This is a genomic window from Alkalihalobacterium chitinilyticum (assembly GCF_029028005.1).
In the GTDB taxonomy this organism is placed as follows: domain Bacteria; phylum Bacillota; class Bacilli; order Bacillales; family Bacillaceae_F; genus Alkalihalobacterium; species Alkalihalobacterium chitinilyticum.
In genome coordinates this window covers 1-57,671 of the sequence record NZ_JAOTPO010000022.1, presented here as the reverse complement: position 1 = coordinate 57,671, position 57,671 = coordinate 1, and the positions used below count along the sequence as shown (strand labels likewise).

Annotated in this window: 52 protein-coding genes and 1 other annotated feature (1 of these 53 running past the window's edge); of the genes, 17 read left to right on the top strand and 35 right to left on the bottom strand. The window is 38.1% G+C overall.

Going from position 1 to position 57,671, the window contains the following annotated elements; genetic code table 11:
• Nucleotides 1-506, bottom strand: partial view of a cysteine desulfurase family protein gene (locus N7Z68_RS21310; protein WP_275120488.1) — the start only. The gene continues 640 nt to the left of window position 1, outside the view; 506 of the gene's 1,146 nt are visible here — the first part of the coding sequence; its start codon is at nucleotides 504-506; its stop codon lies off the left edge, out of view.
• A 782-nt stretch (nucleotides 507-1,288) separates the two neighbouring features.
• On the opposite strand from N7Z68_RS21310, the gene brnQ reads away from it, so the two are divergent.
• Nucleotides 1,289-2,638, top strand: coding sequence for a branched-chain amino acid transport system II carrier protein (gene brnQ, locus N7Z68_RS21305; protein WP_275120487.1), 1,350 nt, complete (start codon nucleotides 1,289-1,291; stop codon nucleotides 2,636-2,638).
• Between the two features lie 168 nt (nucleotides 2,639-2,806).
• On the opposite strand, the gene N7Z68_RS21300 is transcribed toward brnQ, so the two are convergent.
• Together N7Z68_RS21300 and ezrA are read right to left on the bottom strand one after the other, a co-directional pair.
• Entirely contained in the window at nucleotides 2,807-3,106 is a 300-nt protein-coding gene (locus N7Z68_RS21300; protein WP_275120486.1) for a hypothetical protein, read from the bottom strand.
• Between the two features lie 26 nt (nucleotides 3,107-3,132).
• Nucleotides 3,133-4,833 carry a septation ring formation regulator EzrA gene (gene ezrA, locus N7Z68_RS21295; RefSeq protein WP_275120485.1) on the bottom strand — a complete coding sequence of 567 codons (1,701 nt, stop codon included), beginning with the start codon at nucleotides 4,831-4,833 and terminating at the stop codon, nucleotides 3,133-3,135.
• 192 nt (nucleotides 4,834-5,025) lie between these two features.
• Here ezrA and hisJ point away from each other — a divergent pair, with 192 nt between their 5' ends.
• Nucleotides 5,026-5,847 (top strand): histidinol-phosphatase HisJ, encoded by an 822-nt coding sequence (hisJ, locus tag N7Z68_RS21290; protein ID WP_373323206.1) that lies wholly within the window; start codon nucleotides 5,026-5,028, stop codon nucleotides 5,845-5,847.
• On the opposite strand, the gene refZ is transcribed toward hisJ, so the two are convergent.
• Entirely contained in the window at nucleotides 5,839-6,483 is a 645-nt protein-coding gene (gene refZ / locus N7Z68_RS21285; RefSeq protein WP_275120484.1) for a forespore capture DNA-binding protein RefZ, read from the bottom strand. The two genes, hisJ and refZ, sit on opposite strands and share 9 nt — an antisense overlap.
• Before the next feature lie 292 nt (nucleotides 6,484-6,775).
• Complete coding sequence (locus tag N7Z68_RS21280) at nucleotides 6,776-9,073, bottom strand: sensor domain-containing diguanylate cyclase (protein WP_275120483.1); 2,298 nt, start codon at nucleotides 9,071-9,073, stop codon at nucleotides 6,776-6,778.
• A 441-nt stretch (nucleotides 9,074-9,514) separates the two neighbouring features.
• Between N7Z68_RS21280 and rpsD the strand changes: the two genes are divergently transcribed.
• The gene (rpsD, locus tag N7Z68_RS21275; RefSeq protein WP_275120482.1) at nucleotides 9,515-10,117 is read left to right on the top strand and encodes a 30S ribosomal protein S4; all 603 of its coding nucleotides are present in this window, start codon (nucleotides 9,515-9,517) and stop codon (nucleotides 10,115-10,117) included.
• Nucleotides 10,118-10,420: 303 nt separating this feature from the next.
• Here the strand turns inward: rpsD and tyrS are convergent, their stop codons facing one another.
• Nucleotides 10,421-11,677, bottom strand: a complete 1,257-nt coding sequence (gene tyrS, locus N7Z68_RS21270) for a tyrosine--tRNA ligase (protein ID WP_275120481.1) — start codon at nucleotides 11,675-11,677, stop codon at nucleotides 10,421-10,423.
• A gap of 169 nt (nucleotides 11,678-11,846) precedes the next feature.
• Nucleotides 11,847-12,058: a binding site (T-box leader), on the bottom strand.
• A gap of 136 nt (nucleotides 12,059-12,194) precedes the next feature.
• Between tyrS and N7Z68_RS21265 the strand changes: the two genes are divergently transcribed.
• Nucleotides 12,195-15,062, top strand: a complete 2,868-nt coding sequence (locus N7Z68_RS21265) for a transglycosylase domain-containing protein (protein ID WP_275120480.1) — start codon at nucleotides 12,195-12,197, stop codon at nucleotides 15,060-15,062.
• Between the two features lie 117 nt (nucleotides 15,063-15,179).
• Here N7Z68_RS21265 and acsA read toward each other — a convergent pair whose 3' ends face one another.
• Nucleotides 15,180-16,895 carry an acetate--CoA ligase gene (acsA, locus tag N7Z68_RS21260; protein WP_275120479.1) on the bottom strand — a complete coding sequence of 572 codons (1,716 nt, stop codon included), beginning with the start codon at nucleotides 16,893-16,895 and terminating at the stop codon, nucleotides 15,180-15,182.
• 242 nt (nucleotides 16,896-17,137) lie between these two features.
• On the opposite strand from acsA, the gene N7Z68_RS21255 reads away from it, so the two are divergent.
• The 4 genes from N7Z68_RS21255 to N7Z68_RS21240 all read left to right on the top strand — a co-directional run bounded on the left by N7Z68_RS21255 (nucleotide 17,138) and on the right by N7Z68_RS21240 (nucleotide 20,060).
• Entirely contained in the window at nucleotides 17,138-17,770 is a 633-nt protein-coding gene (locus tag N7Z68_RS21255) for a GNAT family N-acetyltransferase (RefSeq protein WP_275120478.1), read from the top strand.
• A gap of 342 nt (nucleotides 17,771-18,112) precedes the next feature.
• Nucleotides 18,113-18,760, top strand: a complete 648-nt coding sequence (locus N7Z68_RS21250; protein WP_275120477.1) for an acetoin utilization AcuB family protein — start codon at nucleotides 18,113-18,115, stop codon at nucleotides 18,758-18,760.
• A complete protein-coding gene (locus N7Z68_RS21245) occupies nucleotides 18,757-19,929 on the top strand; it encodes an acetoin utilization protein AcuC (RefSeq protein ID WP_275120476.1) in 1,173 nt (390 codons plus the stop codon). The genes N7Z68_RS21250 and N7Z68_RS21245 overlap by 4 nt, the downstream gene beginning before the upstream one ends.
• On the top strand, nucleotides 19,926-20,060 hold the full coding sequence (locus N7Z68_RS21240; RefSeq protein ID WP_275120475.1) for a hypothetical protein: 135 nt from the start codon (nucleotides 19,926-19,928) through the stop codon (nucleotides 20,058-20,060). The genes N7Z68_RS21245 and N7Z68_RS21240 overlap by 4 nt, the downstream gene beginning before the upstream one ends.
• Nucleotides 20,061-20,186: 126 nt before the next feature.
• Here N7Z68_RS21240 and N7Z68_RS21235 read toward each other — a convergent pair whose 3' ends face one another.
• From N7Z68_RS21235 to N7Z68_RS21215, 5 genes are all read right to left on the bottom strand, one after another.
• Nucleotides 20,187-20,882 carry a 5'-methylthioadenosine/adenosylhomocysteine nucleosidase gene (locus N7Z68_RS21235; RefSeq protein ID WP_275120474.1) on the bottom strand — a complete coding sequence of 232 codons (696 nt, stop codon included), beginning with the start codon at nucleotides 20,880-20,882 and terminating at the stop codon, nucleotides 20,187-20,189.
• 190 nt (nucleotides 20,883-21,072) lie between these two features.
• A complete protein-coding gene (gene motS, locus N7Z68_RS21230) occupies nucleotides 21,073-21,819 on the bottom strand; it encodes a flagellar motor protein MotS (RefSeq protein ID WP_373323205.1) in 747 nt (248 codons plus the stop codon).
• Entirely contained in the window at nucleotides 21,809-22,618 is an 810-nt protein-coding gene (motP, locus tag N7Z68_RS21225) for a flagellar motor protein MotP (RefSeq protein ID WP_275120472.1), read from the bottom strand. Before motP ends, motS begins: the two co-directional genes overlap by 11 nt.
• A gap of 52 nt (nucleotides 22,619-22,670) precedes the next feature.
• Nucleotides 22,671-23,681: a catabolite control protein A gene (gene ccpA, locus N7Z68_RS21220; RefSeq protein WP_275120471.1), complete on the bottom strand. Its 1,011-nt coding sequence runs from the start codon at nucleotides 23,679-23,681 to the stop codon at nucleotides 22,671-22,673.
• 373 nt (nucleotides 23,682-24,054) lie between these two features.
• A complete protein-coding gene (locus N7Z68_RS21215) occupies nucleotides 24,055-25,131 on the bottom strand; it encodes a bifunctional 3-deoxy-7-phosphoheptulonate synthase/chorismate mutase (RefSeq protein ID WP_275120470.1) in 1,077 nt (358 codons plus the stop codon).
• 213 nt (nucleotides 25,132-25,344) lie between these two features.
• Here N7Z68_RS21215 and N7Z68_RS21210 point away from each other — a divergent pair, with 213 nt between their 5' ends.
• The gene (locus N7Z68_RS21210; protein WP_275120469.1) at nucleotides 25,345-27,528 is read left to right on the top strand and encodes a cell division protein FtsA; all 2,184 of its coding nucleotides are present in this window, start codon (nucleotides 25,345-25,347) and stop codon (nucleotides 27,526-27,528) included.
• A 62-nt stretch (nucleotides 27,529-27,590) separates the two neighbouring features.
• Here N7Z68_RS21210 and ytxJ read toward each other — a convergent pair whose 3' ends face one another.
• The 3 genes from ytxJ to N7Z68_RS21195 are packed head-to-tail and all read right to left on the bottom strand — an operon-like array spanning nucleotide 27,591 to nucleotide 28,854.
• Nucleotides 27,591-27,914, bottom strand: coding sequence for a bacillithiol system redox-active protein YtxJ (gene ytxJ, locus N7Z68_RS21205; RefSeq protein WP_275120468.1), 324 nt, complete (start codon nucleotides 27,912-27,914; stop codon nucleotides 27,591-27,593).
• Between the two features lie 16 nt (nucleotides 27,915-27,930).
• Complete coding sequence (locus N7Z68_RS21200) at nucleotides 27,931-28,404, bottom strand: YtxH domain-containing protein (RefSeq protein WP_275120467.1); 474 nt, start codon at nucleotides 28,402-28,404, stop codon at nucleotides 27,931-27,933.
• Nucleotides 28,405-28,419: 15 nt separating this feature from the next.
• Complete coding sequence (locus N7Z68_RS21195; RefSeq protein ID WP_275120466.1) at nucleotides 28,420-28,854, bottom strand: DUF948 domain-containing protein; 435 nt, start codon at nucleotides 28,852-28,854, stop codon at nucleotides 28,420-28,422.
• Between the two features lie 310 nt (nucleotides 28,855-29,164).
• Between N7Z68_RS21195 and N7Z68_RS21190 the strand changes: the two genes are divergently transcribed.
• Entirely contained in the window at nucleotides 29,165-30,280 is a 1,116-nt protein-coding gene (locus N7Z68_RS21190) for an aminopeptidase (protein WP_275120465.1), read from the top strand.
• Between the two features lie 86 nt (nucleotides 30,281-30,366).
• On the opposite strand, the gene murC is transcribed toward N7Z68_RS21190, so the two are convergent.
• The 7 genes from murC to N7Z68_RS21155 form a co-directional block, all read right to left on the bottom strand.
• Nucleotides 30,367-31,665: a UDP-N-acetylmuramate--L-alanine ligase gene (murC, locus tag N7Z68_RS21185; protein WP_275120464.1), complete on the bottom strand. Its 1,299-nt coding sequence runs from the start codon at nucleotides 31,663-31,665 to the stop codon at nucleotides 30,367-30,369.
• A 319-nt stretch (nucleotides 31,666-31,984) separates the two neighbouring features.
• The gene (locus N7Z68_RS21180; RefSeq protein WP_275120463.1) at nucleotides 31,985-33,082 is read right to left on the bottom strand and encodes a nicotinate phosphoribosyltransferase; all 1,098 of its coding nucleotides are present in this window, start codon (nucleotides 33,080-33,082) and stop codon (nucleotides 31,985-31,987) included.
• 514 nt (nucleotides 33,083-33,596) lie between these two features.
• Nucleotides 33,597-36,458 (bottom strand): DNA translocase FtsK, encoded by a 2,862-nt coding sequence (locus tag N7Z68_RS21175; protein ID WP_308447237.1) that lies wholly within the window; start codon nucleotides 36,456-36,458, stop codon nucleotides 33,597-33,599.
• A gap of 186 nt (nucleotides 36,459-36,644) precedes the next feature.
• Nucleotides 36,645-37,442, bottom strand: a complete 798-nt coding sequence (locus N7Z68_RS21170; RefSeq protein ID WP_275120461.1) for a DUF1444 domain-containing protein — start codon at nucleotides 37,440-37,442, stop codon at nucleotides 36,645-36,647.
• Nucleotides 37,443-37,493: 51 nt separating this feature from the next.
• Nucleotides 37,494-37,817, bottom strand: a complete 324-nt coding sequence (locus N7Z68_RS21165) for a thioredoxin family protein (RefSeq protein ID WP_275120460.1) — start codon at nucleotides 37,815-37,817, stop codon at nucleotides 37,494-37,496.
• Nucleotides 37,818-37,840: 23 nt separating this feature from the next.
• Complete coding sequence (locus tag N7Z68_RS21160; RefSeq protein ID WP_275120459.1) at nucleotides 37,841-38,869, bottom strand: PTS sugar transporter subunit IIC; 1,029 nt, start codon at nucleotides 38,867-38,869, stop codon at nucleotides 37,841-37,843.
• Between the two features lie 33 nt (nucleotides 38,870-38,902).
• On the bottom strand, nucleotides 38,903-39,415 hold the full coding sequence (locus N7Z68_RS21155; protein ID WP_275120458.1) for a hypothetical protein: 513 nt from the start codon (nucleotides 39,413-39,415) through the stop codon (nucleotides 38,903-38,905).
• A gap of 227 nt (nucleotides 39,416-39,642) precedes the next feature.
• On the opposite strand from N7Z68_RS21155, the gene N7Z68_RS21150 reads away from it, so the two are divergent.
• Nucleotides 39,643-40,086: a YtoQ family protein gene (locus N7Z68_RS21150; protein ID WP_275120457.1), complete on the top strand. Its 444-nt coding sequence runs from the start codon at nucleotides 39,643-39,645 to the stop codon at nucleotides 40,084-40,086.
• Nucleotides 40,087-40,151: 65 nt separating this feature from the next.
• On the opposite strand, the gene N7Z68_RS21145 is transcribed toward N7Z68_RS21150, so the two are convergent.
• A complete protein-coding gene (locus N7Z68_RS21145; protein ID WP_275120456.1) occupies nucleotides 40,152-40,667 on the bottom strand; it encodes a DUF84 family protein in 516 nt (171 codons plus the stop codon).
• A gap of 104 nt (nucleotides 40,668-40,771) precedes the next feature.
• Complete coding sequence (locus tag N7Z68_RS21140; RefSeq protein WP_275120455.1) at nucleotides 40,772-41,845, bottom strand: M42 family metallopeptidase; 1,074 nt, start codon at nucleotides 41,843-41,845, stop codon at nucleotides 40,772-40,774.
• Between the two features lie 181 nt (nucleotides 41,846-42,026).
• On the opposite strand from N7Z68_RS21140, the gene N7Z68_RS21135 reads away from it, so the two are divergent.
• On the top strand, nucleotides 42,027-42,329 hold the full coding sequence (locus N7Z68_RS21135) for a PepSY domain-containing protein (protein WP_275120493.1): 303 nt from the start codon (nucleotides 42,027-42,029) through the stop codon (nucleotides 42,327-42,329).
• A gap of 186 nt (nucleotides 42,330-42,515) precedes the next feature.
• Here the strand turns inward: N7Z68_RS21135 and N7Z68_RS21130 are convergent, their stop codons facing one another.
• The 3 genes from N7Z68_RS21130 to trmB form a co-directional block, all read right to left on the bottom strand.
• A complete protein-coding gene (locus N7Z68_RS21130; RefSeq protein ID WP_275120454.1) occupies nucleotides 42,516-43,895 on the bottom strand; it encodes a hypothetical protein in 1,380 nt (459 codons plus the stop codon).
• Between the two features lie 59 nt (nucleotides 43,896-43,954).
• The gene (locus N7Z68_RS21125) at nucleotides 43,955-45,526 is read right to left on the bottom strand and encodes a long-chain-fatty-acid--CoA ligase (protein ID WP_275120453.1); all 1,572 of its coding nucleotides are present in this window, start codon (nucleotides 45,524-45,526) and stop codon (nucleotides 43,955-43,957) included.
• A gap of 451 nt (nucleotides 45,527-45,977) precedes the next feature.
• On the bottom strand, nucleotides 45,978-46,616 hold the full coding sequence (trmB, locus tag N7Z68_RS21120) for a tRNA (guanosine(46)-N7)-methyltransferase TrmB (RefSeq protein WP_275120452.1): 639 nt from the start codon (nucleotides 46,614-46,616) through the stop codon (nucleotides 45,978-45,980).
• A 213-nt stretch (nucleotides 46,617-46,829) separates the two neighbouring features.
• On the opposite strand from trmB, the gene N7Z68_RS21115 reads away from it, so the two are divergent.
• Together N7Z68_RS21115 and N7Z68_RS21110 are read left to right on the top strand one after the other, a co-directional pair.
• On the top strand, nucleotides 46,830-47,159 hold the full coding sequence (locus N7Z68_RS21115) for a YtzH-like family protein (RefSeq protein WP_275120451.1): 330 nt from the start codon (nucleotides 46,830-46,832) through the stop codon (nucleotides 47,157-47,159).
• A gap of 73 nt (nucleotides 47,160-47,232) precedes the next feature.
• Nucleotides 47,233-47,493, top strand: a complete 261-nt coding sequence (locus N7Z68_RS21110; protein ID WP_275120450.1) for a YtzH-like family protein — start codon at nucleotides 47,233-47,235, stop codon at nucleotides 47,491-47,493.
• A 142-nt stretch (nucleotides 47,494-47,635) separates the two neighbouring features.
• Here N7Z68_RS21110 and N7Z68_RS21105 read toward each other — a convergent pair whose 3' ends face one another.
• Nucleotides 47,636-48,424 carry a phosphotransferase family protein gene (locus N7Z68_RS21105; protein WP_275120449.1) on the bottom strand — a complete coding sequence of 263 codons (789 nt, stop codon included), beginning with the start codon at nucleotides 48,422-48,424 and terminating at the stop codon, nucleotides 47,636-47,638.
• Between the two features lie 134 nt (nucleotides 48,425-48,558).
• The gene (gene pulA, locus N7Z68_RS21100; RefSeq protein WP_275120448.1) at nucleotides 48,559-50,706 is read right to left on the bottom strand and encodes a type I pullulanase; all 2,148 of its coding nucleotides are present in this window, start codon (nucleotides 50,704-50,706) and stop codon (nucleotides 48,559-48,561) included.
• 196 nt (nucleotides 50,707-50,902) lie between these two features.
• On the opposite strand from pulA, the gene purU reads away from it, so the two are divergent.
• Nucleotides 50,903-51,772: a formyltetrahydrofolate deformylase gene (purU, locus tag N7Z68_RS21095; protein ID WP_275120447.1), complete on the top strand. Its 870-nt coding sequence runs from the start codon at nucleotides 50,903-50,905 to the stop codon at nucleotides 51,770-51,772.
• Between the two features lie 213 nt (nucleotides 51,773-51,985).
• On the opposite strand, the gene N7Z68_RS21090 is transcribed toward purU, so the two are convergent.
• The 5 genes from N7Z68_RS21090 to thpR all read right to left on the bottom strand — a co-directional run bounded on the left by N7Z68_RS21090 (nucleotide 51,986) and on the right by thpR (nucleotide 55,247).
• Nucleotides 51,986-52,309 (bottom strand): type II toxin-antitoxin system HicB family antitoxin, encoded by a 324-nt coding sequence (locus tag N7Z68_RS21090; RefSeq protein ID WP_275120446.1) that lies wholly within the window; start codon nucleotides 52,307-52,309, stop codon nucleotides 51,986-51,988.
• Nucleotides 52,310-52,508: 199 nt separating this feature from the next.
• Nucleotides 52,509-53,489, bottom strand: a complete 981-nt coding sequence (locus N7Z68_RS21085; RefSeq protein ID WP_275120445.1) for an NERD domain-containing protein — start codon at nucleotides 53,487-53,489, stop codon at nucleotides 52,509-52,511.
• Between the two features lie 110 nt (nucleotides 53,490-53,599).
• Nucleotides 53,600-54,289 carry an LrgB family protein gene (locus N7Z68_RS21080; RefSeq protein ID WP_275120444.1) on the bottom strand — a complete coding sequence of 230 codons (690 nt, stop codon included), beginning with the start codon at nucleotides 54,287-54,289 and terminating at the stop codon, nucleotides 53,600-53,602.
• The gene (locus N7Z68_RS21075; RefSeq protein ID WP_275120443.1) at nucleotides 54,286-54,651 is read right to left on the bottom strand and encodes a CidA/LrgA family protein; all 366 of its coding nucleotides are present in this window, start codon (nucleotides 54,649-54,651) and stop codon (nucleotides 54,286-54,288) included. Before N7Z68_RS21075 ends, N7Z68_RS21080 begins: the two co-directional genes overlap by 4 nt.
• An 8-nt stretch (nucleotides 54,652-54,659) precedes the next feature.
• The gene (thpR, locus tag N7Z68_RS21070; protein WP_275120442.1) at nucleotides 54,660-55,247 is read right to left on the bottom strand and encodes an RNA 2',3'-cyclic phosphodiesterase; all 588 of its coding nucleotides are present in this window, start codon (nucleotides 55,245-55,247) and stop codon (nucleotides 54,660-54,662) included.
• A gap of 186 nt (nucleotides 55,248-55,433) precedes the next feature.
• On the opposite strand from thpR, the gene cysK reads away from it, so the two are divergent.
• Nucleotides 55,434-56,372: a cysteine synthase A gene (cysK, locus tag N7Z68_RS21065; protein WP_275120441.1), complete on the top strand. Its 939-nt coding sequence runs from the start codon at nucleotides 55,434-55,436 to the stop codon at nucleotides 56,370-56,372.
• Nucleotides 56,373-56,519: 147 nt separating this feature from the next.
• On the opposite strand, the gene N7Z68_RS21060 is transcribed toward cysK, so the two are convergent.
• Nucleotides 56,520-57,062, bottom strand: a complete 543-nt coding sequence (locus tag N7Z68_RS21060; protein WP_275120440.1) for a hypothetical protein — start codon at nucleotides 57,060-57,062, stop codon at nucleotides 56,520-56,522.
• A 443-nt stretch (nucleotides 57,063-57,505) separates the two neighbouring features.
• Between N7Z68_RS21060 and N7Z68_RS21055 the strand changes: the two genes are divergently transcribed.
• Nucleotides 57,506-57,671 (top strand): transposase (locus N7Z68_RS21055; RefSeq protein ID WP_275120492.1); only part of this gene is annotated, 166 nt, incomplete at its 3' end.

Sequence of the window (57,671 nt, the reverse complement as noted above, 5' to 3'; positions counted from 1 at the left end):
TTAGGGTAATCTTTAAGGAATTCCCCAATTTCTTGAATCGGCTGGACAGCCCCTGTTTCATTATTGACATGAATAAGGGATACTAAAATCGTATCTGAACGAATAGCTTGTTTGAGATCGTCAAGCGAAACGTGTCCTGTTTGATTGACGGGTAAATACGTCACATCAAAGCCTTTATTTTCTAGTTCGGCAAAGGTTTCATACGTTGATGCGTGCTCTATTACCGATGTAATGATATGTTTCCCCCTAGATTGATGCTCTAAAGAGACCCCTTTTATAGCTAAATTATTTCCTTCTGTTCCTCCAGAAGTAAAAATAACTTCTTTGGCTTTAACACCTAACAATTTGGCTATTAATTCTCGAGAACGCGTTAACACTTTCTCTGCTTCTAATCCTAGTGTATGAAGAGAAGACGGATTGCCAAAATATTGCTCAGAAACAGTCAAATACGTCTCAAGAACTTCTTTATAGGGTTTTGTTGTAGCACTGTTGTCTAAATAAATCATACACAATTACCCCTTCTAAACGACTTCATTTTACAACTAATTATCATAACACATAAAAAAGCCAAATGGTAACAAGAAAAGCGGAAGCGTCCGTTTTGCGGCGTATGGACTGGAGCCCCCCGTATGAGATAAAGGATACACGGCGAGTGCTAACGAGCCGATGTTGACTTATCGTAAGGAGGGGAGCGAAGTCCACTAGACGCTGGACGCTGGAGCTAGACATAGAAAAGCGGAAGGCGCCTGTTATCGGCGACAAGCGCTGGAGGGCCGGCAATTAGTGTCCTGCTCTTCGGACACGTTTGATGGACCGAAGCGACCTCGAGCCGATGGCGCCTGGAGCTAGACATAGAAAAGCGGAAGGCGCCTGCTTATCGGCGACAAGCGCTGGAGGGCCAGCAATTAGTGTCCTGCTCTTCGGACACGTTTGATGGACCGAAGCGACCTCGAGCCGATGGCGCCTGGAGCTAGACATAGAAAAGCGGAAGGCGCCTGCTTATCGGCGACAAGCGCTGGAGGGCCAGCAATTAGTGTCCTGCTCTTCGGACACGTTTGATGGACCGAAGCGACCTCGAGCCGATGGCGCCTGGAGCTAGACATAGAAAAGCGGAAGTGTCAGTTAAGCGACGTAGGGACTGGAGCACCTCGTATGAGCATTACATGTTTTTTAAATTTAGAGAATAATTTTAATTTTAGATCTTGTTTTAGGCTGATATAATTTTTAAAAAATTATGATAGTATGGTTTACAGATAGAAAGAAAACGTTTTCACCGGAGGTAAACGATATGAATACACTTTCAACAAAAGAAACGATTGCCCTAGGCTTAATGACGTTTGCGTTATTTTTAGGTGCCGGAAACTTAATCTTCCCACCAGCTATGGGTCAAGCAGCAGGAGAAAATGTGTGGGTAAGTACACTTGGATTTTTAATTACTGGAGTCGGGTTGCCACTTCTTGCCATTATTGCGATAGCTCGAGCAGGAGGGAATTTACAATCTTTATCAAATCGAGTTCATCCACTCTTTGGCGTCATTTTTACATTAACGATGTATTTAGCAATTGGACCTTTTTTCGGTATTCCTAGAACAGGTACGGTAGCTTATGAAATTGGAGCAGTTCCATTCTTAAGCCCATCCGTTTTAACTTCTAGTATGCCCCTATTTTTATATACAGTTATCTTTTTCGGACTTACGTTTTGGTTAGCGCTCAACCCAACAAAACTGGTTGACCGAGTAGGTAAACTTTTAACGCCAATTTTATTATTGATTATTACAGTACTTGCGGTAAAAGGTATTGTTACACCACTTGGTTCAATTGAAGGTGTGGCACCAGCGTATGAAACCGCTCCATTTTTTAAAGGTTTTCTTGATGGTTATTTAACAATGGATACAATTGCTGCGCTCGTGTTTGGAATTGTAATTGTATCGCGGATTACCGAGCGTGGAGTTACTGATAAGAATGTCATTACGTCTATAACGGTAAAAGCTGGTTTAATTGCTGGAACAGGATTAGCGTTAGTCTATTTAGCTTTAGCATATCTAGGCGCAAGCAGCGTCTCTACTCTTGGCATGTTAGACAATGGTGGAGCAATACTTTCAGGAACGGCAAACGAATTATTTGGACTTCTTGGTACTGTATTATTAGCAGTAGTCATTACAGTTGCTTGTTTAACAACTTCTGTGGGTCTAGTATCCGCTTGTGGTGAATACTTCGTTAAATTAATGCCTAAATTATCTTATCCTATGATCGTTGCCATTCTTTGTGTTTTTAGTTTAACTATGGCGAACATGGGGTTAGCACAACTGATTTCATTCTCTTTACCGGTATTAATTGCGATTTATCCAATTGCAATAGTTTTAATTGTTCTTTCGTTTTTACACAAAGCATTTAAAGGAATGCCTCAGGTGTACGGCGGTGCACTTATTGGTGCAGGTGTAGTTAGTATCGTGGATGGATTGAACGCAACATCACTTCAGTTAGGTTTTATCAATTCTGTATACAGTTACATCCCGCTGTTCGCAGAAGGGGTAGGCTGGCTGCTTCCTGCAATCATCGGTGCAATTATTGGTTACCTTTACGGGATCACGAAAAGAAATCATACCAATGAAAGTTCAAGCTATCATAACGCTAGCTAATAAAGAAAAGCGCAAGGTGCCCGCTTATCGGCGACAAGCGCTGGAGGCCCAGCAATAAGTGTCCTGCTCTTCGGACACTTTTGATGGACCGAAGCGACCTCGAGCCGATGGCACCTGGAGCTAGACAAATAAGAAAAATAAGAGGCTGACATCTTAAATGTCAGCCTCTTATTCATTCTCAGTAATGATTTCAAGTAACTCATCGACAGATATAACTTGATGTGGTGCTAGTTCGATTGCCCGCTGAAAAGTAATTCCGTTTTCTATTTGTAAACTAGTGTTACTGACACTAATTTGAGGTTGTTCTTCCTCCTCATCAGCTAACAGTGGTTTATACTCTACAAACTGATGATCTCCTTCGTTTAGCTCTTCTGATGCTAGAGGTGAATGAAGGAGAGTAAATACGACAGTCGTCCAAACCACAATACATAATAACGAAGCAACTGTGAGTAGTATGAACTTTTTCATATTAACCCTCCCTATTTTATTAATGATTATACAGACACCGTAGTCTTTTCTTCTTTTTCAGAAAGCTTATCAAGTATGTTAGGTTCATACTTTTGGATCGCAGTTGATGCAAGTTCGATGGCATCGTCATAATAAAAACTTCGAAAAGCCATTTCAGCTTCACTAAGTTGTATACTCGTCGCCTCTGACTTTCTGCGATAGCGGTTTCCATATTGTATTAATTTTTCGGCTAACTGCGATTTTTCAACAGTTTCCTCAATCAGGGTATAGACATTATTAACTGCGATTGCAGCTTGTTCGACAATATGGATAACACCAGTCATATCCAATGGTATTTCTTCTAACTTTTGGATAGCGGCTAAAAGTTTTTCTTCCCCTTCTCCCAATTCGCTATTGATATAAGACGGTAAACCAGGGATATTGCTCTTTTGAACAATTCTCTTACCTTCTAACAATTTAAACTTCAACTCTATTAAGGTTTCTTTTGCTTTCAGTTCATCTTTACGAAGAGTATCTAATGCGAGGCGAGAAGCCTCAAGAGCTGCTTCTAAGTTTTCATAATTACTATTGAAGTCCTCTACCATTGTTTGTAATGTTGTGAAAGATTGTGTATTGTTAATCGTTGCATCCTCTATCACGCTTAACTGAGTAGTCAACTCTTTTAATTGTTTATTAATCTTTTGGTGGTTTTTCAAGTCTTCTTCAGCGACACGATAGCTTTGCTGCACGAGTTGTGCATCCTCATTTAATTCTTCTATTTTTTCATCGGTTTGAATAAATTTGTCCGCGATTTGATCCAAATACATTTGAACTTTCTGCTTGCATACCGCTTCTGTCTCTAATGATTCATAGATCGTATCGACTTTTCCATTCAATTCAGCTATTTTTTCTTCCATACCTTCTAACTCTAGTTTATGAACAGAAGAAATTAACGCCGTACTCGTTTCTTTAATCACTTCAATATCTTTTTCAAAACTAAAGTGTTCTAAATTAAATCCGGCTTCTTCCATATCCTTTAGTCCAAAGTAAAGGTTTTTCAATTCACTTGGTATATTCGTTTGTAACTGGACCAAATATTTAGGAATAGAATCCATTACTGTAGATTCCTTTTCAATCTCTTCGTTTATTAAAACCAGTACTTCACGGGCTTGAATATAGTTCCCTGATTTGGTTGCCTCATCAAATAAAGAAAATTTTTCGTAAATACCTTCAATTCTTTTTTCAATTAAGTCCGTTGCTTTACCGAATGATGAACGATGTGTAGAAAAGTGCTTCTTTAAGTCCTGGTACTGCTTTTTAATGTCCCCAATTTCCGTACGGTTTTGTTCTGCACTTTGTACTAGTACATTGATATCGCCAAGCATTTCTTTTAATTGGTCTTCTACTTCCATCAAACGTTCTTCAATTAGTTTATTCTTTTCTCTCGCCTTTTTAAAACGATACTTATTCGCTAGTTCTTCAACATCGAAAAGATCTTCTTCTATATCAGGAAGGACAACATCGACTACACCATCCCACTCTTTACGCCACGTTTCGAACTTTTGCTCTGTTTCTCCAGACATCGTCAGCCCTTTAACCTTCGCAATTTCATCGGTAATTGGCCTATTCATAATATCCATTTTCCACTCTTCTAATTGGTCCACCTGTTTGTATATACTTTTCCTCGTCCAAGCTCCGTATCCAAAAAACAGTATGACAACAGCAATTGTTATATATAAATAAACCATTCGAGGGTCTCCCTTCCGTCCTAACAAGGCGTATATCTTATGTATTTATTATCCGTATTTAAAAGTATTGTATATTTCTACAGATTTTTATGTTTTCTGATAGATTCTGATACATATTATGATACCATGTAACAAAGGATTTGGGTTGACTTTTTTAGGAAAAATTAAAGAAAAGGAGTGTTTTTCGTGATAATACATGATGGACATGTGCATACACCTTTTTGCCCCCACGGTTCTAAGGATCGTTTAGGATCTTATATTGAAAAAGCAATACAGCTAAATATTAAGGGCATTACTTTTACAGAGCACGCTCCCCTGCCACTAGACTTTGTAGATCCAGTACCTGAAAAAGATAGTGCTATGACTTGGGATAACCTCACCTCGTACATTCAAGAAATTCAGCAATTAAAAGAAAAGTACAACAGAGAATTAACGATATTGTTAGGTCTGGAGGTGGATTTTATTGAGGGATATGAAGAACAAACTCGAAAGATATTAGATGAGGCAGGGCCCTATTTAGATGACGCTATTTTATCTGTCCATTTCTTAAAGCATAATAACAGTTACTTTTGCTTGGACTACAGCCCTGAAATGTTTGAAATGATGATTGGTGTGTTCGGATCTGTTGATGCCATATATGACTCATACTTTAAAACTGTACAACAGTCTATTGATGCGAACCTAGGAGCATATAAACCAAAAAGAATCGGCCACATTTCTCTAGTTAGAAAGTTTCAACAAAAATTTCCGCCGACAAGAAATTATGATGCTGCCTTTCATCAATTGTTAGACTCTATAAAAGAAAAGGGTTTGGCATTGGATTATAATGGTGCAGGTGTTGTAAAACCACTATGTGGTGAACCGTACCCTCCTGAAAGTGTTATAAAAAGCGCATTAGAAAGAAAAATACCCCTTATCTATGGCTCTGACGCTCACAGTGTAAAGGGGTTATCACAAGGGATTGAAAAACTTTATACAGGCGCAACATTTAGTGTTCCTGAGTGCTTATCCTGATGCTTTCGTTACAAAAAGATTTGGTTTCTGACTTAAGTAGCTATCCATCCACATCGCTAAATAACTTATATAATGTTTTAAAAAGTAGCGCTCGTGCGGAATTAAATGATGAACTTCACGAATGTATTGCGGATGTAAAAACGGCATGATCAGCATTCCTCTTAATTGGATTATGATAAAATCGATTGGTTGCCGCTTGAACTCTTGACAATCCATACCATTCTTAATCATTTGATAGTACATATGTTTTTCTTTCATCATATACGTACTCATTACTTCACGCACGAGCATTGTATCTAACGTAATTTCACGGTGCACAAAACGAGCTAAATGATGGTTTTCTTGTTGATAAACAAGTGCATTTTCCAATGCAATTAACAAACAATCTCTTGAAGGCCTTTTATTCAAATATTGAACACCTTCATCTAAAGCAGAAATAAATCCTTCGAAAAAAGTAGCCATTAATTCTTCTAGTAAACCCTTTTTGTTTCCAAAATAATATGAAATCAACGCAACATTAACGTTAGCACGGTCAGCAATCATTCGAACCGATGTTCCACTAAATCCTTGTACATTAAATAAAGAAATAGCCGCATCCATAATCTTTAGTTTCGTACTTTCTTTTTCGCTTATCATTGCCCGTTCCCCCTTAAAAACTATGTACTAATATATTTCTTGGTCCTTCTAGGATGCCCTTCGTAAACCTCTCGACAAACCAGAAGAATGTTTCTACATGATCTCCTATAATGACATGATTTCCGAGTTGAAGGATGGAGACAAGTTATACAAACCGTCGAATTATACTAGAGAACGTTCTTTTTGAGACGATAAAGTCGTATCCACACTAAAGCTCCCGTTCATTACACCTGAGGTTAGAGAATAATACAAAAAGAGACTAACTTTTCGTTAGTCCCACTCATAAAAACGTTTATAGATTGGTTTGGTCAATGACTTGGTTTTTCCCTGACTTTTTAGCGATATATAAACATTCATCTGCCATATTAAATAGCAATTTAAGCGATTTTTTCTCATCCGTTTGATCCCAATAGGAAATCCCACATGAGATCGTAACTCTAGGGCTCGTTTCAATAGCAACATTTTTTACTATTCGTTCGGCTATCTTTATGCCTGTTTCCAGCTGTACTTTTGGGAGGTAAATAGCCAGCTCTTCCCCGCCCCATCTCGCCGCAATATCATGATCGCGAATATTTTTCTTCATTACATTTGCTACTTGAATGATGATATCATCGCCTACCTGATGGCCATAAGTATCATTAATCAATTTGAAATTATCAATATCAATTAATATGAAGCATCCGTATGCATCAGTAAACATCGACTCCTGAATTTTTTGATCCAGATAATTTCGTGAATACAATCGAGTTAAATGATCAGTAATAACAAGGCGTTCCAATTCTTCGTGTAAAATTGAATTCGTAAATGCTAACGTCGAATGATGAATGAGTGATTGTAGCAACTTGAAGTTTTCAAATGTGAAGTGATACGGATTTTGATGAAGAACGACGACCATTCCTTTTAACTCCCCGCTTTGCACCATCGGAACAGCTAACAAGGACTGATAGGGATCAATTTCAAATATACCATCAGCTTTTGCGTCCCCTACAAATAACGATTCTTTTTCGATCTTAATTTGTTTGCTTAAAGTCGCTAAAGGAACTTGAGCTTTTTCTGTGAAATAAAATTCAGTGCTTCCTTCTAAAACATTTAATTCACCGCTAGTAAACATAATATAGCCCACTTGTTCAGCACTAAATGACCGAAGGATTTGGTCTGTCATAAAGCGGATTGTATCTGATAATCGCAAATTTGAATTTAGTTGATGTGACGTTTGGTTGATTAATTGCAAGTCATTGATTAGTTGTTGTGACTGCTGATAGAGCTCTGCATTTTCTAATGCATTCCCGCCGATATCAGCTAACGTTTCAATAAATTCGATTTCATGTTTAGGAAATACCATTGAATTGGTCGTTTGTATTTGCATTACACCGTATACTCCTTGTTTTCCTCGTAACGGCGCATAAAGTCTGGAACATTGATCTTTAATAACGTCTTCAATTTGAATATCTCCTGTTAAAAATGCAGTTTCCCCGACCCCATACGATTCAATACCATAATTAAACTGCTTTACAGGAAGGTTTTCGCTTACTTTCCAGTCCCTGGATAATAATAAGTTCACTGAAAACGATGGATACATTTCTTCCACCGCATATATCATTTCACCTAATACTTCGCCTACATCCATGGACGAGTGAAATTTTTTTGTCACTTGAAGCAAGAGTGCCTTCCTCTTTAGTTCAATACTTCCTCTATCGTTTTTATGTGCTTGTAATAAGATTGGTTTTACTTCTTTAAGAAAGCGCTTAAACTCTTTATAGTTATTTTCTTCTACTTGTTGATCTCTCAACAAGATGACAAGAACAGTTAACGGATTTGTTTTTTCAGTACAAGTAGGAACAATTAGTGCTTTATCGTAGTGAAAGTCACACGACATCCACATATTTTTAGTCATTTCTGTATGTGTATAAATAGCCCATTCTTTTTGAATGGAGTTTCTGTGTAAATAACATTGCTTAGAGCTTGTCTCTATTCGGTCTGTAGTTGAACACACTAAACTCAATAGCGCATCATCTAACCTTTCAAAAAGAAGCACATCTTTTACGAATGGATCAAATGATGTTTGGATGAGTTCTATAACAGATTTAGCAATGCTCGTCATGTTTATATCATAGTTGGAGTCTTTTAGAATTTTCTGCAGTGCCGTTGAAGCTTCCTCCATATCCTTCTCGGTCTTTTCAAAACGATAGTTCTGTAAATAATAAGATAAATAAAGTGCATTACGGAAACCTTCAAGGAAGCTTTTTATCGAAATGTTGTTTTCCAATTCGCTAATACTTGCGATCATCCCAAGGTAACCGTCCCAAGTATTTTCCGGTAATGAGACACTAATTATATCCGTAAGGCATCCATTTAAATCAAATGGATATTCCTTTTCTAGCATACTATCTTTTAATTGGTACAACACTTCAATCATTTGGGTGTTTAAACCACCAATTTCCCTGATAGTAATTATCTGCCCTTCTTGATCAGCAAGAAATAAGACAGCCGATTGAAAGCATTTACCAAACGAAACACTGTCTGTGACTGACAACTGCAGGAGTTTAGACATATCTATTGAATTAACTTCGTTAGCATTAAGTTTATTCATGTTATAGCACCACCGTTACATACTTAAGACAGCATTTCGAAACTTTAATAATAGGTAAATAAAACTAATTTTATTGATATTTTTCCCAAAATATAATAGTTCTTATATAATTATACCTGAATTATTATTGTATTACTATAAATATATGTAAGGACTATTCTCTTTCCATTGAATTGTTATTGTGCACTGTCAAGGGCTATTGTTGACATCGGTATTATAAAGTAATATAATAGCATTTGTGTGAAATAAGACAGCCAAGGTAAACTTGATTTGGACCCTCTCATTTTGTTCCTCAATCCAGCGGCTGCTGATTGTGTTGAGGTGCATCGCGTAACTTCACGCTGTCGAAGCGAAGGTGCATGAAAGCAAAATGACCATTTCAGGAGATTGCCATAACTGTTGTTGTTTTGCTCAAACAAAATAACAAAGGAGGAGTCATTCATGGCTCGTTATACAGGTCCATCTTGGAAATTATCTCGTCGTTTAGGTATCTCATTAAGCGGTACTGGTAAAGAATTAGAAAAACGTCCTTACGCACCAGGACAACACGGTCCTAACCAACGTAAGAAAATCTCAGAATACGGTTTACAATTACAAGAAAAGCAAAAGCTTCGTCACATGTTCGGAGTAAATGAGCGTCAATTCCGTCGTATTTTCGATGATGCTGGTAAAATGCCTGGTATCCACGGTGAAAACTTCATGATCTTACTTGAGTCTCGCCTTGATAACTTAGTTTACCGCATGGGTCTTGCTCGTACTCGTCGTGGAGCTCGTCAGCTTGTAAACCACGGTCACGTAATGGTTGATGGAGGACGTGTTGATATTCCTTCATACCGCGTAAAGCCTGGTCAATCGATTTCTCTTCGTGAAAAATCACAAAACTTATCAGCTGTTAAAGAAGCTATTGAAGTGAACAACTTCGTTCCTGGATACATTTCTTTCGACGCTGAAAAGTTAGAAGGAACTTTCACTCGTTTACCAGAACGTTCTGAGCTTCCTGCTGAAATTACAGAAGCACTAATCGTAGAGTTCTACTCTCGTTAATAACAAGGAGAACGATTGGATTTATTCCAATCGTTCTTTTTTTACTATCTCTTGTAATAAAGTCTGGTCTATTTTTAATTTATGTTTATAAAATTTTATCTTTCGGCAGTTTATTATCAACTTCAGTCAGTTTATTATCAACTTCGGTCAGTTTATTATCAACTCTTGTCAATTCATTTTCAACTTTGCCAGTTTATCGATTATTCGACAAAACAAAACCACTATTCATACACAACTCAACTTTCCTAATAATAAAGAAGCAGACTAACATTAGCTAGCCTGCTTACAAATTATATCTATACCTTAGTATTGAATGAGGTAGTACTTCTTCTTCCCGCGACGGATAATTGTAAATTGACCTTCAATCTTATCTTCAGTTTGTAAAAGACGCCCCACATCCGTACTTCTTTCACCATTGATGTAAATTGCACCGTTTTGAATATCTTCACGTGCTTGGCGTTTAGAAGATGATACTTTAGCTGCAACCAACAAATCAACTAATGCCATATTTTCATCTTCACAAGTATAAGAAGGTACATCTTTAAAACCTTGCTTGATTTCAGAAGCGCTCAAGTTCTTTATCTCTCCACTAAATAGAGCATCGGAAATTCGAATCGCTTGTGCTAACGATTCTTCTCCATGAACCGTTTTAGTTAATTCTTCAGCAAGCCTGCGCTGTGCTAGGCGTAAATGCGGCTCTGTTTCAACTGCTTTTTCTAACTCAGTAATTTCATCGTGTGATAGGAATGTGAAGTATTTAATAAACTTAATGACATCACGGTCATCTGTATTGATTAAGAATTGGTAGAATTCATATGGTGTTGTTTTTTCTGGATCTAGCCAAATTGCTCCACCTTCTGTTTTCCCAAACTTAGTCCCGTCTGCTTTTGTAACTAGCGGGATCGTGAAACCAAACGCTTTTTCTTGATCACCTAATGATTTTCTAATTAACTCTAGACCAGCAGTGATATTTCCCCATTGGTCACTTCCCCCAATTTGTAGTTTACAGTTCTCATTTTGGTATAAATTAAGAAAATCGTACGACTGGAGAATCATGTAGCTAAACTCAGTAAATGAAATTCCTGAAGAGATACGTGACTCTACAGAATCTTTAGCTAACATATAGTTAATCCCAAAGTTCTTGCCTACATCTCTTAAAAACGTAATAACATCCAGTTTTCCAATCCAATCGTAGTTATTTACTAACTTAGCACCAGCTTCCCCTTCAAAATCAAGAAAACGAGACAGTTGTCCTTTAATTCCTTCTGTAAATTGTTCAACGATCTCTTTTTCGTTTAACGTTCTCTCTGCTTTTTTACCACTTGGATCGCCAATAAGACCAGTAGCACCACCAACAAGTGCTAGCGGCTTATGACCGGCTAATTGAAATCTTCTTAATGTGAGAACCGTAAGCAGGTGTCCGATGTGTAAACTGTCTGCTGTAGGATCAAACCCACAGTATAACGTTACTTGCTCTTCACTTAACTGCTTAGCTAACCCCTCTTCATCTGTCACTTGATTAACTAATCCGCGAAATTGCAAATCCTTCAATAACTCCATTTGTTCCACTCCTATTTTTTAATTGTTAGCCTGGAAATTAGCTATGTTAATGCCATTTGATGAAATCGTTTGATTTAAATCATCAGTAAAATTCAACTAATTTTTTTAAAACAGCCCTCAAATCAACAATGGACATGAATATAGCTGATAAAATAAAAAAAGTCCTTCAAAAAGGGACGAGACATCTCGCGGTACCACCCTTCTTGAAGAACATTAATCTTCCACTTGACATGATAACGGAATTAATCCGTCTGTTATGAATAGCCATAACAGATTGCTCCTAGTTTGTAATTCATAGTTACTCTTTGTACCGATTCGCACCATCCATCGGCTCTCTAAAACAGGGAGAGACTACTACTGAAAACTAATCAATGCAATAAATATTTATTATTCTTATCTTTTTAACATAATTATTTTCTAATGTCAATCTTTGACTGTACATTGTGACAGAAAAACCATATTAATGACAAATTTAAATATGGTATAATATTGATTGAAGTTTAGGAGGTTCTTATCTATGAGAAATCTATTAAATACTTTAACCAGTAAATGCGAACAGGTTGTTAACTTCTTAAGGCGTAAAAAGATCTTAAGTAACCTCGATATTACATATCAAGTCGTTTGGAACTTATTCTTAGTTTTTCTTGTATTTGGGGTTATTTCATTGTTCTTTGTAGGTGGTGCAGGAGCTGGCTTCTTTGCTTCCCTTGTAAAAGATGAGCAATTAAGAAGTTATGAAGCCATGAAAAAAGACATTTACAATTATGAGGAAGTAAGTGAAATATACTTTGCTAATGATGTCTACCTAGGTGAACTTCCTACCGATCTAGAACGGCGGGAAATTCCTTTAAAAGATATTTCTCCTCATCTGATTAATGCCATTATCGCAACAGAAGACGAATATTTTTATGAGCACGAAGGAATTGTACCTAAGGCCATTATGCGTGCAACCTTCCAAGAATTTACTAACGCTTCCCTGCAAACAGGTGGAAGTACATTGACTCAACAATTAGTAAAAAACCAAATATTAACGAGTGAAGTTTCTTTTGACCGAAAAGCTCGTGAGATCGTACTTGCAATGCGATTAGAGCACTTTTTTGAAAAAGATGAAATACTCGAAGCCTACTTAAACATTGTACCGTTTGGGAGGAATGCAAACGGTCGGAACATTGCGGGCGTTCAAGCTGCTGCCCAAGGTATTTTCGGTGTCGATGCTAAAGATTTAAGTATTCCACAAGCGGCATTCATTGCGGGATTACCACAAAGTCCTTTTGGGTACACACCGTTTTATCGCAGTGAAGGAAAAGTGGTAGTCAAAGAAAACCTGGATCCTGGTATCAACCGGATGAAAACAGTCCTCAGAAGAATGCATGAAGGTGGACATATTACCGAACAAGAATATCAAGAAGCGTTAAATTATGATATTCGTGCCAATTTAACAGCAGCAACACCAAGTATTAGAGATGAATATCCCTATATCGCTGATGAAGTTGTTGAGCGTGCGGTTAGCATTTTAACTAACCAATATATTTCAGAAGAAGGTATTGAACTTGAACAGTTAGATGCCGAAGAAAGACTGGAAATCATTAATAAACATGCCGCCCAAGCACGAATTGACTTACGACAGAATGGATATCGCATTCATACAACGATCGATAAAGACATCCACGATGCGATGAATGAAGCGATAAAAGATGAACGCTTTTTTGGACCACCTAAAGATGGTGAACCTGAGGAAGTTGGTTCGATGTTAATTGAAAATCGAACAGGAGCAATTTTAGGTTTTGTCGGTGGTCGAGATTTTGAACGTGAACAGTTAAACCATGCAACTAATGCCCGTCGTCCAAACGGCTCGACGATGAAACCTCTTCTAGCTTATGGACCGGCAATGGATATCGGGGCACTTCAACCAGGACATATCATACCTGATGTACCTACATTTTATAAATCAGATTCATCGCGTCAGGTAAATAATTTCAATAGAAGCCACCGCGGATTAATTACTGTCCGAGAAGCACTTAAGACATCACAGAACACGACAGCAGTTCGGGGTTTATGGATGGCACCGCACGAAAAAAGCCGTGAAACTTTATTGAAAATGGGCTTTCGATTAAATCCAGGTGAACCATATGAAGCTGCAGCTCTTGGAGCAATTGATCACAATGTAACGGTAGAAAATAATACAAATGCATACGCTACTTTTGCAAATGGAGGAAAATACATTCCTTCTCATATGATTGATAGAATTGAAACGAAAGACGGCGAAGTTATTTTCGAACATCAAATCGAAGAAGTTGAAGTGTTCTCACCACAAACATCTTACTTAATGATTGATATGATGCGTGATGTGTTACGTGGAGGAACTGCAAGCTCATTGCCAGGTAGATTAAAATTTAGAGCTGATTGGGCAGGTAAAACGGGGACAACTCAAGACTTTTATGATGTCTGGTTTGTTGCTACCAATCCTAATGTCACAATGAGCGTCTGGATTGGTTATGATACACCAAAAGAAATCAAGCGAGAACCGATAGCTGGCCTAAGTTACAGCCAACGTACACAACAAATTTGGGCCAACATTGCCAATGCAGCCTATGATGTTCGACCAGAAGTCATGTCTCCAGGGCATAACTTCCAAATGCCGGATGGAATTGTTTCGAGAGCTATTTGCGGCGTATCTGGACTGCTTCCTTCTGATCTATGTAAAGAGGCTGGTTTAGTGAAAACGGATCTCTTTAATGCTAAGTTCGCACCAACTAAAGTAGACGACAGCTTACAAAAAGTGAATTATGTCTTAATTGATGACCAACCTTATGTTGCTTTAGAAAATACACCGAAAGAGTTCACTTTTAACGGCGTAATGATTAAAGAAGAGTATTTAGAAACCTATAGATTAAGCGAGTCTCTTCAAAATCAGTTGAGCAATGTAATACCTGATCGAAAAGCAAAACATAACGGCAAACAACCTTCTGCCGTTAAAAATGTCAGCTTAAGTGGTTCAACATTAAGCTGGGCTAAGCAAAAAGAAAATGATATCGTTGGGTACCGTATCTATCAAGCACCAAACGGATCCGATCAATTTAAGCTTATTACAAGTGTTAAAGGAAGTGCTACTACGTCCCACAACATTAAATCTGGTTCTTATGCCTACTATGTAACTGCGGTTGACGTTGCAGGTAAAGAGTCTCCTGCTTCGAACATTGCTAAAGGTGATAATTGGAGTGCTGAACCACCGAAAGAGGAAAAAGAAGAAAAAGAGCCTAAGAAGGATAAGAAAGAAGACGAAGATAAAAAGCCCAAACCACCATCCGGTGATAATGGAGATCCTAGAAAACCGTCAACACCAAAACCTCCTTCCGAGTCAGGTGGAAGTGAAAATAATGGGTAAATCAACAAAGAGGCTGATAAAATGTCAGCCTCTTCTTTCTTGTTATTCACTTCATTCATTTGTATATTGATAAAATGGAACTCAAAAAGAGACTAACCGAAGTTAGCCTCCCTTCTATTAATCTTCCATAGTAGATAAGTCACCAGTTGGTAAATCCAGTTCCCAAGCCTTAAGAACACGGCGCATAATTTTTCCACTTCTTGTTTTCGGAAGTTTTTCACGGAATTCAATTTCACGCGGTGCTGCATGTGCTGCAAGACCTTTTTTCACGAAGTTACGAATTTCCTCGATTAATTCATCACTTTGCTCATAACCTTCTCGTAAAGCGATAAAGGCTTTAATAATCTCCCCGCGTACAGGATCTGGCTTACCAATAACTCCTGCCTCTGCTACAGCTGGGTGCTCAATTAATTTACTTTCTACTTCAAATGGCCCAACACGTTCACCTGCTGTCATAATAACATCATCAATTCGCCCTTGGAACCAGAAATAACCTTCTTCATCCATATAAGCCGAGTCACCTGATACATACCATCCGTCAATTTCAAAATAACTTTGGTACTTCTCTTCATTATTCCAAATCGTTCTCATCATGGATGGCCATCCTTTAGCAATTGCTAAGTTACCCATGCGATTTGGAGGTAATTCGTTTCCTTGATCATCGATAATAGCCGCTTTTACCCCTGGAATTGGTCTACCCATTGATCCTGGCTTAATATCCATACAAGGATAATTACAGATAAGCTGAGCGCCTGTTTCAGTCATCCACCAAGTGTCATGGATACGTAGATCAAACACTTTAGATCCCCAACGGACTACTTCAGGGTTTAGCGGTTCACCGACAGAAAGGATATGGCGGATATTTGATAAATCATACTGCTTCACAAGCTCATCGCCAGCACTCATAAGCATACGGAACGCAGTTGGCGCACTGTACCATACAGATACTTGATAACGCTGTAATGTCTCATACCAATCTTGCGGGCTGAAACGTCCTCCACGAATGACGTTTGTAACACCACATAACCACGGACCAAATATTCCATATGATGTTCCTGTTACCCAGCCTGGATCTGCTGTACACCAATATACATCATCGTCTTGTAAATCTAGTACCCATCTAGCTGTTTGGTAGTGTTGAAGCATCGCGTTATGAACGTGAAGTACCCCTTTTGGCTTTCCTGTTGAACCAGAAGTATAATGAAGGATTAATCCATCCTCACGATCTACCCATGTAATTTCTAATTGACTGCTTGCTTCTTGCATTAATTTATTGAAGTCCTTAATTGGACCTTCTTCTTTTACATTATCACCAATAATAAATACTGTTTCTAGATTCGGAAGATCCCCTACAGGTACACGCTCAAGAAGATCTGGTGTCGTTACTAACACTTTTGCTGCACTATCTTCCAGACGATCACGTACAGCCCCCTCCATAAATGCTTCGAATAGTGGACCAACAATTGCACCTAGTTTAATAGCGCCAAGTACAGAGAAATATAGTTCTGGAGAACGCGGCATGAAAATAAATACACGGTCACCTTTCTCTACCCCTACGCTTTTTAAAACATTACCTGCACGGTTAGACATTTGACTCATTTGTTCAAATGTATATTTCTCATCACGCTTTGCATCACTGTAGTACAGTGCTACTTTATCTTTTTTATCAGACAGGGCATGACGATCAATGGCTTCAAATGCCATATTTACCTTACCAGTTGTACTCCAAGAAAATTCTTTTTCAACCGTACTCCAATCAAAATTTGCAGCTGTTTCTTCATAACTTAGTAGATTGTGGTTTCCTTTCGTTGCTGGAAGCGCTTGCACGTTCATTTATCATCTTCCTCTCTATATGTATTTCCCTACTTTCTTTATTTATTATATTATAGTTAGAATATTTCTTCAATTACTATTTGTAAGTTTTGGAATATTGACATTTTATCGACTAGATTTAATTATTTAAACTTTTTGTGTCAATTGCTGGATGCAACGCTTTTGTAATATGATTCATGTATAATGATGATGAAGTTACGGAAAGCATAATCATTTAAGTTTTTTTAAAGGTGGTTACCACATTGAACCATGTAAAAAGGTATTATAAAACAGAAATTCCATTTGAAGATCGAACGATTGTGATTGAAGGTCCAATTAGCGGTTCTGAAATTGAAAAATTAGATTTTCACCCCGGCTTAACAGCTTTTAGAATTCCAGAACAACAAAAAAAAGCTTTAGTTGGAATTGCAGATTTGCCAGAGGGTAGAATTAATATTGCAAGAGATGGAAATCAAATTATCGGGTATGTAACATTTGTTTATCCTGATCCTTTAGAGCGCTGGTCAGAAGGAAACATGGAGAACTTAATAGAATTAGGTGCAATTGAAGTTGCCAGGGAGTACCGCGGTATACAAATAGGAAAAAATCTGCTCAGATTATCTGTAATGGATGATGCAATGGAAGACTACATTTTAATAACGACTGAATACTATTGGCATTGGGATTTAAAAGGAAGCGGATTATCGGTTTGGGACTACCGCAAAGTCATGGAAAAGATGATGAATGCCGGCGGGCTCGTTTGGTATGCTACCGATGACCCTGAAATAAGTTCACACCCAGCAAATTGCCTCATGGTTCGTATCGGCAGTCGTGTAGATACCGAGTCGATTGAAAGGTTTGACCGTTTACGTTTTAAAAATCGCTTTATGTACTAATAGTAAAAATGTAAAGAAGTTATAGTATGTGTTCAAAAAGAAGGACAAAAAGAGCCAAGAAAATCGAGGAAGCGTAGTCTCCGAGCATAAAGCTGGTTGCTCCGTAAGCATAATCGTCGCACGCCGGAAAAGTGTTCTTCTTTTCCAAGGAGCGGAACGTATGGTGTTAATACGTGAGGAGTGGAGGAGCAAGCTGACGAGCTACCACAGGATGTGGTGACTTCGACGTTCCCACAGGACGTGGGGCTCTTAGTCGAAGATCTTCTATTGACAGCTATTTTTCCCGGACTTATTGAACATCCTCTTATAGTATTTTTGTTTCCAATGAAAGGGTGCTTACAAATGATCGTAGAAGAAATTATGAGCAAAGACATTACCACCTTAAAGACCACAGCAACCATTCAAGATGCAATTGAGATCATGAATAAAAATCGAATCCGTCATATTCCAGTTGTAGATGATGAAATGCATATCCTTGGAATTGTAACTAATCGCGATATTCGTGATGCCAGTCCATCTATTTTTCATGCAGATGAACATAAAGAAGACTTTTTAAAACCGGTAACTGAAATTATGACAACCAATGTAATTACGGCCCATCGACTAGATTTCGTTGCTGAAGTTTCTGCTATTTTTTACGAGCATAACATCGGCTGCCTACCTATTACTGAAGAAGATAAACTAGTTGGGATTATTACAGAGACCGATATTCTGCACACATTGGTCGAATTAATGGGAGCACATCAACCTAGTTCGCAAATTGATGTTCTAGTTGAAAATATTACCGGAAAACTTGCGGATATCGCTTATATTTTCAAAGAAAGAAAAGTAAACATTACGAGTGTTCTCGTTTATCCGTATAATGATGATCCCAACTATAAAGTTTTAACGTTTCGTGTACAAACGATGGATCCAAGGGGGATTATTGAAGCAATCGAAAAAGAAGGCTATAAAGTGCTTTGGCCAAACATTCCAGGTATTGGCCTATGAATAAAGATGTAGCATTTATTTATTCCGAAGATCAACTTTCCTATAAGTTTAGTAAAGATCATCCCTTTAATCATTTAAGATTAAATCTCGTATACGATATGTTAAAAAAATTAAATGCTATTGATGATAATCAAATTGTTAAGCCAAGAATGGCAACCGACGAAGAAATTGCTCTTATTCATGATAAGGCTTATATCGATGCTGTTAAAGCAGCCGGTAAAGGTGAATTAAGCATTGGGATTGCCAACAATTATGGTCTTGGGACTGAAGATACTCCAATGTTTGAAAATATGCACGAAGCAGCTTGCCTTCTCGTCGGTGGAACACTCACCGCTTGTGATCTCGTTATGGAAAATAAAGTGAAACATGCGATGAATCTAGGCGGTGGTCTTCACCACGGATTTCGCGGAAAGGCATCAGGATTTTGTATTTATAATGACAGTTCGATTGCAATTGAGTATATGAAACAGAAGTACGGCGCGAGAGTGCTTTACGTTGATACGGATGCTCATCATGGCGATGGTGTTCAATGGGCATTTTATGATGACCGCGATGTGTGTACTTTTTCTATTCACGAAACAGGCCGATACTTATTTCCCGGAACAGGCCATGTAAGTGAAAAAGGACAAGGTGAAGGTTACGGCTTTTCTATTAATATACCATTAGATGCGTTTACTGAAGATGAATCGTTTATGAAAGCCTATGAAACTGCTTTTCGTGAAGTAATCGAGTTTTTTAAGCCTGATGTCATTATTACTCAAAACGGTGCAGATGCTCATTATTATGATCCATTAACTCACCTATGTTCGACAATTGAGACCTACCGCTTTATCCCTAAGCTAGCTCATGAGTTAGCCCACGAGTATTGTGATGGGCGCTGGATTGCCGTAGGTGGCGGTGGTTATGACATTTGGAGAGTCGTACCGCGTGCTTGGTCAATGGTTTGGTTAGAAATGACAAACCAACTTCACTTAGCGCAAGGCCCACTCCCTCAAGCATGGCTGGATCAATGGAAAGACCAAGCTCCTGTAAGTTTAATTACAACTTGGGAAGACCCTGAAAACCTATATCCAGAGATCCCAAGAAAACCTGAGATTATAGAAAAAAATCAAAAAACAGTAGAAAAAGCGCTCTATCATATACGCCGAGAAATGAAAACGCAATCATGATAGAAAAGCGGAAGGCGCCTGCTGATCGGCGACAAGCGCTGGAGGGCCAGCAATTAGTGTCTCGCTCTTTAGACACGTTTGATGGACCGAAGCGACCTCTCGAGCCGATGGCGCCTGGAGCTGGACAGTAGAAAAGCGGAAGCGACCGGTTTGCGACGTAAGGACTGGAGCCCTCCGGGTGAAAAGCGAAAAATAACAGGTTGAGGCAAATCCTCACCTGTTATTTTTGAGTGATGTAAACATGGACATTCTTTCTCTTACTCCATATGCTCTAACATGGCCTTAACGATGAAATTCGATTGTTTGGCTGCTACCTCCACAAATTCGTTAAAGCTCATCTTGGCTTCGCCATTTGCTTTATCAGAAATCGAACGAATAATGACATAAGGAATGTCATTTAACATCGCAGCTTGAGCAACAGCCGAACCTTCCATTTCAACACAAGCTCCTGAAAATGTATCTTGAAGCTCCTGAACGAGTTGCTGACTCGCAATAAACTGATCTCCACTTAATACGCGTCCTTTAACAACTTGTATATTTAACTGTTCCGACGCTTTCGTTGCTAACTCAATGAGTGAGGCATCTGCAGGAAAATCAGACGTATGTTCAAACATTGGGATTTCTCCACGTTTGAACCCTAATGGACTAGCATCAATGTCGTGCTGAAGTGCACTCGTTGATATTACAATGTCACCAACATTTAAGTTCGGATCAAGGGCTCCAGCTACACCTGTGAAGACAATCTTTGCCGTCTTAAAATGATCAATTAAGATTTGTGTCGTCAGTGCAGCGTTCACTTTCCCTACTCCTGATTTACAAAGAACAATTTTATGCTTCCCCATCGTTCCCGAATAGAAAGTAATTCTTGCAATTTTCCTTTCACTCTCAATATCCATTTCTTCTCTCATCAGTTCAATTTCCTCATTCATTGCACCAATAATTCCAATGACCATACATAAGCCCTCCAACTCTAATCGCTCTCATTAGTATAATGACTGTGGTTAAAGACGGTTTAATTTCACCCGTTCATTTAGTGATAACCTATACGAATATGCTTATTATATATTAGTTTCACTTGATTTATCAGTCATACTTTCGATAAGATTTTCATAAAAAACAAAAAAGGCGACCGATTGGCCAGCCTTAAAATGTATCTTCAACGTCATAAGCAGGGTCAGAGATTACAATAACGACCCGACGATTCGTTTGTAAGTTCTCAACTGTTGTATTAGGCATAACTGGACGTGTATCACCATAACCAGTTGCTATAAAACGGTTGGGCTCAAGATTGTGATTGTCTACAAGGTATCGAATAACGCTGCTAGCGCGAGCACCAGATAACTCCCAATTGGAAGGATAACGAAACGTTGAAATCGGTCTAGAATCGGTATGACCTTCAACCTTGACCATATTTGGAATAGCCACTAACAATGTGCCGACTTTGTCCAAAAATGGTTTAGCATCTGCCAGCACATCCGCTTCAGCCGTGGCAAATAACGTTCGCTCTTGTAAGACGAGTACGACCCCGCGATCATCACGAGTTGCTGATATTAGTTCGGTTAGTTCATTCGTCTCCAGGAATTCTTGTACTTCTTCTAGAAGTTCGTCCATATTGACATCTTGTTCCTCACCAAATTTCCCTTCATCAAAAGGATCTTTTCGCTGTTCGCCTCTTTCTTCTCTCGGTGTCTCAAATTCAATTGCTGACGGAAGGAAATCTAGAACTTGCCGCTGTTGAAACGAATCTGCAATCGCCCTGAACTTTTCTGCATCAACTACAGACATTGAAAATAATAGAATAAAGAATACTAGAATAAGAGTCATTAAATCCGAAAAAGTGACCATCCATTTTGGAGCACCTTTCTCTTCTTTAGGACGTCTACGATTCAACATTTAAATCACTCGTCTCTTCGTTGACATTTACTTTTTTACCTTTTGGAATAAAGGCACTTAATTTCTCTTCTAAAATTTTCGGATTTTGACCTGATTGAACACCAATGACACCTTCAACGATAATTTGTTTCACAAACACTTCTTCTTCAGTCTTATTTTCTAATTTGGACGCAATTGGTAAGAACACTAAGTTAGCTAAAACCGTTCCATATAAGGTCGTTAAAAGTGCGACAGCCATATTAGGTCCGAGCGTGGATGGATCATTTAAATTTTGCAACATAAGAACAAGACCTATTAAAGTACCAATCATTCCCCAAGCAGGAGCATACTCTCCCATTTTTACAATGATTGCTCTTCCTTTGCGGTGCCGTTCTTCCATGGCAACTACTTCAGCCATCATAATGTCCTTAATAACATCAGGTTCAATACCGTCAACTGCAAGTAACACCCCTTTTTTAATAAAAGGGTCCTCCACTTCCTCTAATCCAGCTTCTAGCGCTAGTAACCCTTCCCGCCTTGCTTTTCCTGATAAGTCAACAAATGTGTCGATTAACTTATTTAAATCATGTTCTTCATGACGAAAAGCCTCCATAAATACTTTAGGCAGTAATTTCACGTCCGCTATCGTAAAATTGATAACCGTAGCAGCGATTGTCCCTCCAAAAACGATTAAGATTGAGGCAATTTGGATGAAAAATACAACTCCAGATGGACCAGAATTCGAGAAAATTGCTAATAATAGTACTGAAATTCCTACAAAAATACCTATAACCGTTAAAATATCAAACTTCTTCATAATCCTCTCCCTGACTATGTCCACCTACCACTTAAGTCTAAGTGTTCGAGAGTTAACTTTCCTTTTGAACGGTAGAATTTCGAAACTCTATCCGATGTGGCAGGACGACAATATGGTCTGTAACTTCTTCTTTGTTCATAAATTTTGTTAATAACCGCATCGATACTGCCCCGATATCATACATAGGTTGTACAACTGTCGTTAACGTTGGGCGAACCATTGTTGCTAAACGAGTGTTGTCAAAACCAATGACTTCAAAGTCTTTTGGAACTTCATAGCCTCTATCTTGAGCGCCGTGAATGATACCCAGTGCCATTTCATCCGTTGATGCAAAGATAGCAGTCGGTTTTTCTTCCATCTCTAAGAAGCTCTGCATCGCTTCAATTCCGGAGTCATAAGTGTAATCACCAATTTTAATCATGTCTTCGTTAAAAGTTAAACCAGCTTCTTCAATTGCTTGACGATAGCCTGCAAATTTTTGATAGCCATTTACTGGGTCTTCAAGCGGTCCTGATAACATTCCAACTTTTTTATGGCCTTCTGATAGTAAATGATTAATTGCATCATAAACAGCTTGTTGATAATCGATGACAACAGATGGAATCGTTTTTTCAGAGTCTAAAGTTGCTGCTAGTACAACAGGTACTGGAGAATTTTTAAATTGTGCAGCATGCTCGTCTGTAATTTGTCCACCCATGAAGACAATACCGTCCACTTGCTTTTCTAACAACGTATTAATCAGTCGAATTTCCTTTTCTTTGTTTTGATCTGAATTACATAAAATAATGTTATATTTATACATTGTCGCAATATCTTCAATACCACGAGCTAACTCTGCAAAGAAAATACTTGAAATATCAGGAATGATTACGCCTACTGTTGTTGTTTTCTTACTAGCTAACCCTCTAGCTACAGCATTCGGTCGGTAACCGAGTTGTTCAATTGCTTCCAGTACTTTTTTTCTTGTTGCGGGCTTTACATTTGGGTTCCCATTGACAACACGAGAAACGGTTGCCATAGATACGCCTGCTTCTCTTGCTACATCATAAATCGTTGTATTCACGATGATCCTCCTCTATATTAAATACCTATTTAAAATTGGTTTAATTGTATAGTTATCATACGATACATTAAGGAGGTTCCGCAATCTGTTTACAGTACTTATATCGACAACATTTTAATCATTTTTGAGCATAGATTTTAAATTTCCTGATTTTATGTAAAAAAATGTCGATAAGACTCCTTAATGAACATAAACTTTCATATAATTAGCAATTTCCTTAACACTTATTTCCTATACTCTTTTATTTAGGCGACAAAAAGAGACTGTCCCAAAAGGTCCGGCTCTCGAAGTTAGATATAGTGCAAGCTGATACTCCACTATATCGGTGAGATGCCTGACTCTTCATTTTGAGACAGTCTCAAATTATTTTTAATTAAAATTTGTATAATCCAGATTCTCTAAGATTGCTTACAAATTCGTTAAATTGACCGATATCCATTTGTTGTGCTGAGTCAGAAAGTGCTACCGCAGGATCTGGATGTACTTCTGCCATTACCGCATCAGCACCAATTGCTAGTGCAGCTTTTGCCGTTGGAAGTAAAAGATCTCTGCGTCCTGTAGAGTGAGTTACATCAACTAGGACTGGTAAGTGTGTTTCCTGTTTTAAAATTGGAACTGCTGAAATATCAAGCGTGTTACGGGTTGCTTTTTCGTAAGTACGAATACCACGCTCACAAAGCATGATGTTGCCATTACCTTTAGAAATGATATATTCTGCCGCATTGATGAACTCTTCAATAGTAGCTGAAAGTCCTCTCTTCAGTAGAACTGGCTTATTAACAGATCCTGCTGCTTTTAATAATTCAAAGTTATGCATGTTACGTGCACCAATCTGAATAACATCGATGTATTCAACGGCAACTTCGATATCTTCAGGTCGAACAATTTCACTAATAACAGCCATGTCGTACTCATCAGCGACACGTTTTAAGATTTGTAAGCCTTCAAGTCCTAACCCTTGGAAATCATATGGAGATGTACGTGGCTTAAATGCTCCACCACGTAATAATTTCATGCCTTGCTCTTTCATTGCTTTAGCTACTGCAGCAACTTGCTCATAGCTCTCAACAGCACATGGTCCCATTACAAGACGTTGTTGTCCATCACCAATAAGTTCTCCTTTAAGATTAATCACTGTATCTTCAGGATGTTTTTTACGAGAAACAAGTAGAGCTTTTCTATTATCATCTTCCTGTAATTCCAAACCTGCTTTAAAAATTTGTTTGAATAGATGTTGTAATGTAGATGTTTCAAACGGCCCATTATTATTTTCAGCTATTAAATTAAGCATCTTTCGCTCACGAACCGGATCAAATCGATTTACACCTTGCTTATTTTTTACTTTACCGATTTCTTGAACTAAGCGGGCACGCTCATTAATTAGCTCCAATAGCTGTAAATTAACCTCATCTAACTTGTCTCTCAACGTATCTAATTGCTCGTTACTCATCTCTCCCACTCCTTATTGTTTGTTTCAAAGTTTTAAGAAATATGGTACATTTCTAATGATTAGGGATTATTATAAACGATATTTTCCTATATGTCACGACTTTTTTCTTTATTGATTAAACGCTTTTAAGCACTAAAGTAAAATTCATTATTTCTATAAAATAATATTCTGTTATTTATAGCTTATGAAATATATCTTAAGAAGGTGTTACATATGAACACAATTGAACATTCGCCTGTATTTGCTCTAGACATTGGAACTCGTTCTGTTGTTGGTCTTCTTTTACAGCAGCAAAAAAATCATTATGAAGTAATTGATGTTATTTCAGAAGAACATAAAGAGCGTTCAATGCTAGACGGTCAAATCCATAATGTCTTGTCCGTTTCTGAATTAATCCTAGAAATTAAAACCGTTCTCGAAGAAAAGCACGGAAAGTTAACTAAAGTTTGTGTGGCTGCTGCTGGACGATCGTTAAAAACGAAGCGAGCTAAGGTTGATATAAATATTTCTGGAAAAAACTTAGTCAATCAAGATGATATCCTGCATTTAGAATTAAGTGCTGTTCAACAAGCACAATTTCACCTAGCGAATGATTTTCAAGATCAGGAAAGCTTTAATTACTACTGTGTCGGCTACTCCGTTCTGGACTATCGACTAGATGGAGAAAAAATCGGCAGCCTTCTCGATCAATCAGGCCATACGGCAACAGTCGAAGTGATTGCAACATTTTTACCGAAAGTGGTTGTTGAGTCTTTGATAGCTGCTCTCCAACGCAGTGGTTTAGAACTAGAAGCTTTAACGCTAGAACCGATTGCTGCCATAAATGTCCTCATACCTCCATCGATGCGCAGGTTAAATGTAGCACTCGTTGATATTGGGGCCGGAACATCTGATATTGCCATTACAGATGAAGGAACAGTAACAGCTTACGGAATGGTGCCTGTTGCTGGTGACGAAGTAACGGAAGCGATTAGTGACCACTTTCTATTAGATTTCCCTGATGCCGAGCTTATTAAAAGGCAATTATCAGAAAAAGACGAAGTGACTCTTACCGATATTCTCGGCTTTGAAACGACATACCCTAAGGATGAAGTAATAACAGCTATCGAAGGCACAATTAAAGAGTTAGCCAGTGCCATTACAGCTCAAATCCTTGAACTCAATGGTAAATCCCCAAAAGCAGTGATGCTCGTTGGTGGAGGAAGTATGACACCTTCTCTAACAAAATATATCGCTCAAGCTTTACAGTTGCCTGATAACCGAGTTGCAATACGTGGAATCGATGCGATTAAAACATTGGCATCTACGGAAGGTATTAAGGAAGGCCCTGAACTAGTGACGCCGATTGGTATTGCAATTGCAGCAAAGGAAAATCCTATCGAATATATTAGTATTATCGTGAATGATCGGACCATTCGTGTTTTCGATGTAAAAAAATTAACGGTCGGCGACGCTCTCCTTGCAGCAGGAGTAGAAATCTCGAAACTTTACGGAAGACCCGGGAGTGCAATGATGATTAATGTAAATGAGCAGCTAGTCACAATTCCTGGTTTCCACGGGGACCCGCCGACCATATTAAAAAATGGAGAAAAGACATCACTTGACGCTCCTCTTGAACCGAATGATACGATTACTACTGAAAGAGGAAAAGACGGTGCTCCTGCCTCAGCAAAAGTAGGGGATATTGTGGAAGAGATACCCGCACTTCAAATCACGGTGAATAATGAGTTCAAAACGGTTTCAGCACTCGTTTTGAAAAACGGCAATCCAGCAGACATTGGAGAGTCACTTCACGAACGAGACCAACTTGTCATTCAGTTGCCAAAGACCGTAAAAGATGTTCTAAGCTCTCTTCAATTTACAGATGAGGTAGTTGCTCTAACGCCGTTCTTTGTTTATGTAGACGAGAAGAAAATCATCGTACCACAAAAGCATACACTTACTTTGAATGGGCGTGAAGCGACAATTGACTCTTCCATTAAAAATGGTGACACGCTAGTCTTTCATATTGTTAAAAAGGCTTCTCTTCCTACAACAAAAGAGTTATTACAAGCTTTAAACGTTCCAACACAACAAACCATTTCTGTTTTTTATAATGGAAACCCTGTACAGATGACTAAACCTTCTGTTCAAATTTCTCGTGGAGGCCAAACAATTGAAGAAGGAGCATCACTTGTACTCGGTGAAACTTTATCATTATCTAAGGTTGACAATGAACCGTTTATCTTTCAAGATTTATTCCGATATGTAGATGTGGATCTTTCTCCTCAACCTCTTCAACGTGTTTTAGTTGCACGAAACGGTAAAGAAGCGTCCTTTAGTGAGACCATCTACAGTGGTGATAAATTAGAAATTCGTTTAGTTCCCATGAATACTGTAGAAAACCAGGAGTCTTAGCAACTGTTAAACAGGATAAAAGCGTAAAAGAAGTGCAACACTGGGTTGCACTTCTTTTTTCATTAAATCTTATCCCATTCGGCTTTTAATGCAGCAGCCGTCACATTCCAATGCGAGGCATTCCAAACAACTTTTCCCTCTGAAAATAATAAAGCTTGAGGCGATTCATGCTTGACTTCAAATCGATCTGCAATGTCATTGGACAGCGGCCTTGCTTCTTGAACATTTAAGTAAAAGAATGCTCCATCCGTTTCTTCTGCAAACTTTGAGAATTCCTTATAGCCTTCATGACTTACAGGACAAGTCGTACTGTTTTTTAGTAAGAATAACTTACTATGCTCGCTTAATAATGCTGTAAACTCTTCGGTTGTATTTACTTTCTGCATCTCTAATTACTCCTTTTTATGCTTGGTCAACTGTTTCTTTACGCTTTTCTGTTTCTTCAGTAATCGTATTGTGTAAGTTTTGCACTTCTTGTTGAATATTTTCTTGCAAGTTTTCCGCACTTTCTTGAACTTGATCGGATACATCTGCTACTAAATCTTCAGGAGAGCTTTGAGCATCTGCTACATCCGATTTGATATTTTTTGTAACTTCTTTTACTTTATCCACCACTTGAGACGACTGTTCTGAGACTGTTTTTGCAAGGTTTGAGGATTTTTCTTTTGCAACTGTTGCCCACTCATTTCCTCTCTCATACGCTGTATTCGTAAGTTTAGTCGTTTTCTCTTTAGCTAATTGAGCTTGTTCATTAATATTCGTTCTAAGCTCTTTTCCTGACTTTGGTGCAAGGAGAAGCGCCGCTGAAGCACCTACAATTCCTCCAATTAATGAACCAATTAAAAAGTCCTTTGTATTCATGTCTCTGTCTCCCATATCAAATTCCTCCTTTTATGAATTAACATCGTTTGGATGGTGTTGCTTCTTTTCTTTCCACTTCGAATATAAATCAATGGCTGCATTACCCCATTGTACAACTTGGGCCACTTGTGCCGATTGCTGCTCTGACTGCCTTGCAACTTCGTTTGAGACTCTTTTTAATGAGTTATTTACCGTCTGCACGGATTCACCGAGGTCTTTAACCGAGTCAAACATCGTATTAAGAGACTGAGACTTTACATGAATGTCATCAGCAAGACGATTGGTCTTCTGAAGCAAATGTTCCGTCTCTCTCGTAACTCCTTGTAATTGCTTTTCTAAACTGCTAACAGTATCTGCTACATTATTTAATGTTTTCGTTGCTGACTTTAAGGTTTGAACAAGATATAGAACTAAAATTAGAAATGCTAATGCTACAACTGCTGCACTTATGTATACGATAATCATCGTTATTCTCCACCTCCCTACATCATGCTATTTACCCACTTAGAAGCATTTTTAAACGGAGACTTGGTAATTACTTCTACAAATAATATATTAATCCTTCAATTATTTAGGTATTTTCTATTTGATTGTGTCCATTCTTTTAACTAATGACCCGTTAATCAATGAAGCTTATTATGTTTCTTCAGCTATAAAATTAACAAATACAACCATCTAATTTGCATCAGTATCATTTACTATTGATCCAACGACTGCTATTATATTAGCTATTAAACGTTTCAATCAGAAATTTAAACTTAGGAGGATTACAACTATGAGAGATCCAAGAATAACTACATTAGCGAAAAATCTAATTAATTACTCGGTTCGTCTTCAAAAAGGCGAGAAGATCTTAATAGAAAATTTCGGTCTGCAAAAAGAACTAGTCAATGCTCTCGTTCAAGAAGCATACGCTGCAGGAGGGGTGCCTTTCGTTACATTAAAGGACCACCAAGTAGACCGTGCCCTTTTGATGAATGCGACTGAGGAACAACAGGCTCTTACAGCACAGTTTGAAGCGAACGTGATGAAGGAAATGGATGCCTATATCGGGTTACGTGCAGGAAATAACATCTCAGAGTTAAGTGACGTTCCTTCTGATAAAATGGCATTACATAGTAAAACCGTAGGAACAAAAGTTCACCGTGAAATTCGTGTACCAAAAACAAAGTGGTGTGTGTTGCGTTACCCTTCCTCATCAATGGCTCAGTTGGCTAATATGAGTACAGAAAGCTTTGAGGATTTCTACTTTGATGTTTGTAACTTAGATTACGGTAAAATGGACAAAGCAATGGATGCTCTTGTAGAGTTAATGAACAAAACCGATAAAGTTCAAATTAAAGGACCAGGAACAGATTTAACGTTCTCTATTAAAGACATTCCAGCTGTAAAATGTGCTGGGAATATGAACATCCCTGATGGCGAAGTATATACAGCACCAGTTCGAGATTCAGTCAATGGTACAATCTCATATAACACTCCATCTCCTTATCAAAGTTTTACGTTTGAAAATGTTGAATTTACGTTCAAAGATGGAAAAATTATCGAGGCCACTTCAAATGATACAGACAGAATTAATAAGATTCTTGATACAGATGAAGGCGCTCGTTTCATTGGGGAATTTGCCATTGGAGTTAATCCATATATTCAACATCCGATGAAAGACATCCTTTTCGATGAGAAAATTGATGGAAGTTTCCACTTTACACCTGGGCAATGCTACGACGATGCCTTTAATGATAATCATTCAGCTGTCCACTGGGACTTAGTTATGATCCAGCGTCCTGAATATGGTGGTGGCGAAATTTACTTTGATGATGTACTCATTCGTAAAGATGGCCGGTTTGTCATTCCAGAATTAGATGCTCTCAATCCAGAAAACCTTAAATAATCTCTAAACACCTTTCTAAGGTAAAACCTAAAATAACAGGAGCTAATTCTTGAAATTGAATTAGCTCCTTCCTTTATTTTTCGAACTTATTTAAGTTGGTCTTCATACGCTTTTTGAAACTTTTGGATGTCACCTGCACCCATAAATAATAAAACTCCATTGTCGTGACTTCTCAATTTTTCCACTTCGGTTTCATCGATCACTTCACTATTAGGAATTAATTCCTTAAGATCATTAATCGTTAAACTCCCTTGATCTTCCCGAGCCGAACCAAAAATATCACATAAGTAAACCTTATCAGCTTCATTAAGACTATCAGCAAATTCATTTAAAAATGCTTTCGTTCGCGTAAACGTATGCGGTTGGAACACAGCAACGATTTCCTTATCCTCATACTTTCTTCTCGATGCATCAATTGTAGCCGTGATCTCAGTCGGGTGATGAGCATAGTCATCAATTAACACTTGGTTATTATAAAATGTCTCGCTGAATCTACGCTTCACGCCTTGGAACGTTGCCAGGTGCTCAATAAGTACATCTACTGGTACATTTTCATAATGACATAACGCTATTACAGCTAATGCGTTCAGTACATTGTGCTTGCCATAGCCTGGGATCGTGAATGTACCATAAAAGTTATTTCTAACAAAAACATCAAAGGAAAGGCCAGATTCTGTGACTTGAATATTACGGCCTTGGAAGTCATTATGTTCTCCAAACCCGTAAAAGACGATAGGAACGTTGGCATGAATTTCTTGTAAATATGGATCGTCACCACATGCAACAATCGCCTTATTCACTTGCATAGCCATTTCTTCGAATGCCGCACATACATCTTCAACATCCTTAAAATAATCCGGATGATCAAAATCAATATTTGTCATAATACAGTAATCCGGCGTATAGTTTAGAAAATGTCTGCGATACTCACATGCTTCAAACACAAAATACTTACTGTCTAAAGCACCTTTTCCAGTTCCATCACCAATTAAAAAAGACGTTGGATAGGCCTCACCAAGAACATGCGCTAACAGGCCAGTAGTCGACGTTTTTCCGTGAGCGCCAGTGACAGCAATATTTGTAAACTTTTTAATAAATTCGCCTAAAAACGTCGGATATGGATATACATCTAGTCCCATCTCTTTGGCACGTTGAATTTCAACATGATCGTCTTTGTAGGCTGCTGATGCAATAATGACCTGATTGTCCTCAATATTATCAGCATCAAAAGGTAATATCTTAATGCCTTTGTCTTCTAAAGGTTTTTGTGTAAAAAACACTTTTTCTACATCTGAACCTTGCACCGTATAATTCATATCGTGCATAACTTGAGCCAATGCACTCATTCCCGAACCTTTAATTCCAATAAAATGGTAAACAGTCATTGACTGAACCTCCAAATAAATGATATATCTTCTCCAGTAAAAAGCGCTCTTACTACTTATGTATGAAAATTCCGCTAAATTGGGGAATAAATATTTTCAATTAGGATACGCCATACAAAGATTTATTATAACAGAAACCAGTGTTTATAAAAACAACAAATAGGAGGACCACAAAAAAATAGGTAAATGACCACATTATCTTCCCCATCAAAAAATATATGCCTATTTTTTTAGAAAAGACCTGTCACTTTCGACAGGTCCTTTGAACTCGGAACGCCCTCGTCAGCGATGACAAGCTAATATTCCAAGTAGATTTTTACTATTCAACAAGTTCTAGGTTAGGGTTTTCTCGGTATCTTCTGCCTGCTTTTGCTTGATCTTTTCCATTGAGCATGACGTTATCCCCAGTAAAACCAATGTTAATTTTTAATAAACTACTTCCAACACCGTAAATATCAACTGGCACATTTAAATCTTCATATTCTGCAATGCGTTCAGCAGTAAATCCACCAGTAGCAATGATCTTTACATGGTTAAAGCCTTCATCATCGAGTGCTTGACGAAGGGCAAAAATGAGTTCCGGATTAGCGCCGCGCGGGTCAAACGACCCCATCACCTTAGGGTTGCGACAAAAGTACTGATCAACCATCGTTCGTGAAGTGTCAACGCGAACCCCTTTTAATTCCTCACCGAACTCTCTCGCTACTCGCAGTGAGTCCGTTATGACATCATTGTTATAATCAACAAGTGCCATTATATCATCTTCTGGAAACGTCTCTTTATAGGCACGAGTCGCAGCGACTACATCCCCTTCGAATAGTTGAATTAAGGCATGTGGCATTGTACCCATCCCTTTTTTACCCCACCATTCGTGCATGGCATGCGTTGCTTGGGCCTTCGATCCACCAATATAAGCCGCATAACCATCCCCTGATTGTTGGGTAAAGTGATCATCTCGATCCCCCATAAAGATCACTGGTTTTTGCGGGCCGGATTTTCTCGCTGATTTTACGACATTATAGACGTTAGTTGCTACTGACGTTCTTCGCGCAAAAATTCCATCGATAATTCCCTCTAAGTAGCCAAAGTTTTGATAAGGACCTGTAATCGTTAATACCGTTTCAAATGGTTTGATTTTATCTCCATCTTTTAGAGAGTAGATTTCAAGACTGTCAGGATCTTTTGCAAAAGTCTTGATTAATGCAATAACCTCATCCGTTCCGCATAGCACGGCATTGTTTTTTTGAAAGAACTGCATCGTAACGATATTATTCGGTTTATGTTTTTCGACGATTTCACGAGTTTTCAAGAAATAAACGGCAGAAAACCAGCCTTCTCTTACTCGCTCATCAAATTTAAATGTTTTGTTAGTAAGTCGTTTTATTTTCCCTTGTAACTTGAGTTCGATTTCTTTCATTTGTTAATCTCCTTGGGTCTTTTCCTGTTAAAAGCATTTATAGATAAACTTCCCTAGATTAAAGGATCTCATCCATACAGGACCGTATTTTCTTATCTTTATGTAGATACAACTCCTAGCGCCTTGTCGCGTTTGCTTCCTATTGGTTAGGAACATCCGTTCACTGAAATTTGATGAAACTGCATGTTGTGTTCTGCATTAAGCGGACACACAGGCCGTTATTTCAGCGGAAATGTCAATATTACACACCTTAGCGGACTCAGAAGCCGTTATTTACTAATATTCGTACTGTATTTTATTGAATTTAGCCAAATAGGAGCCTCTGAGTCCGCTAATTACTAAAATGAGGTGGTTTTAGGCAAAATAGCGTCCTCTCAGTCCGTTAAAATAAAAACACGTGGTTAATTACATTTTAAGACGTGTCTTCTCTAGAGGGGTTTCCAATCCCTCGCTGATATGCAGTCGTCTTCCGATTTTCTCTTATCATAAAAAACCTGTTGAAAGATGACAACTTTTAGTCGGTTGAAGAAGATAGAACGTTCTCTTCAAATTCAGTTACTGACATCAAAATGTTTCTCGGTTTACTTCCCATTGCTTCTGAGACAATGCCTTTTGCCTCCATCATATCGATTAACCTAGCTGCACGATTATATCCGACTCGAAAACGTCTTTGTAGACTAGAGGCTGAAGCACCATCTTGTTCAATGGCAAAATAACATGCTTCTTCAAATAAATCGTCTTCCTGTCCTTCAATTTCTTGAACTTTATTCAAATGCTCATTCTCAATTAAATAGTGAGGCTTCCTTTGTTTTTTTACAAATTCAATGACTCTTTCAATCTCTTCATCTGATACAAAAGTTCCTTGAACTCGGACCGGCTTCGCTGTCCCGTTTTCATGAAAAAGCATATCACCCTTTCCAAGCAGGCGTTCCGCACCGTTCATATCAATAATTGTCCGTGAGTCGACTTGTGACGAAACTGAAAAAGCAATACGTGTTGGAATATTCGCTTTAATTAACCCTGTAATAACATCAACTGAAGGACGCTGTGTCGCCAGTAAAAGGTGAATACCACAAGCTCTTGCTTTTTGAGCAATCCGACAAATCGCTTCTTCAACATCTTGTGGAGAAACCATCATCAAATCTGCCAACTCATCAATAACGACAACAATATACGGTAATGCTGGCTTAGCAGGCTCTTCTGAATATAAGTCATTGTATCTGCCAATATCGCGAACACCTTGCTGAGAGAACAATTCATACCTTCGTTCCATTTCAGCAACAACCCACTTTAAGGCTGCTGTTGCTTGTTTGGCATCGGTAATAACCGGTGTCACTAGATGAGGCAATTCGTTGTAAGGAGCTAATTCGACCATTTTAGGATCAACAAGCAGCAGTTTTACTTGATCTGGTGTTGCTTTATATAAAAGACTAACAAGGATTGAGTTAATGCACACACTTTTCCCGGAACCAGTTGCACCTGCTACTAAACCGTGTGGCATTTTCGCTAAATTCGTTACAATCGGGTGGCCTGAAATATCTAGTCCTAATGCTACCGTAAGAGCTGAACCTTTCTGGAACTCTCCTCGTCGTAAGATTTCACGTAAAAATACAGGATCACTCTTCATATTAGGCACTTCAATTCCGATCGCATGTTTCCCTGGAATCGGTGCTTCCATTCGAATATCTTTTGCAGCTAAACATAGTTTTATGTCATCTGTTAAACTCGTAATCTTGCTAACCTTTACTCCAGGTGCCGGTTGAATTTCAAACCTTGTCACTGAAGGGCCCTTCGTTACATGGATCACCTTTGCTGACACATTAAAGTTTTGTAGAGTTGATTCTAAAATCTCACCTTGTTCATTTAACCAATCCGTGCTTTCCTCTTCTTGACGAGGAGGAATATTAAGCATTTGAATAGGCGGAAATTGATACGTCAGCTTTTCATTTTCTTCACCGGCAGCTTTTCGCTGCTTGTCCATCCGGTCTTGCGGCAACATGAGAACGTTAAACGGTATCGTTTGTGCAGAAGGTTGAGTTATGGCTTCTCTTTCCCTGTTCGGTACAGTACGTTTTTCAGATAGTTCACTACGTTTCGTTTCTTCCTTGGTCTTTTCTTGATGTAAGTAACCGACACTTTCTTCTGCTGCCTTTATTTCTTGAGGATCAGTGCTTGCTGGTGCTGGTTTTACTTCTTGCTCTTGGCGGTACTCTTCATGCTGTGATTCTACTTCTGGCTCTTGTTCGTACTCCGCGTTCGGCGATTCTACCTCTTGTGTTTGGCGGTATGCTTCATTCGGCACTTCTACTTCTGGCTCTTGGCTGTACTCCGCATTCGGCGCTTCTACTTCTGGCTCTTGGCTGTACTCCGCATTCGGCACTTCTACTTCTGGCTCTTGGCGGTACTCCGCATTCGGCACTTCTACTTCTGGCTCTTGGCGGTACTCCGCATTCGGCACTTCTACTTCTGGCTCTTGGCGGTACTCCGCATTCGGCGATTCTACTTCTTGTTCTTGGCTGTACTCCGCATTCGGCGATTCTACTTTTGGCTCTTGGCGGTACTCTTCATTCCGCTCCTCTACTTCTGGCTCAAGGCGGTACTCTTCATTCGGCACTTCTACTTCTGGCTCAAGGCGGTACTCTCCATTCGAAGTTTCTACTTCTCGCTGATCTGCCTCATTACTTTCTTCGGCCATATTTCGTTTGTTTTGATAAGTAAAACTCGGATACTGTTGCTCACGCGTACTAGAATACGAGTTTTTAACTTCTAGATCTACATTGGATGGTTTGAAGTTCGAGATATCTTTGAGGAGTGTAACATCTGGAGTATCTATTACATCTTCTGTTGTCACAGCAACCTCACGTTCCATATCGGCATAGTTATCTTCTTTACTATTAAGCCAAACATTGATCTCACTTGATTTCGGCAGGCTATCTTTTTTAGGGACATGTCCAACATCAATTTTTTCATTTACTGGGTTATCCTTTTTTTCTTCGCGCTTTTTAAAGCCGTAAATAGGAGAAGGAATGTATGTTGGCTTAAAGTTACTGTTTGAGAATAACTCACGTTTATTTTCGCTCGAACTTTTATATTCTTCACGTGAGCCGTTATAGGTAGAAACCACTCTTGTTTTTACTTGGGGTTGCTGTGACTCTTTTTTCTCTACCTTCCTCTCTGTTATTTTCTTAGTATTAAATTGATGGTTTTCCTTGGTGGTTGTTTTTGTTTCATCTTCTATTACTGGAAACCGGAACTTTCCTTGTTTCGGGTATTGATGAACGACTCTCATCTCAGAAGACCGGTCGTCTGCTTCTAATCTGCCGTATTGAGGCTTTCGTTTGTCTGGCTCCACCGTGTATGTCTCTTCTTTACCCAAAAACCACTCCTGGATTTTGCGTAACCATTTTTTATGTTTGGAAACCATTATTTCACCTACTTTATTTAAGGTAATACTTATCAAAACAAAATATTTTGGTAGTCTTTTCATTTTAACGTAAAAACCACTAGAAATCTCTAGTGGTTGGCAAAGATATTACATTTTTCATATTTTTAACAACGTTTTTTAATGTTTAGGTTTTCGCTGCGCCAAAATAAACGTCGGCTCTAGTTCGCCATTTTCATAAATGAATGGAAGAGCTGTAATTGGATTACGTCCTTGTGTAAAAAATTGAAACACCATTTGGCCTAATACATCATAGCCTGTATCGTTTATAATATCTGCAAATATTAATACATCCTGATGTGGTACGGCAACAGCTAATGTTCCTTTGGCTTTCTGCTTCATTTTTTCAAGCAATGACTCGTCTAATATTCGGCTTGCATCATAACCATCATTTGTATTTAAAAAGTAGAATGTATTCTCAGCTACTTGGTCCTCTTTTAACGAATGAGTTAAAGACCTGACATTAAACAATGCAACTTCGCGAATTGTTTTTAAAGTATACTTATTTCTTTCTAACATGTCTTCATCAATGAGTGTGTAATAGCTGCCCATATCAATAGAATAGAACACCCGGGTTTCTGCTGTGTGTTCATCAAATACTAGTTTTTTCCCGTCCCTCGTTTCTGTTGGAAATGACGTCCCGCGAATCACAGGAAAAATATCTTTTTCTCTTCCATCTAGAGAAATATCACGTTCCATCGCAGTTAACGTAATTTCTACATACCGTACCGCTTCTTCGATCGCTTCATCCTTTACTCTTTCATACTTCGTTAATAGTGGCTTAAGTGCAACATTTGCCCCTTTTCGGATATCTTTATTTTCAATGCGAAGGCGATCTTCATCTTGATCATAATTAATCGTCCACTCTGGTCGCTCTAAACGCTTTTCAAGAGTTTCCCTTAGCATATGAAGGTCCATATAACGTCCCCCTAACTAATTTCATGCACTGATTATAACACGATATAGGACTTAACACTTGCTTAATGCTTCTGATAAAAAAGTTTCAATTTCTTCCTTGGTCTTTCTATCTTTACTTACAAATCGATGAACTTCTTTTCCATCATGATAAGCAACAAAACTTGGAATTCCAAATATATTCAGTTCAGCACATACATCAATAAACTTATCTCGATCTGCATATAAAAAAGTAATCTGCGAAAATTTATCTTCTACTTCTGGTAGAAACGGTTCAATCACTCGGCAATCTGGACACCAATCGGCTGAAAACATAACCACCTTAGTGCCTGATTGTATTTCCGTATTAAACATTTCCATTGATTGCAATTCTTTCATTTTACATTCCTCCTGTTAATCATTTATTGTTCAATTTTCATATCACCGAACCTAATTAAATTCATCTTTCTTAACCATTCCGATACGAGAAGGCTAATAACAGCCGGTCCAAGAATATGTAAAAATAATATAATAAAAAAGACATTCCAAGAAAATCCCATGGCCGTAAACGTCATAATTTGCCCTACAAATCCACTCGTCCCCATACCAGCACCTGCTGGGTTATTAACCATTTGAAAAACGACAGTTGCAAAAGGTGCAAGGCAAATCCCAGCTACAGTCGGCGGAACGAGTATTAACGGGTTCTTTACAATGTTAGGGACTTGCAGCATCGAAGTTCCAATTCCTAAGGCCGCTAAACCCGAAACTCCATTTTCACGATAACTACTCACCGCAAAGCCAACCATTTGAGCGGCACAACCTACCGTAGCTGCCCCTGCAGCAATTCCTTCAAGTTCAAGCATAATCGCAATTGCAGCACTAGAGATAGGCGCTGTTAATGCTAGCCCCATTAGTGTAGCTACTAGGATCCCCATAAGAAATGGTTGTTGATCCGTTGCCCACATGACCAAACTTCCAAATTGGGTCATCCCGGATTGAATAGCCGGACCTATAAAGTTGGCTACAAAGAACCCTACAGCAATTGTAACAAAAGGAGTTACAATAATATCTACCTTTGTTTCTTTTGATACCATTTTTCCAATCTCTGTTGAAAGCAAAGCACTAACAAACGCACCTGCAGGCCCACCTAGCTGAGCTCCAGCAGCACCGCTTACGACAGCTGCAAAAAGTACAAGGCGTGGTGCTTTTAAACCAAAAGCGACTGCGACACCAATAGCTGGACCCATAAGCCCCATCGCTAATACGCCCATTTCCGTTAAAAATTGCGGGATAGTTCCTAAAAATTCAAACCGAGTCAATTGCTCCCCAATGGTCCGGATAATTAGACCAATGATTAACGAGGAAAATAAACCGAGTGCCATAAAACTCAATGCGGTTATTACATAGGTTCTCCAAGACAAGTCAATTCCCTTTCGCTCTAGAAATCCCATTTTTATTCCTCCTAAAGTTCACTTACTTTAGTTTTAGTCTTTATATTGAACACTATGTAATATCTCAGTCATTATTTCGGTACTATCTACTACATTTTCTACCTCTGATATCGTTGTGATCTTCGCCCCGCCTAATCCAACAATAATTTTATAATATCCTTCTTCGCTCGGAGAAATAGATAAATAACTTAGCTTATCTTCACTCTCCAGAGCTTCAAAAGCAACGGCATCAATTTCAAATTCTTGATCTCGTATTAAGTGCACTTCACTATCCCATGGCTCAACCGGTATGAAAAACAATAAAAAGATTTGATTATCTTTTTCTAGCTGAATATTAAAATCGATTTCTTCTGTAATTTCCATTCCTTGCGGTAAATAAAAATCAATTTGGTCACCTTCATAATTTACTTCAACTGTTTCTGTCGAAGCAAAACGTTCAGAAAAAGCTTGTTGAGACCTCTCAATTGCTTCTTCTTCAGTAATTTGACATGCTGATATAAAAAAAATAAATGCTACTATAGTCGCTATTGAGAAAATTGGCTTCACCCGTAATCGCCCTTTCAATTCATTAAAATCTTTCCTATATTTATAATACCTTGAAATGATTTTTATTGACAAGTATAGCCTATTTTCGACAACTATCTTCCTTAGGCTTAATGTGAAAATAGTACTTATTTCCTTACCTTATTATGGCTTTTATTCGCACTCGATGTTTCGACCTATAACGATGAATGCTAAAATAGAGCTAGCTATTTTTAAGGAGATGATTGTAAATGAAGTTATCTGTATACTTAGCTGGACAAATTCACGACAATTGGCGCGAAGAAATTAAGAATTTGGCTCAACAGATGGACCTGCCTATTGAATTCACAGGTCCGATGGAAAATCATGAACGTTCGGACAATATCGGGGAAGAGATTTTAGGAAAACAACAGGATGCAATTGCTAAAGATGAAGCCGCATCGAGCATAAACAACTTACGCACACAAATTCTACTACAGAAAGCTGACGTCGTTATTGCATTATTTGGTGAACAATATCGTCAATGGAACAGTGCGATGGATGCAGCAACTGCTATAGCCTTACACAAGCCATTAATTCTTGTACGACCAGCTTCACTTCACCACCCTTTAAAAGAATTGGCAAATAAAGCACAAGTCGTATGCGAGACACCTGAACAAGCCTTAAAAGCACTCGCTTACGTATTTGAAAACTAATATCGTATTGGTTAACTTAATGGATTGCTCACAGCGCTATTAAGTTAACCTTCTTTTTTCCAAGATTATTTCAACTTATGAAATTCATACTGACCAACTAATAACTGAACGACATGCTCAAACATCGAACTTCTAGTGACCCTACCATTTGTTAAAATACCCACTGTTCCGCCTTTTTTACGGACATCTCGCTCTTTAGCATACCTATCAATGACCTCACCTAACTCGATCCCTGCTCTTACTTGGTCTGAGATTTGTTCCGGCAGTACGATTTTTGCGCCACTGGCAACAATAACTTCTCCATTTCGATCGACTAGCGCCCCCCAATTACAGAGCATAAGCCCAGCCTTTGTTTCGGTTACGCCACCCTCTAAACCAAATCCAATCTGAATTTGTTCATTGACCAAACAAGATTTCGCTCGATGCAGGGCACCTTCCATTGTTTCCTCATCTGAAAACGGCTGTGCTGATACACCTGACCCTACTTCCATTCCTATAATATTTACCTTATCCTCTGTAAAAACGGAACGGACCGCACTAATTTTAGCCGGATTCGTAGACCCTACAGCATATGTATTCATATTCTCACCTCATTAGAAACAGAGGTGCCAACCATCGTGTGATTTGCACCTCTGTTTTGTGTACTATTTCATATTAACTTTCAACCAAATCGCAACTTATTTCATTAGCTATTCTTTAAAATTTGCTCAACAACATTGTTATCTGTTGTTTTTACTAATTTCGTTAATAGTTCTTTTGCAGCCGCATAATCATCAACATGTACAATGGAAGCATGTGTATGGATATAGCGTGAACATACTCCAACAACAATAGATGGTACTCCGTTATTACTCGTATGAACACGTCCAGCGTCTGTTCCGCCTTGAGAAAGGAAATACTGATATGGAATGTTATTTGATTCAGCCGTGTCTAACACAAAGTCCCGAACTCCGCGGTGTGTGACCATCGTTCTGTCATAAATACGAAGTAGCGCTCCTTTACCTAATTGTCCGAATGCATCTTTGCCACCTGTTGCATCGTTTGCAGGACTAGCATCTAATGCATAGAAAATATCCGGTTGGATCATGTTGGCTGCAGTAGCTGCACCTCTTAGTCCAACTTCTTCTTGTACAGTAGCACCAGAGAATAGTGTATTAGGAAGTTGTTCCCCTTGTAACTCTTTTAAAAGTTCAATGGATAGACCAACACCATAACGATTATCCCAGGCTTTCGCTAAAATTTTCTTTTCGTTTGCCATCGGTGTAAATGGGCAAATTGGAACGATTTGCTGACCAGGCTTAACGCCAATCTTCAAAGCATCCGCTTTATCATCAGCACCAATATCAATATACATTTCCTTAATATTCATTGGTTTGTTACGTTGAGCATCCTCTAATAAGTGTGGAGGCGTTGATCCAACAACACCGATAATCGGTCCATTATCGGTGATAATTTGTACGCGTTGAGCAAGTAATACTTGGCTCCACCAACCGCCTAATGTTTGAAAACGGATAAGACCTTTATCATTAATCGAAGTGACCATGAAACCAACTTCGTCCATATGACCAGCTACCATTACTTTGGGTCCGCTTTCATTTCCTTTTTTAACACCAAAGATGCTACCTAACTTATCTTGGATTACTTCATCTGAATACTTTTCTAGCTCAGTGCGAACAAAACGGCGAACTTCATGTTCAAATCCTGGGGCACCCGGTAATTCTGTTAATGTTTTAAAAAGAGCTAATGTATCTTTGTTCATGACTAGACTCCTTTCGAGTTCCGAAAAATATTATGTACATGGCTTATTTTACCGAAAGATCACTTGTTTTTCCAGTGAAACGTAGTAATGAGTATTATTTTACTGTATTGATTTGGAAATCTCTTAAGAATTAAGTATACTTTAAGAAACGACTAATTATGAAGGTGGGATTGTTTTGGGAATGAAACGCTTTGCACTTGGTATAGGAGTTGGACTTGTTGCTGGACTTTTACTGCGCTCAAAGATAGGGCAAGATCTTATTGCACCTGAAAGAGCACTGAAACAAGTCAAAAACAAGTTATCTCACTCATTTAATGTAACAGGGTCTTGGATTCATATGATACCCGAAACGTGGAACAAAAATCAGCTTGAATACACAGTGTACCGCGGCGGGTTAACCGCATCAACAGAAAATGATGAAAACCTCCAGTACGACTTCATCGTAGACGCTAAAACAGGAACCATCTTAGACGTAAACCAATAACAGAACGATATATATATAATGGTAGCAGTTACCTTTAATGCAGTAATGCACTAAAGGTAACTGCTACCGAAAAAACGTACTATTGAAAAAAGGCTGCGGATCATCGCAGCCTTTTCTGTATTATTTTACTGGTTTTTTTAATATTCCTAGCATGAGTGCGGTTACGGCTGCACCTAGATTAATTGCTTATACACTCTTTGATTCGTCCTCTGTTTGTGGAATCGATTTTTTATTCACCCATTGTTTTTCTAATATCAACCATAGGACGATACCTACACCTAGCCCCCAAGCTGCACCTTGAGTAGCTAACACAGCTCCAATAATAATAGCGATCCCTTTTTCTAACGTTCCTTTTTCTTTTAATATTTCCATTGCTAAGTAACCGCATAAATAACCTTGAATTAACATTGTTAACGCCATCCCAATATTAATACCTGGCTGGAATAACGTTACGAGTGGTCCTAATAGAAGTGCAATACTCATTCCCCAGTAAATCCCTGTAGCTCCACCCCAATAACTATCAACTTGTTTTCTACTATTATTCATATAGCGATTTAATACCAACGCTTGCCCACCTGTCCATTGCGGACCTGATAATGGAAGAAATGGCATAAAAACACCTGAAATAAAGTTCCGAATTGACACAATGATACTGTTTCGAGCTGGGCTAAAAATAACCTTTTCATCTTTTCGAACTTCATCTGCGTTTTTTAATAAGGAACTTGCTACTAGAACATCACCAAACGCTATGATGTATGCAGCAATTGCTAATGGAAGCGCTTGCAAAAAGTAACCTAATGGAGGGAATCCCACTCCAAAAATACTATAGGTGGATACGATTTCACCAATTGGTAGTGCAACAATACTCCAACTTATTTGAGGCATTCCTACTTCACCTATGATAATTCCAAATAAATATGCTAAAGCAAACGGAATTGCAATTCCAAATTGTGCTACATATCTAAAGAATGGATACCGTTCACGAAGTGGTGCTGCTGTTTTTGAAAACATCATGAAAAAACCTAAAGCTGCTCCAAGTAAGATTGTAATAGGCATAGTCCAAACACGACCGCCATCTGCAAATTCCCCATAGAGCGCCGCAAACCCAGCACCAAGTAATATCCCTGCTTTCAAAGAAGTTGGAACTCTCTTTACAAGAAGATCTGCCCCTTTAAAAATTCCCATACATAGGAAAATGACTGCAACGGTTAACTGCAATGCAATTAATGCTAAAATCCTCGCTTCTCCTTCAGGAAAACCAGCTAGAAACCCTACATATAATGGTATACCTGCAGTGATCCACCCTGCTATAGATGGGTCACCAAAATGGGTATGAAGCAAGTAAAGGAAGTTATTAATGATAACAAAGGCTATAGCTAGTTCAAATGGTATGCCTAATGTATCCATCATTACAGCTGTAATACTCATTGGAACTACACAAAGAATAGCACCTTGTAACCAATCAGGATATTCCATTTTATAATGGATAAACGGTAACCTTAGTTTTAACGGACCTAATATATACGGTTGCTCACTACCATCTTTCCTTTTTTTATATAACCCCATTTAGCAGTCGCTCCTTTAATTTTTATATTCTATTAGACTAGCGATCTGTAAGTTAGCTTCTATAAAGTTGCTTTATTGCTGAATTGATTTTCCAGAATAAATTTTTGGATTTTACCACTTGGTGTCTTCGGTAAAGCATCTACAAAATGGTATTCTCGTGGCCTTTTATATTTTGCAAGTTTATCTCCTTGTATTAAAAATTCATCAAGTTCTTCTTCCGTTAAATTACTGTCACTTTTCGCCACTATGAAAGCGGTTACAATTTTTCCCCACTTAAGATCTGGCTTACCGATAACAGTAGCTTCAACTACATCGGGATGTTCTATTAATCGATCTTCAACTTCTCGAGGGTATACATTTTCAGCTCCTGAAACAATCATATGATCGATTCGATCTCTAATCCAAATATACCCCTCTTCATCAACAGAACCTAAATCACCTGTATGGTACCAACCATAAGCTAGTGCATTTTTGGTAGCTTCTTCCCTTTGGTAATATTCTTTCATTACACATGGGCCTTTTACGATGATTTCACCTACTTCGCCTACTTCACATAAGTTTTCTGGATGAGAAGGAGTGCCATCCTCATTAGGTTTTACTATTCTTACTTCATGAGTGAGTATAGCCTTCCCCGCTGATCCTGCTTTCGATAATTGCTCATCCTCATATAATACCGTCATAACAGGTCCCATCTCCGTCGTGCCGTACATTTGAACAAGGCCAGCATTCGTGCGTTTTTCAAATTCTTTTATAAGCACAGGAGCCATCGAAGCACCCCCATAGCCTAGCAAGCGAAGGGCTGAAAGATCATACTTTTCAAAGTTTGGATGATTTAATAGCATATTCACCATTGTGGGAGCCGCAAATAAGTGACTTACTTTGTTCTTTTGTAACACTTCAAGTGTTTCAGTTGAGTCAAAATGGTGTAATAAAATATTAGTAGCACCAACCTGTACTCTCGGTAAAAATGAAGTATGCAGTTCCGCCGTATGGTTTAATGGAGCAATCGATAAACCAATGTCATTTTTAGTTAAACCCATACATTGCATCATTAAAAAACTGTGATGTACCATATCCCGATGTTTATGAAGTACCCCTTTTGGTCTTCCCGTCGTCCCACTCGTATACATCATAATATAAATGTCATCTTCATCTACTTGATTAGTTGATCTTCTGTTTTCACCTTCTTCTAATAGCCGATAAAAATTTACACTAAAATCAGGGGTATCGGTATCTACGTAAACAAAGCTGTCAACATTAACTCCTAGCTCTCTTGTTTTAACAACGGTTTCTAAAACCTCTTCTTCATACAATAGAACTTTTGATTTCGCATCTGTTAAAATGTATTTTAGTTCATGAGCCGTTAAACGGTAATTTATTGGATTAAAAACTGCACCTAACCTCGCTGCTGCAAATAACGCTATAACGAATTCACTCGTATTATAAAGAAAGGTAGAAACGACATCTCCTTTTTTCACTCCTAACTTTTGGAGAGATGACGAGAAGCGATTAACTTTCTCGTCTAACTCTGAAAATGTCCACTCTTGATGTTTTCTTCCGTACACTAAAGCAAGTTTATTTTCATAATTTTGTGCTGACCAATCAAGCATTTGACCGACCGTAATTGTCATTAGCATTTCCTCCTTTTTAGATGGTTAGATAATACCCTTAACATTCTTTCACCCTTGTCTTTATGAACTCTGGAAGACTACAAAACCTATAGTGTTTACTTTTTCATCACACCTCCCTCCCTTTTACACTAAGTAGCTAAGTTAAAGCAGATTTTTGATAAATTTCGGCTCATCACGTGAAATGGTAATTTCCCATACCTTTCAGGAACTGAAAGGTTGAAATAAAGGCGAGAAAATCAACACCAAACTTTATCAGCAATTACTAATTAGAACTTAGTTTCTAATTGCAAAATCCATGCCAATTTTTGTGCACCGGTTTTGCAATATATATTACTCTTTTTTCTAAAATTGTTTTCTAAGTAAACAAAAATGTATCCTTTGGAAACATCGTTATTCCCAAAGGATACATTACAAAAGACAATATTTTACTATTTGCTATCAGCCGAGTCACTTAACGATAAACTGCCTCACATCTATAAATTCTCATCCCTTTAGACGAGAATTTTTCTTCATACTCAGTCATAATATTTCCGACCATATCACTGTTGTGAAGATCTAGACTTACCTTATTAAGGATTAACCCGTATTTTGAAAAGCTATGAAGTGAATACTCAAATAAAGCTTGGTTATCTGTTTTAAAATGAATCTCTCCATTTGGCTTTAATACTGACTCATATAAGTTTAAAAACCCTTCATGGGTGAGTCGTCTCTTTTCATGCCTCGCTTTTGGCCAAGGATCAGTAAAGTTAATATAAACTCGGTCAATTTCGCCATCCTGAAAATAATCCCCTAGATTTAAAACATCCTTATTGAGGAGTTTTACATTATCGACAGCTTCATTTCGAACATTCTCCATTGCGGAATGTATAACACTTGTATATTTCTCAATGCCAATATAATTGATGTTGGGATTAGCTTGTCCCATCCTCGTTAGAAACTGTCCTTTCCCTGTTCCAACTTCGATATGGATTGGATTATTGTAACCAAACAGTTCTTTCCATTTCCCTTTATATTCTTCTGGATGAGCAATGACAATGGATGGTTCTTTATCTATTTCATCTTGTGCCCAAGGTTTATTACGTAGACGCATGCTTCCACTCCTTTTTACTACCAGTTTGTTAATCGTTCTTGTTGATAATCAACCATTTCCCTAGAAACACTCACGATCTCATACTCAAAATTTTATTATATGTTCTTTCCTTTAAAATGTATAGATACTGCAACAACTTATTTATTTTCCTATGTTTATTAAATTTTAATTAGGGTATCCGTTTTATATACAAGCTCATAAGGAGGGAGTACGATGTCACATAAAAAGCTGGTAAATACAGAACCTATCATTTCTATACTACAATCCCAACTTGAAAAAGGTACAACATCTTTTTCACAGTGTGAGAATTTAAAGAATGAAATCTCAATAATCATTTCCGATGAAATTGATCCAAATTTCAAAGGAACGTTACAAGAAATACTCGCTTATTGTAAAACAATTCAGGACAGTGACGATACAATTGAACATATTAAATTAAATGACTTAAATTTAAAACGTTGGATCGAGGAACTTCACCTTGTCATGAAAGGAAGTGAAGCGGTTACGATTGACTACGACCAACGAAAAGGCAGAGAAATTTAACGGATAGTAATTCATTCCTTAACGCATTCTAAGATTAGACTTATGTATATTATGCTGAAAGGACGTATCCGTTATGCCAATGAACAGTTACGATAAACTCGGGCTGCTAACTGATATTTTAAAAAATCAATCATCCGAGCAATATATGACTAAAGATGAGTATGAACAAATTAATCGCCTTACCCAGTCTCTTATCGCCGACAGTCACAACGATCCCAATTTATTACAAGCCCTTCAGTCGATACAACAATTAAATGTCGATAATCATCAACCTTTTGTAGATCAAGATGTTAATCAATGGATTGAAATTCTTGATAACACGAGCCTGACCTAACTGAATTTCATAACAATAAAGGAAGTTTCGAGTGAAACCAACTGTATAACGACAAAATAAATAAAAAAATTCCCCATATTTCCTGGGGAATTTTGCATTATTTGCTAGTATTAAACGTTCTTTCTTCTCTTATCGACAGTTCTTAATGGGTACGATCTCTAATCAGTTCGACAAGATATGTTTCCCAACGTTCCACCTGATCAGGTTCGTTCCTTTGTATATGCCAAAGTATAATAAACATGGTTTGTGACACAACATACCAGTGCATACGTAAATGCAACTCAGGTGTTAAAGGTATTCCATACTGACTAAGCCAACTTTCCCAATGACTTTCTGATATATACAAATATAATAATAAACCTAAATCAAGTGCTGGATCTGCAACGGTGGCGCCATCCCAATCGATCAAGTACAATTCGTTATTTTCACTCAAAATCCAATTATTATGATTAACGTCCGTATGACAAACAACAAATTTACTGTGTTCCACTTTGTCTTTTTGTTTGAATAAATAAATCAACCCGTGCTCTAGAATTTCATCATATGATTGGAGTAATGATAACTTCTTTTGTAGATTTTCTATGATAATTTGTGGAGTTAGAGGTGTATTGCCAATTCGTTTAAACATTTCTAGTAATTCACTAGAACGATGAATTTTCGACAATAATTGGGCAACATTCTTACCGTTCATCTCATGTGATTTCAATTCACGCCCATTTACCCACCGCTGCGCAGTAATGACATCCCCACTCTCTAATCGTTTCGTCCAAAGCAATTTGGGTACAATTCCTTCTGCAGATAAAACGGCTAAAAATGGAGACGAGTTCCGCTTTAAAAAAAGCTTCTGGTCACCCTGCTGTGCAATATACGCTTCTCCTGTTGCTCCACCGGCTGGTGTTACTTGCCAGTCGTCTCCTAAAAAAAACTTCAACCATTTCACCCTCAATTTCATCTGTAGTTATTTCCCAACCATTTCTTATCTACAGTATAACCCAAATTTGTGAGTTAGCCTATGTATAATTTCACAGAATAATGAAGCAGAGCCGTTTTTAAATAGACTCTGCCTTATGTTTGAAATAATACTTTTGTACTAATTGGGGCAATTTTTACGTGCCTGTCTTTTTCCGAATATAATGGTATCAAATCCGCACTATTATCGTCAACGACTACTTGCCATTCTCCATCATATGGTAAATGAACTTCAATTGTTGACCAGCTACCGTTATGAATAACAGCAATTCGATTCCATTCATCAATTTCCGCCAGGTTATCTAACATATATCCGATCACATGAGGTGGCGTGTCGAAAGGCTTCATATGTGCTTTGACTAAGTCCATCGAGTTTAAACGAAAAGCAGGATGTTTCCTTCGTAACGCGATTAAGCCTTTAATGTATTCTACATTGTCTTTAAACTTATCTTTCAGTTCCCAGTCCAATGCATTGATCGAATCGGGCGAATTATAACTGTTTTCTACGCCATGTTTTGTCCGAAAAAATTCTTGGCCGGCATGGAGAAATGGAATACCTTGAGCGGTTAAGACCATTGAAGTCCCTAACCGATGCATTCTATAACGGTATTCTTCTGGATCTCCCCCATTGGATAGCGTGAGTTTATCCCATAATGTATGATTATCATGACATTCAATATAATTAATTGATTGCTGAGGGTGTAGAAATAACTGATCTTGCGGTTGAAATACTCCTGTTGTCCCTGCCAATACTTCTCTCGTACTTTCCGTTACTTCAGCGTTACCGTTTATAAACCCTTTTTCTTGATGGTTAAAACTGCTTCCCTTTAATCGGTCGCGAAAACGGTCATTAAAAAAACTTACTTTTTCTAGTGTTTTTGCCTGCTCTAACACGGCTCTTTTTTCAAATGGAAAGGCAGTCGGTAAGTTCCAACCCTCTCCTAACAAGACGATCGATGGATTAAGACGATATAGTTGCTTCACTAGTTTATCCATAGTTTCAACATCCAAAATCCCCATTAAGTCAAAGCGAAAACCGTCTACCTTATACTCCTCGACCCAAAAAGAGACACAATCTATAATGAATTTTTGGACCATTTTCCGTTCAGAAGCGATGTCATTCCCAACGCCGGTTCCATTAGAAATTTGTCCATCTAAATGATATCTAAAGTAATAGCCGGGAACTATTTTTTCAAAATCGCTCGTTTGCCAAATATAAACATGATTATATACGACATCTAAAATGACACGAAGGTTGTTTTTATGCAAAGCCGCAATTAATTGCTTTACCTCTTGAACACGTAAAAAAGGATTGACAGGATCAGTCGAATAACTGCCTTCAGGTGCAAAATAATGGGTTGGATCGTATCCCCAGTTATAGCTATCTTGCTTTAGCTCATCGACACTTCCAAAATCATTGATTGGTAGAAGTTCAACATGAGTGACACCTAACTGTTTTAAATAATTTAATCCCGTTACAGTCCCATTTACTCCTGTTGTTTTGTCTTCCAGCCAACCTGCATATTTCCCCTTTTTGTCTATACCACTCGTTGTCGCTATCGTAAAATCTCGTATATGAGCTTCATAAATGATCGTTTCATCTCGATTGTGGAATGGTAATTTTATCGGCCAATCAAGTGGATTTGTTTTCCTTAAATTAATAACGACTCCTTTTAAACCATTTACTGCTAAGGCTTTTGCATATGGGTCGACTGCTTCTTGCCAGTTCTGATTGACACAAACTTTATACAGGTAAAACAAACCATCTTGATCTCCTGGTAACGTTAGCTTCCAAACCCCTTTTTGCTTTCGAACCATTGGAATTTCAATTCCTTTTTCCTCTTGCCAATCATTAAAAATAACTAGTCTTACTTCCGTTGCAGTAGGGGCCCATACTTTAAATGTAGTTCCAACTTTAGAGTAGTTTGCCCCTAAATCATTTAACTCATAGTAAAACATATCATCAAACGCTTTCGTCCGAACGACTTCACCTACTTCAACAAAGTAACTCTCCCCATCTTTTGTATATAACGTATACTCTTTACCAAATTCAATAGATTGCATGAGCTGTAACGTCACTTCATTACTAGATGTTATATTGACTTGAAGAATTGGGATTTCTTTGTTCCCCATTCGCAACCTAAAGTAATCATTTTCTAGTTGTTGTTCAAACGGTGAGGACATGATAACTGTTATTTGGTCTACTTTTTTTATTACTGCTTTCTGAACTTGAAAAGCCCTCATAGACATGCCCCCTAACTTTCTTTATTAATAGTATATTTCATCAACTGTATATTGGTTATTTTCAACCACCACAAAATTATTAACCTTATATAATTAAATATTCAGACATCGTTCGTTTTACTATTTTCTTTTTATGTACAAACGTGATACTATTTTCTAAACTAACGTATATAGAAAAATTAAGGTGGAGAAAAAGATGAGACAAAGAAAATTAGAAAACCGCGCAAAATTACTAATATCGTGTCCGGATCGTCCTGGAATTGTATCAACGATATCTACTTTCCTTCATGAAAAAGGTGCAAATATCGTGCAATCCGATCAATACACAACTGATCCAGAAAGCGGCATGTTTTACATGCGAGTCGAGTTTGATTTGGATGATTTTGATCAATCGTTTGATAACATCCAAAAAGGAATAGCACCTATTGCTGATAGGCTATCGATGGAATGGCGCCTTGAAAGTGAAAAGCGTATGAAGAGAATGGCCATTTTTGTATCAAAGCAAGATCATTGCTTATTAGAATTACTATGGAAATGGCGCTCTGGAGAATTATTAGTAGATATTCCATTAGTAATTAGTAATCATACGGATCTAAGAGAAACGGTTGAAGCTTACGGTATTTCATTTTATCATATTCCCGTAAGTAAAGACACAAAGGCAGAAGCTGAACAACGTCAGATTCAAATTCTAAAACAATATGATATTGACTTCATTGCATTAGCTCGCTATATGCAAGTCTTATCATCGACGTTTGTTGCCGAGTTTCCGAAGCAAATCATTAATATTCATCATTCCTTCTTACCTGCATTTATTGGAGCCAACCCATATGACCGAGCATTTGACCGTGGAGTAAAACTGATTGGTGCAACCGCTCATTACGTGACAGATGATTTAGATGAAGGTCCAATTATTGAACAAGACGTTCTTCGAGTAAATCACAGATTTACAGCAGAACAATTAAAAATAGCGGGTCGGGATGTTGAACGTGTTACCTTTGCGAGAGCGGTGGCATGGCATAATGAAGACCGCATCATTACGTATGGAAATAAAACGATTGTCTTTTAATAAAATGGAAAGGGCTGCCACAATTTGTTGGCAGCCCCTTTTAGCTAAGTGTAAGCACGATTCAGCTCTGTATAGACAGATCCTCCCCTAAAGAAGTATCGGACAATACGACAAGCCGTTGTTTACTTACATCGGAAGACGTCTGAAGCTAACATATCTGAAGTTAAACGTTCTTAACTGCTTTATATTCATTGTATGGGCTAAGCCAACCTTTCATTCATTCCATTCTTTTACGATGACATTTATTTGGTTGAACTCTTTATCGGTCATCGCAGGTTCAATATATAACAACGGTTTTTCTTTTTCGTTTAGCGGTGGCAGCTCTAATCGGCCTTCTTTCTTTAACCACAACCGAACAGCCAAAATTAAATCTTCCTTTGCCTCTTTATATGTATCACCGTGGCCAACACAGCCATTAATACCTTTAACCTCTACACAGTATTCTTCCTGACCCATCCAATTATATTGTCGCCGCACAAGTAAAGATTGCTGCCTTAAATCTAACATATTCTGAAACTCTTGATGTCCACGTTTCATAAAATTCCCCTTTTACACGTTTTAAAAAAGACTAACTGTATTTGTTGGGCTGCCTAGTTATCTAGACCTTCCTAACAGCGTCTAAATAACTGCCGTTTATACCAACATACTTCCATTCAGTCAGTCTTTTTTCAATTTCTCTTCATAAAATTAAATTATACCCAATTTCTAGTTTATCTATTCTCTATTTTTTCAAATATTATGATTGATCTTGATCTGGATTATCACTTTCCACTCTCTGACGGACATGAGCCGAAGTATGACAATGATCCAATAATAGTTTAGCAACTTTTAATTGTTGGCTCTTTATAGGTGAAGGGTGTTTTTTCAGCTTTTCATGCCACTGCGAAAATGAACGTTTATCAACTAACTCCACCTTTAATCCTTGACCCTTATAATCAATGATACAATCTTTTGAAAGGACGGTTCTTTTAATTGGAAATTCACAATTATTCTCTTGCAGAATGTCTTTAATGATACTTGCCATTCTATTAGCAGCTACAATTGGACTTAATAATTTTCTTTCTTTTTTATGGACGTGCTCCACCCAAAAACGATCTGATGAAGCTTCAAAAACACTATGTTCACTTCCTTCTAAAACCGTAATGCACTGAATTTCGCTTGGCGAGATTAGGACAATATCCATATCAACCGGTGCCTGTTTGATCCAAAAAACCGGTGAATACATTAAAAAGAAATTATCCGGGATTTCCTGAGCAAAAAAGCGTAATTGTTGATCGTATTTATATTTTGGATTTAAGTAAGATCGTTCCAGTAATGAGGAACTAGCCCACATGATTTGCGATTGGTATAAATCATCAAGAAATAACTTTTTCAAATGTTCAAGATTTTTAGCTTTTAAAGACAACCGATCTTCTTCTTCATCTCCTGCGATTTCAATTACCTCTACTTCTTCTCCCTTTTTATCTTTAAAAAAGAAGTTCCATCTTTTTAATTTCTGAACCGTAGACTTAAAGATGTTCGCTTGCGATGACATCTCTTCAGCAAGCGTATTCACTTGTAGAATATCTTCATTCGGGTTAGAATATTGCAATTGCTCCCATTCATTTTTTAAGTAATACCAACGTTCCTTTTTCATTCTCGTAAATTGAGTTGGATAACGTTGCATGTCAAATTGATATCTAGAAATATAATCTTCTAACTTGATCAAGTGGGCCAATTCGTGAACCTCCGTAATACTTATCTTCTTTATCTTAATAGCCTGTGAAAAAAAACAACAAGTATTCACATAGCTTATCTATCAGACTTTTTTTCATTGAAAACCTTTTACTAATATAATAGGATAACTAGCATCGGACCTAACACCGATACAACGATGGCACTTAAAGTCATTGCAACTGAACTAGCCGCTCCTTCTTCTTCACCATTTTCTAATGCTTTTGCTGTTCCAATCGCGTGCGATGCACTCCCTGTTCCAATACCTTTTCCAATAAAATGATTAATCTTAAACCATTTAAATAAATAAGGAGCTAATACAACTCCTCCAATTCCTGCAACCATAACAAATATAGCTGCCAGCGGCGGTGCCCCGCCCAGCGTCTTTGCAACGTCCATTGCTACCGGTGTTGTAACCGACTTTGGTACTAGAGAATAAATTAACATTTCTTCAACACCAAGCCATTTCGCCAACATCAAACCACTTACGATCCCGATGATGGCTCCCACGAAAACACCTAAGACAATTGAGGTGAAATATTTCTTCAACATACTTAACTGTTTATATAGCGGGTAAGCTAGTGCAACGACTGCGGGACCCAAAAGCTTTTCAATCCATTCACCGCCTATACTATACGTATCGTACGGTATTTGAAACACAACCAAGATCGCTATCATTACAATGGTTCCTACCACTAAAGGCAGTGTAAATGGATAGGGATATTTTTGATAAAAGAGCCTAGCCCCCCAATAGACACCAACTGTTAAGCTAATAAAAAAAAGAGCTAAGAAAAAATCATTCATAATTTCTGCTCCTTTCGTGTTGCTAACAGTTGACTGAGAGCGCCAGAACAAACCATTACAATTATTGTACTAATTAAAGCAATAATTACGAGTAGGAACCCTTTACCTGAAAAGACATCTAAAAAGTTTAAAACCCCTACGGTTACTGGTAAAAATAATAAAGGCATATGCCTTAACAACAACGAAGTTCCATACTCAATCCATTTCGGTTTTATGACTTTTGTGGCAAATAACACAAACAACAGCAACATTCCAATAATACTGCCCGGAATGAATAAATCAAACGTTTGTTGGATCCATGCTCCGACCCAATAGAATAAATATAATATCGCGATGTGCATAATGATTCGTAAGATTGTCAATTGTAACACTACTCCTCTTTGTTAGTACGAAATGCATCAGCTGAAAAAGAAAAAGTACGAAGTGGTTCATACATTGGACTTTTCCCAATATGTGATTGATACAAATGAAATTTATCGACTTTCCAAGTACTTAAATTATCTTTTGTTAATGATTGATTAGCTTTTTCTAATGAAAAAATATCGTCACTAGTCCAACGCCTTGCTAACGTTATATGTGGACGGTATGGCCTGTTTTCAATATCCAGCCCAAGACTTGCACATGTTTTGGCAACATTCGAATGTAATTCAATCAATTGTTCTTCTTTATTAACACCTGCCCAGAAAATTCTTGGATGTTTTTTCTCACCAAAAGTGCCTAGCCCATTGAGGGTTAAGTTAAAGGTGCACTGTTGTTTTGCAACTACATCAAGATGGTCTCCCAACCGATGTAACAAGCTGTCTTCCACATGTCCTAGAAAAACGAGCGTAATGTGTAAATCATGGGGATGCACCCATTTTTTAAATGGATAGTAATCTCTATTTTGCTCTTGCCAGTTTACCAAACTTTGATTTGCAAGATCTAATACTGGTATAGCCAAGAAAAAATGCGGTTTCATATCATACACCTTCTTCTAAATAGTTTAACGAATTTCTCACATTTTGTCGTTACAATTTTTGTAATTCCTTTTAAATAAAAAAATGTAAGTAGTTAAATCCAATCTATTTGATAGGAATTATTTTTTTATTTATGATAAAATAAGAGGAAGTATTATAGCTAAACATTAAAATAAGGAAGTGACTATATGCGAGTTGTAAACAATATTGCGGATTTAATCGGTCATACCCCTTTAGTTAAACTTAACCGAATTGCAGATAAAAATGGTGCAGCCGTTTACCTCAAGCTTGAATTTTTTAACCCGAGTGGAAGTGTAAAAGACCGAGCTGCTTATCAAATGATTATTCAAGCAGAAAAAGACGGTTTGTTAAAGCCGGGAGCAACGATTATAGAACCGACCAGCGGAAACACTGGAATTGGTCTTGCTATGAATGCCGCGGCAAGAGGCTATCGTGCGATTTTAACAATGCCTGATACGATGAGCCAAGAACGTATTAATATTCTTAAAGCCTATGGTGCAGAAGTAGTTTTAACCGATGGTGATAAAAAAATGCCTGGGGCCATTGAAAAAGCTCATGAATTAGCAAAAGAAATACCAAACAGCTTTGTCCCTATGCAATTTGAAAATGCAGCAAACCCTGATGCTCACCGCTACACAACAGCAGTAGAGATCAAAGAAGCATTAGACAGTATCGGAAAAAAATTATCGGCATTTGTAGCTGCCTCTGGTACAGGCGGAACGATTACAGGTACAGGTGAAGAATTAAAAAAGTTTTACCCAGAAGCTACAGTACATGTTGTTGAACCCGCAGGCTCTCCTGTATTATCCGGCGGAAAACCAGGTCCACATAAACTGGTTGGCACAAGTCCAGGGTTTATTCCACCGATCTTAAATCAACAAGTATATAATGAAATTAAAAAAATTGAAGATGCAGACGCTTATTGGGCAACGATTGAGCTTGCTCAAAAAGAAGGGATCCTCGTTGGCCCTTCTTCTGGTGCGGCATGCTTTGCAGCTCTAGAAGTCGCAAAAAAATTAACACCAGACGATGTAGTTGTAGCTATCGCATGTGATACAGGTGAACGCTACTTATCCACCGATTTATTTGACTTTGAAAACAAGTAACACAACAAAAGCATAAGCGCGCCCGTTTAGCGACCGTCTTGCTAAACGGGCGCTTATGCTAGACAAAACAGGCTAACTCATAATACGCTGTCCCCTTAGATGGATAACCAGAAAGGTTATCCTAAACAGCGTATGAGTTAGCCTTTTTTATTGTATTGAATTCGCCATTTCAATTAAGTCATCGATGGAGACTTGCTCCTCAATTCTCTTACTATTGGCCAAGATGTATTCCCAACCATTTTTATGAAAAATTAAGATATTATGATATCTATCTCTTAATTGAATGGCCTTTGAATTATCTGTTAATGTAAATAACCGAGCAACCTTTGCTTTATTATATATTCCTTGCGCTTCAGGAATAATAAACATTTTAATCTGTTCCCTTGGTTTATTCTCGTTTACATACTCAATCTCTAATTTCGCTGGATAACTATAGGAATCAATAATTCCAAACGTATGGGTAATTTCAATTGACGGCAGTTTATTTGGCAGACTTACCTTTCTTTGATACAAGTTTTCAAACTCTTTTACCGCTACTTGAAGCGATCGATATCCCATAATTTCGTACTGTTCTTCAATCGACTGCGGGTTCCAATAACTTTCACCGTAGTAATCCTCAGCATGCACCCAACCACTGCTACTACCAAGCACGATTAATATAAAAAGGAAAGCAGAAACTGTCTTCTTCACCCAAAACATCCCCCTTAACGAATGCACTCACTTCTCTTATTATCCTTAGCCAAGCCAACATTATACAAAGAAAAGCGGAAGGCGCTTGCTTATCGGCGACAAGCGCTGGAGGGCCCGCCATCTGTGTCCTGGGTTTGGACACAGTGGATGGACCGAAGCGACCTCGAGCCGATGGCGCCTGTAGCTAGACAATAGAAAAGCGGAAGGCGCTTGGTCAGCGACGCAGGGACTGGAGCTCCTTCGGATGAGATACCTACAATAAGGAATTCTAAAGAAATTACTACTACAGGTTTTAAATTTTTAGCGGACTGAGAGGACCTTATTTTAACAAAAACGACCCCATTGAAGCATTTAACGGACTGAGTGCAATTAGAATAAAAAGTGGACACCCCTTTAACGAACATCATTTTTGGATATGATGATAATAACAAGGAGGGGTTCCCATGGGTGAACATCGGCAAAGGTATAATGAAGAATTTAAGCGACAAACGGTTAAATTCGCACAAGAACAAAGACAAAGGAAAACAATGAGAGATATTGCACAGGAATTAGATATTCCGCTTAGTTGCTTGCATCAGTGGATGACTCAATATCGTGAGTTTGAGAATG

Excerpts from the sequence above, each read along its gene's own strand:
- N7Z68_RS21150 (WP_275120457.1), top strand. The coding sequence starts at position 39,643 with ATGAAGTTATCTGTATACTTAGCTGGACAAATTCACGACAATTGGCGC.
- acsA (WP_275120479.1), bottom strand. The coding sequence starts at position 16,895 with ATGAACGTGCAAGCGCTTCCAGCAACGAAAGGAAACCACAATCTACTA.
- brnQ (WP_275120487.1), top strand. The coding sequence starts at position 1,289 with ATGAATACACTTTCAACAAAAGAAACGATTGCCCTAGGCTTAATGACG.
- pulA (WP_275120448.1), bottom strand. The coding sequence starts at position 50,706 with ATGAGGGCTTTTCAAGTTCAGAAAGCAGTAATAAAAAAAGTAGACCAA.
- N7Z68_RS21165 (WP_275120460.1), bottom strand. The coding sequence starts at position 37,817 with ATGAAAGAATTGCAATCAATGGAAATGTTTAATACGGAAATACAATCA.
- N7Z68_RS21195 (WP_275120466.1), bottom strand. The coding sequence starts at position 28,854 with ATGATTATCGTATACATAAGTGCAGCAGTTGTAGCATTAGCATTTCTA.
- N7Z68_RS21130 (WP_275120454.1), bottom strand. The coding sequence starts at position 43,895 with ATGGGGTTATATAAAAAAAGGAAAGATGGTAGTGAGCAACCGTATATA.
- thpR (WP_275120442.1), bottom strand. The coding sequence starts at position 55,247 with ATGAAACCGCATTTTTTCTTGGCTATACCAGTATTAGATCTTGCAAAT.
- motP (WP_275120472.1), bottom strand. The coding sequence starts at position 22,618 with ATGAAGAAGTTTGATATTTTAACGGTTATAGGTATTTTTGTAGGAATT.
- N7Z68_RS21125 (WP_275120453.1), bottom strand. The coding sequence starts at position 45,526 with ATGACAATTACGGTCGGTCAAATGCTTGATTGGTCAGCACAAAATTAT.
- N7Z68_RS21080 (WP_275120444.1), bottom strand. The coding sequence starts at position 54,289 with ATGAATGATTTTTTCTTAGCTCTTTTTTTTATTAGCTTAACAGTTGGT.
- N7Z68_RS21160 (WP_275120459.1), bottom strand. The coding sequence starts at position 38,869 with ATGGGATTTCTAGAGCGAAAGGGAATTGACTTGTCTTGGAGAACCTAT.
- N7Z68_RS21215 (WP_275120470.1), bottom strand. The coding sequence starts at position 25,131 with ATGAGTAACGAGCAATTAGATACGTTGAGAGACAAGTTAGATGAGGTT.
- N7Z68_RS21140 (WP_275120455.1), bottom strand. The coding sequence starts at position 41,845 with ATGAACAAAGATACATTAGCTCTTTTTAAAACATTAACAGAATTACCG.
- N7Z68_RS21180 (WP_275120463.1), bottom strand. The coding sequence starts at position 33,082 with ATGAAAGAAATCGAACTCAAGTTACAAGGGAAAATAAAACGACTTACT.
- N7Z68_RS21110 (WP_275120450.1), top strand. The coding sequence starts at position 47,233 with ATGCCAATGAACAGTTACGATAAACTCGGGCTGCTAACTGATATTTTA.
- tyrS (WP_275120481.1), bottom strand. The coding sequence starts at position 11,677 with ATGGAGTTATTGAAGGATTTGCAATTTCGCGGATTAGTTAATCAAGTG.
- N7Z68_RS21250 (WP_275120477.1), top strand. The coding sequence starts at position 18,113 with ATGATCGTAGAAGAAATTATGAGCAAAGACATTACCACCTTAAAGACC.
- ytxJ (WP_275120468.1), bottom strand. The coding sequence starts at position 27,914 with ATGCAGAAAGTAAATACAACCGAAGAGTTTACAGCATTATTAAGCGAG.
- N7Z68_RS21135 (WP_275120493.1), top strand. The coding sequence starts at position 42,027 with ATGAAACGCTTTGCACTTGGTATAGGAGTTGGACTTGTTGCTGGACTT.
- N7Z68_RS21265 (WP_275120480.1), top strand. The coding sequence starts at position 12,195 with ATGAGAAATCTATTAAATACTTTAACCAGTAAATGCGAACAGGTTGTT.
- N7Z68_RS21200 (WP_275120467.1), bottom strand. The coding sequence starts at position 28,404 with ATGGGAGACAGAGACATGAATACAAAGGACTTTTTAATTGGTTCATTA.
- N7Z68_RS21190 (WP_275120465.1), top strand. The coding sequence starts at position 29,165 with ATGAGAGATCCAAGAATAACTACATTAGCGAAAAATCTAATTAATTAC.
- N7Z68_RS21240 (WP_275120475.1), top strand. The coding sequence starts at position 19,926 with ATGATAGAAAAGCGGAAGGCGCCTGCTGATCGGCGACAAGCGCTGGAG.
- N7Z68_RS21090 (WP_275120446.1), bottom strand. The coding sequence starts at position 52,309 with ATGAAACGTGGACATCAAGAGTTTCAGAATATGTTAGATTTAAGGCAG.
- N7Z68_RS21235 (WP_275120474.1), bottom strand. The coding sequence starts at position 20,882 with ATGGTCATTGGAATTATTGGTGCAATGAATGAGGAAATTGAACTGATG.
- N7Z68_RS21145 (WP_275120456.1), bottom strand. The coding sequence starts at position 40,667 with ATGAATACATATGCTGTAGGGTCTACGAATCCGGCTAAAATTAGTGCG.
- N7Z68_RS21170 (WP_275120461.1), bottom strand. The coding sequence starts at position 37,442 with ATGGACCTTCATATGCTAAGGGAAACTCTTGAAAAGCGTTTAGAGCGA.
- N7Z68_RS21115 (WP_275120451.1), top strand. The coding sequence starts at position 46,830 with ATGTCACATAAAAAGCTGGTAAATACAGAACCTATCATTTCTATACTA.
- murC (WP_275120464.1), bottom strand. The coding sequence starts at position 31,665 with ATGACTGTTTACCATTTTATTGGAATTAAAGGTTCGGGAATGAGTGCA.
- N7Z68_RS21300 (WP_275120486.1), bottom strand. The coding sequence starts at position 3,106 with ATGAAAAAGTTCATACTACTCACAGTTGCTTCGTTATTATGTATTGTG.
- trmB (WP_275120452.1), bottom strand. The coding sequence starts at position 46,616 with ATGCGTCTACGTAATAAACCTTGGGCACAAGATGAAATAGATAAAGAA.
- cysK (WP_275120441.1), top strand. The coding sequence starts at position 55,434 with ATGCGAGTTGTAAACAATATTGCGGATTTAATCGGTCATACCCCTTTA.
- N7Z68_RS21280 (WP_275120483.1), bottom strand. The coding sequence starts at position 9,073 with ATGAATAAACTTAATGCTAACGAAGTTAATTCAATAGATATGTCTAAA.
- ezrA (WP_275120485.1), bottom strand. The coding sequence starts at position 4,833 with ATGGTTTATTTATATATAACAATTGCTGTTGTCATACTGTTTTTTGGA.
- N7Z68_RS21245 (WP_275120476.1), top strand. The coding sequence starts at position 18,757 with ATGAATAAAGATGTAGCATTTATTTATTCCGAAGATCAACTTTCCTAT.
- refZ (WP_275120484.1), bottom strand. The coding sequence starts at position 6,483 with ATGATAAGCGAAAAAGAAAGTACGAAACTAAAGATTATGGATGCGGCT.
- purU (WP_275120447.1), top strand. The coding sequence starts at position 50,903 with ATGAGACAAAGAAAATTAGAAAACCGCGCAAAATTACTAATATCGTGT.
- N7Z68_RS21210 (WP_275120469.1), top strand. The coding sequence starts at position 25,345 with ATGAACACAATTGAACATTCGCCTGTATTTGCTCTAGACATTGGAACT.
- rpsD (WP_275120482.1), top strand. The coding sequence starts at position 9,515 with ATGGCTCGTTATACAGGTCCATCTTGGAAATTATCTCGTCGTTTAGGT.